This is a genomic window from Methylomonas sp. MK1, assembly GCF_000365425.1.
Classification (GTDB): domain Bacteria; phylum Pseudomonadota; class Gammaproteobacteria; order Methylococcales; family Methylomonadaceae; genus Methylomonas.
Genome location: NZ_AQOV01000001.1, coordinates 2822498 through 2880168, shown reverse-complemented (window position 1 = coordinate 2880168; position 57671 = coordinate 2822498). Strand labels below are relative to the sequence as shown.

Here is a 57671-nt window from a genome sequence, read left to right as displayed (position 1 = left end):
CATCGACCTTATCTACCAATGGCAGGGCTTTAATCGCTTGATGAATCGCATCCATGTCTGCCTGGTAATAGCCCTGTTTCATTTGCGGCGCCAATACTTCTTTCAGCCGGTCCTTGCTGGTGTACTGGAACGCGCCCTCAATCTTGACGTAGCGAATCGGCTTACTGCTCAGTGCGCTGGCGCCGAATTGCTGCCACGTCCACCAACCGCCGCCGACCAACAGTGCGGAAATAACGATGAATCTAAATCGGCTCACCTGGACCCGCCATGCTGGTTTCCAAAATGCGCCAGACCAACTCATCGAAACTAATCCCCACGGCCTTAGCGGCCATCGGCACCAGACTGTGGTCGGTCATACCCGGTACGGTATTGACTTCGATCAGTTGCGACCGGTCGTTAGCGTCGATAAATACATCCACGCGCGCCCAGCCTTTCACATCTAAGGCATGGCAGGCTTGTACCGCCAAGGCTTGCAATTGTTGTTCGCGCTCCGCGCTCAAGCCGCAGGGGCAGTGGTATTTCGTGGTGTTAGCTCGATACTTGGCATCGAAATCGTAAAAGGAATTGGGCGTTTCCAATCTGATTGCCGGCAGTGCTTCGCCGTCCAATATGCCAACGGTGAATTCTTGGCCTTGTACCCATTGTTCTGCATACACGTCGCATAGATACTGCTTGGCCAATTGCAGGGCTGCGATCAATTCGTCGCGATTAGTCGCTTTGCTCATACCGATGCTGGAGCCTTCCTGCGCTGGTTTAACGATCACCGGAAATCCCAGTTTGGCGATGCAAGGATCGATGTCAGCGGCACTTTTCAGCACGTACCAAAGCGGCGTGCTCAAACCCAAACCTTGCCAGCACAACTTGGTACGCAATTTGTCCATACTCAATGCCGAAGCCATCACGCCGGAGCCGGTATACGGCAAACCCATTACTTGCAAGACGGCCTGCAACACGCCGTCTTCACCGCCACGACCATGGATTACGTTGAACACTCTGTCGGCTTTGACGCCTGCCAACGCATCGATTGGGCTAGCGGTGACGTCTATCGCGACCGCGTCAACACCTTGCGCTTTCAAGGCTTGAAACACCGCGTTGCCGCTGTTCAAGGATATTTCGCGCTCGGCGGCCGAACCGCCCAACAGGACCGCGACTTTGCCGAAATCGGCGGCATTTTTGATGCGTAATGGCTTCATGCTTTATCACCTACCCGGCAGACTTCAGTTTGCAGACTGATGCCGAATTGCGTTTGTACTTGAGTTTGAATATGTTCGATCAAGGTTTCTATATCTTCAGAGCTAGCGTTGCCACGATTCTCGATAAAATTGGCATGCTTTTCCGACACCACTGCGCCGCCGATCGCAAAGCCCTTCAGGCCGCAGGCTTCGATCAAGCGGGCCGCGTAATCGCCAGGCGGATTCTTGAATACTGAACCGCAAGTCGGTTTATTGGTCGGTTGCGAGGCGTTGCGTTTTTCCAGTAGTGCTTTGATATGTTGCTGGCTGGCTTCGCTGTTGCCTTTGCTTAACTTCAGTTGAGCCGACAAGAACCATTCGTCGGCCAAACCTTTTACAGAACGGTAGGCCACTTCGAATTCGTGGTGATCCCGTTGGGTTACATCGCCGCGCGGGTTGATCATTTCCACTTTCTCGACGATGCTCCAGGTCTCGCCGCCAAAGGCGCCGGCATTCATTTTGAGCGCGCCGCCCATCGTGCCTGGGATGCCGGCTAAAAACTCGGCGCCGGTCAGGCCTAAATCCGCGCAAAAGCGGGCGACATGGGCGCAAGGTACGCCGGCTTCTACGTAAACTCGTTCGGAGTCGGCCAGATACATTTCTTTCAAACGGCCGCGGGTATTGATCACCGTGCCGCGAATGCCGCCGTCGCGCACCAATAAGTTACTACCCAAGCCCATCCAATACAGCGGTTCGCCAGCGGGTAGGCTGGCGATAAATTCGATCAGGTCGGCTTTGTTTTCCGGGATGTACAGGTGTTGGGCTGGACCGCCGACGCGCCAGCTGGTGTATTTCGCCAGCGGCTCGTTGTTTAATAAAGTGCCTCTGGTCACCATTACCTTAGGGCCTCAGCCAATTGGTGCGGCAATTCAGCAGCGATCTGGCCGACATTGCCGGCGCCCATGGTCAATACCACGTCGTCTTTTTCGACGATGCCGGCCAGGATGGTGGCCAGATCTTCACGGTTTTGCACGAATACCGGATCAACCTGGCCGCGTACTCGAATCGAGCGGCTCAGCGCTTTGCCGTCGGCACCGGTAATCGGCGCTTCGCCGGCCGAATACACATCCAGTAATATCAGTACATCGACGCTGGACAGTACCTCGACGAAATCTTCGAACAGGTCGCGGGTGCGGGTATAACGATGCGGTTGAAACACCACCACCTTGCGGCGGGTCGGCCAGGCTTGGCGCAAGGCTTCCAGAGTGGCGGCCAGTTCGCGCGGGTGGTGACCGTAATCGTCGACTAGGGTTAGTTTGCCGCCGTTGAAATCTACGTCGCCATTGATTTGAAAACGTCTGCCCACGCCTTTGAATTCGGCCAGACTTTTGACTATGGCCGCATCATCCACGCCCAGCGCGGTGGCTATGGTCGTGGCGGCCAAGGCGTTCAGCATGTTGTGCCAGCCCGGCAGGTTCAGCGTGACTTTTAGCGGCGGTTGGCCGCCCCAGCGCAGCACGGTGAAATGCGTACGCAAGCCGTCTTGTTTAATGTCGATGGCGCGGACGTCGGCATCTTCGTTAACGCCGTAGGTTTTCACCGGTTTGGAAATGTTTGGCAAAATCGCGCAGACGCCTGGGTCGTCGCTGCACAAAACAGCCAATCCATAAAAAGGTAATTGGTGCAAAAACTTGATGAAAGTATCCTTCAAACGGCTGTAGCTGCCGCCGTAGGTTTCCATATGGTCTTGATCGATGTTGGTCACTATCGCCATCATCGGTTGCAGGTACAAAAACGAGGCATCGCTTTCGTCGGCTTCTGCAACCAGATATTTACCCAAGCCCAATTTAGCGTTGGCGCCAGCGCTGTTCAAGCGACCGCCGATGACAAAAGTCGGGTCCAGGCCACCCTCGGCCAGCATCATGGTGGTCAGACTGGTGGTGGTAGTCTTGCCGTGGGTGCCGGCGACGGCGATGCCGAATCTAAAGCGCATCAATTCGGCCAGCATTTCCGCGCGCGGAATCACCGGAATGCGATTCTCGTAGGCGGTGACGATTTCCGGATTGGTTCTATCGACGGCGGTAGACGTGACGACCACATCGACATCGAGCACATTGTCGGCGTGGTGGCCGAAGTAGACTTTCACACCCATGGCTTGCAGGCGATCAGTAACCGCCGAGCCTTTAATATCCGACCCGGACACGGTATAGCCCAGGTTGGATAGTACTTCGGCGATGCCGCTCATGCCGGTGCCGCCGATACCGACAAAATGGATTTTGTCGATGTCGCCCAGCGCTTGGTTTTCGATGTTGGGGCGGTTCATACGGCGGCCTCCGCAACGCAAATATCGGCCACAGTCTGAGTGGCGGCGAGTCTGGCCTTGGCTTTGGCGGCCCGGCTCATGGATGTTAATGATGTCATGGCTTGTTCTATGGTTTTACGCAGATTGTCCGCGTTTAATTCGGGTTGCGGCAGCAACAATGCGGCACCGGCTTCTGTTAAATATTTGGCGTTGGCGGTTTGGTGATCGTCGATGGCGTGCAGCAAGGGCACGAAAATCGCCGGCAAGCCGCAGGCCGCCACTTCACTGACCGTCATCGCGCCGGCCCGGCAAATAATCAAATCGGCCCATTGGTAGGTGGTGGCCATATCCTCGATAAAGGCCAAGGCTTCGGCGTTCAGACCCAGTTTGCGGTAACGCTCGGCCACTTCAGCTTGCATGGCGCTGCCGGTCTGGTGTTTTACGTCAAGATTGCTCAATCCGGCCAAGGCCTCCGGCACAGTGTCGTTCAGGACTTTAGCGCCCTGGCTACCGCCCAGGATCAGAATCCTTAAATTGCGGCCGGCTTGCGGATGCCATTCCGATTTTTCAGGCAGGTCAATGAACGCATCTCTCAACGGATTGCCGGTGCAGATGGCGTGTACCGACTTGGCGAAGCTATCCGGAAACGCTTCCAATACTTTGCGGGCAGCAAGTTTCACCAGTAAACGGTTGGTGGTGCCGGGTACCCGGTTTTGTTCGTGTATCACCAGCGGGATGCCCAACCATTTCGCCATCAATCCGCCCGGTCCGGCCACAAAACCGCCCATGCCCAATACTACGTTAGGTTGGCGTTGCTTCAGTATGCGCCGTGCTTGCAGGCAGGCTTGAATCAATTTAATACCGGCGCCGAGTTTGGACAGCAATCCCTTGCCGCGCATACCGGCTACCGCCAGCCAGTCTATGTCGATATTGTTGGCGGGCACTACCCGGCTTTCCAGGCCTTTCTCGGTACCCAGCCAGCTGACTTGCCAGCCGCGTTGGCGCATCTCCTGAGCAACTGCCAGTGCCGGAAACACGTGTCCGCCGGTGCCGCCTGCCATGATGACGATGCGGCCGCTCATGCGTGTTTCCCCTTCACATTGCTTTTATTGTGTTCGGTGACTTCGTAATGAATCCTAAACAATACCGCCATCGCGCCGCACATGACGATCATACTGCCGCCGCCGTAGCTCATCAGCGGCAAGGTCAAACCTTTGGTGGGCAGCATGCCCATGTTCACGCCCATGTTTACGAAGGATTGGAAGCCAAACCAGATACCCAGGCCGTAAGCTGCTAGTGCGGAAAATTTCAGGCCGGCTTGTTCGGCTTGTTCGCCAATCGCAAAGGCGCGGACTACCAGGGCGGCGAATAGGCCGATGATTAGCAATACGCCAAGCAGACCGAGTTCTTCACCCAAAACCGAGAACAAAAAGTCGGTGTGCGCTTCCGGCAGATAAAAAAGTTTTTGCAGGCCGTTGCCCAAACCAACGCCGAAAAATTCGCCGCGACCGAAGGAAATCAGGGCTTGAGTCAATTGAAAGCCACTGTCTCTGGCGTCGGCCCACGGATCCATGAAACTGGTGACCCGCGCCAATCGATAGGGAGATTCGATAACCAATACCACGGCCAAGCCTGCAACTAGGCCCAATAAAATGATGAACTGGGAAATACGGGCGCCGCCCAGAAACATCATGCCCATGGCGATGATCAGAATCACCACCGCCGAGCCGAAGTCAGGTTCGAGCAATAAAAGCACGCAAGCTACCGAAAACAACATTAGGGGTTTGACCAAGCCGAACGCTGAGCGACGCACGTGTTCGGAATGGCGAGTCACATAGCCGGCCATGTACATGACCGAGATGAATTTCACCACTTCTGAAACCTGAATCCGCAACCCGAAAATCGACAGCCAGCGGATACTGCCGTTGACTTTGATGCCGACGCCGGGAATTAATACCACCAAAAGCAAAGCCAGGCCGGCGATGAACAGGGTTTGCCCCATTCTTTCCCAGCTCTGCATCGGTATATTCAAAATGACTGCGGAAAAGCCCAAGCCGAACGCAATATGTATCAACTGCTTGAATGGATAGTGCGAAATGTCATCGGCCATCTTTACGCCCAAGTGCAAAGAGGATGAGGTGACCAGCATGAAGCCGATGCCCAGCAGACTAAAGCACGCTAGCATCAACACCGGGTCGATATGCAAACGGTTTTGCGCGCGTGGCTTGACTGTTGGTTTCAACATAAGGGCAGACTCATCACGGCTTCGGCGAATTTATTGCCGCGGTCAACATAGCTGCGATATTGATCGAGACTGGCGCAGGCCGGCGATAACAGCACACTGTCGCCTGCGCTAGCAATGCTGGCGGCTATGGTTACCGCTTCCTTCATAGTTCCCGCGAAATGCGTTGGCACGCAGTTGTTTAACGCTTGCGCGATCAGTTGCGCGTCTTTGCCTATCAGCACCACGGCCTTGGTTTTTTCGGTGACGACCGGTACCAGTTCGCGCATGTCCGCGCCTTTGGTCTCGCCGCCGGCGATCAAAATCACTTTATGTTCGTAACCTTTTAGCGCGGCTATACAGGCACCGATATTGGTGGCTTTGGAATCGTTAACCCAATTGATGCCGCCTTTTTCCGCGACTTTTTGCATGCGGTGCGGCAAGCCTTTGAATTGTCTGAGCGCATCGCACATTTTGGTGATGCTTAGACCGGCTGCCGTGCCCAGGGCCAGCGCTGCCAACGCATTGGCGATGTTATGGCTACCTTCCAGGCGCAATTTGCTTGCCGCCATTAGGGCTTGTTCGCCTTGCATCAAAGTATCGGTTTCGCCGCGACGCAGATAAAAATCGGCTTGAGTTTGCGTGGAAAAAGTCAATGTTTGCCGGGCGGGATCGCGCATGGCCATGACCATCGGGTCGTCGGCATTCAAGACCATTACGCCGTCGCCCCGGAACACGCGTTGCTTTTCCGCCGCATAGCCCGCCATGCCGTCATGGCGATCCAGATGATCCGGACTGACGTTTAATACGGTGGCGACTTTGGCGTTCAAAGCCTTGGTACGTTCCAGCTGGAAGCTGGACAATTCCAATACGTAAAGTTCGGCGTCCTGTTGCAGCAAATCCAGAGCCGGTGTGCCGAGGTTGCCGCCAATGGCAGTTTTGACGCCGGCGGCGTTAGCCATTTCGCCCAGCATGGTGGTAACCGTGCTTTTACCGTTGGAGCCGGTGATGGCGATAACCGGTTTATCAGTGGCGCAAGCGAATAAGTCGATGTCGCTGAGTACGGTAACGCCCGCCTGTACGGCTTTTTGGATGGCCGCTTCGTGTAAAGACACGCCAGGGCTGACCAGCAAGTGAGTGGCGACATCCAGCGCGGATTGGTCGAAACCGCCGGAAAACACCGGCACGTCCGGCATTTGTTCGCGTAGGTTGTCGATCAGCGGCGGGTTTTTTCGGCTGTCGATCACCGCGAATTTAATCGGCGTCTTTTGCAAAAATTGCGCAGCTGAATAGCCGGTAGCGCCCAGACCTACGATCAATAGGCGAGCGCTATCCGGATTTAAGTTGAAATGGGTTTCCAGATTACTGAGTAGGGCGGTGGTGTTCATGCTTATCTCAGTTTCAACGTGGCCAGACCGATCAACACCAGGATGACCGAGATAATCCAGAAACGGACGATGATGCGCGGCTCCGGCCAACCTTTTAATTCGTAATGATGATGAATGGGGGCCATCAAAAACACCCGCTTTTTGCGGGTTTTGAAAGAGGCGACTTGGATAATTACCGAAATGGTTTCCATCACAAAAATGCCGCCCATGATGACCAAGACGATTTCTTGCCTAACCAGCACCGCGACGATACCCAGCGCAGCGCCCAAGGCCAGCGCGCCGACGTCGCCCATGAACACCATGGCCGGATAGGTGTTAAACCACAAAAAGCCCAGCCCGGAACCGACCAGGGCCGCGCAAAATACCACCAGCTCGCCGGCTTTGGGGATGTGCGGGATAGCCAGATATTGCGAGAAATTAACGTGGCCGGATAAATAGGCAAAAATCGCCAAGGCGGCGGCGATCATCACGGTCGGCATGATGGCCAGGCCGTCCAGGCCGTCGGTCAGATTGACCGCGTTACTGGAGCCGACAATGACGAAATAGGTCAACACTACGTAGCCCCAGCCGATGTCCACGGTGACGTTTTTGAAAAACGGCACGATAAACTGGGTTTCCGCGGCGACCTGGGCGGTGTTGTAAAGGTATAAGGCGGCGCTCAGCGCGACCAGCGATTGCCAGAAATATTTGGCGCGGGCGGACAGGCCGTCGCTATTGCCGAGCAGGACTTTTTTATAGTCGTCGATAAAACCAATTACACCGTGGGCCAGTGTCACCAACAATACCACCCAGACATAACGATTGCTCAAATCCGCGCAGAGTAGGGTGCTGATCGCTACCGCGAACAAAATCATCGCACCGCCCATGGTTGGCGTGCCCGATTTGGAAAAATGGCTTTGCGGACCGTCGTCGCGCACGCTTTGGCCGATTTTTTTGCGAGTCAATTTTTCGATCATGGCCGGACCGACCATCAGGGAAATACTGAGTGCGGTCAGTACGCCCAAAATGGCGCGAAAGGTCAGGTAATGCAGGACCCTGAAGCCGCTATCGATACTAGTTAAAAAATCCGCGAGTAAAAGTAACATTAGGCTGCTCTGAAATTGTTGACCATCGCCGCCACCACGTTTTCCATTTTTTGGGCGCGCGAGCCTTTAACCAATAGGGTTTCCTTTCCTGTGACGGCTGTTGTCAGGGTGTCTATTAATTGTTCCTGATCGTCGAAAAACTGGCCGCCGTCGCCAAAGGCTTCAACGGCATGTTTTGCCAATGCGCCGGTGGCGAACAAACGCTTCACCGATTTTGCCTTGATTAATTCGCCCATTTCCCGGTGTATCGCCGGGCTGTCCGGGCCGAGTTCGCCGAAAGCGCCCAGGGCCACCCACGCTTCGCTGCCGCAATCGGTCAGTACGTCCAGCGCGGCTTTCAAGGAGTTGGGGTTAGCGTTATAGGTATCGTCGATGACGATATTGCCCTTACGGCCCGTTAAGGGTTGCATGCGGCCGGTGACCGGCTGGAGTTGTTCCAGGCCTTGTTTAATGTCTGGCAGGCTGATGCCGAATTGCAGTGCTACTGCCGCTGCGGCCAAGGCGTTTTTCACATTGTGGGCGCCGGCCAGATGCAATCGGATTGGTAAAACGTGAGTCGCAGTTTTTAATTCGAAATAGGTGTTAAAGCCTTGGGAGTCTAAGGATGTGTCAATATTTAAAGCAGTAATGTCTGCTGCGGGGCTCAAGCCGAAGGACACGCTTCGATGGCTGCCGGCCACGGCTAGTAAGAAATCGTAAAAAGCGTCGTCGCGATTTAATACCGCCACGCCATTTTCACCGAGGCTTTTGAAGATTTCGCTTTTGGTTTCGGCGACGCCTTCAATACTGCCGAAACCTTCGATATGGGCGGCACCGATATTGGTGATGACGCTGACATCGGCTTGCGCATAGCGGCTGGTATAGGCAATTTCGCCGGGATGGTTGGCGCCCATTTCAATCACTGCGTAGCGATGAGAATCATCCAGTTTCAGTAGTGTCAGGGGTACGCCGATGTCGTTGTTCAGATTGCCTTGAGTCGATAAAGTGTGGCCCTGGGTGGCGAAAATCGCCGCAATCATTTCCTTGACGGTGGTTTTGCCGTTGCTGCCGGTGACGCCGGCCACTTTGACCGACAAGGCTTTGCGCCAGTATCCAGCCAGTTCCGCCAATGCCAAATGGGTATCGGTGACGATGATTTGCGGCAACGCCGATGCGCAGGCCTGTTCAATTAACAGCGCTGCCGCTCCGGCTTGCTCAGCCTTATCGATAAAGCTGTGGCCGTCGAAATTCTTGCCTTTGATGGCGATATACAGTGCGCCGGATTGTAAGGTGCGGGTATCGATACCCGTGGCGCGAATTTCTCTGTCTTCGCCGATCAGCTTGCCGTTGACGGCTTGGGCGATTTCGCTAAGTAGCAATTTCATGGCTTGCTCCACGCCGCCAGTGCTTGCATGACGACAGCGCTATCGCTGAACGGCTGCTTCACGCCGCCGATTTCTTGGTAGTCCTCGTGGCCCTTGCCGGCTATCACTACGCAATCGTCTGGGTCTGCTTGTCTTATCACTGTGTTTATGGCCGTGGTTCTATCGTTAATTACCGTTATTTTTTGGCTTTGGCAGCCGCTCAAAATGTCTTTAATAATTGCTGCTGGTACTTCACCGCGCGGATTGTCGTCGGTGACGATAACTTGATCCGCCCAGGTTTCGGCAATCCGGCCCATCTGAGGGCGCTTGCCCTTGTCACGGTCGCCGCCGCAGCCAAACACGACTCTTAACCGGTTTGCGCCTTTGACGGCTTTCAGCACTTTTTCCAGTGCGTCCGGGGTATGCGCATAATCCACAAATATCGTGGGCTTGCCGTGGCCGCCGAATTTTTCCATGCGGCCGGCAATGGCGCTCAATTTAGCCAACTGCGCGACGGCAGCTTCGAATTTGCTACCGGTCGCCAGTAGTACACAAAGCACCGCCAGCACGTTATCCAGGTTAAAGCCACCAACCAGCGATGTTGTAGCCCGGCAATTTTGCTCACGCCAGACGACATCGAATTCAATGCCGCCAGCGCTGTGTTTTACTTGTTCGGCGCTTACGGCTTCCTTAGCAATACCGCGTCGGCCGGTCGCGCTGAAAGTCCAACTCTCAACGGCGTTCGGTACGCTTTGCAAAACCTCGGCGCTGCTCGGATCGTCGAGATTGACCACCGCAAATTGCAGCCCCGGTGTCTTGAACAACGCCAGTTTGGCTTGCAGGTATTCCGCCATGCTGCCGTGATAATCCAGGTGGTCACGGCTCAAATTGGTAAATACCGCGCCTTTAAAGCTGACCCCGTTAACCCGGCCCTGATGTAAGCCGTGCGAGGAAACTTCCATGGCCACGTTACGCTTATCCTGCTTTACAAATTCATTCAGCATCTGTTGCACGGCCAACGCATCCGGCGTCGTGTTGGCGGTCGGCTGCAAATTGCCGAAATCGCCCCAGCCCAATGTGCCTATCACACCGCAAGCGGGCAAAGCCTGGGCGATTAACTGGCTACAGGTGGTTTTGCCATTGGTGCCGGTCACACCGATCACATCCAATAATTGCGATGGATTACCGTAAAATTTTGCGGCGATCTTGCCGAATTTATGCGCCAAATCGGCAATTGCTAGGCTAGGTACTTTCAAGGCACTAACTAGCTGCATATCCGCGCCATTTGGATCGTAAATTACTGCGGTCGCGCCGTTGGCTATAGCCTGTTCCGCATGCGCGATCCCATGTTGGAATGCGCCGTTCAAAGCAATAAACGCATCGCCGGCTTGGATGTTTCGGCTGTCCAAACACAAGCCGCTAATCACCAAATCCGCTGGATTTACTGTCAGTCCGTTCATCAATTCGACCAGCTTCATTGTTTGCTCAACAACAAATGCATGTTGTCCATGCCGTCAGGCTCAACGCCGTATACGCGCAACGCACCAGCCATCACTTTCGAGAATGCCGGTGCCGCCACCAGTCCGCCGTAATATTGGCCGGTGGTGGGTTCGTCCACTACAATCGCGATAATGAAGCGCGGATTGCTGGCCGGCGCCATGCCCACAAATACCGATAAATATTTATCTTCGCTGTAACCGCCGGCACCGGCTTTTTTCACTGTACCGGTTTTACCCGCTACCCGGTAACCCTCGACTCTGGCCTGATATGCCGTGCCTTCCTTGCTGATCACGTGTTCCAGCATTTCCCGGACCTTTCTAGCCGTCTCGGGTTTGAAAATTCGTTGCGCGTCCGGATCTTCATCGCGCTTTAGTAAGGCGACGGAATGAATGATGCCGTCGTCCGCCAAAGCGGTATAGGCTCTGGCCAATTGTAAAATTGAGGTGGAAACCCCGTAACCGAACGATAAAATCGCCTGGTCGAATTCGTGCCAGCCTTGATAATCCAGTAAGGAGCCGCTGGCTTCGCCGGGAAAACCGACGCCTGCGGAGGTGCCGAACCCCAGCCTGCTGTATACACCCCAAAAATATTCCGGCGGCATCGTCATCGCGATTTGCGTAACCGCGATATTGCTGGATTTTTGCAGCACGTGGGTCAAATCCATCGTGCCGTAGTTATGCACATCCTTAACCACGTTGCGGCCCAAGTGATAGACACCATGGGTTTCTATCATTACGTTGGGCTTGATATAGCCGCCATCCAGTGCCGCCGCCACCACAAAGGGTTTGACCGTCGAGCCCGGTTCAAAACTGTCCACCATGGCCCGGTTGCGATACCGGTTACTGCTCAATTCTTTGCGATTATTGGGATTGAAAGCCGGTTGGCTGACAGTCGCTAATACATCGCCGTTTTTGGCATCTAGCACCACCAGGGATGCCGAATGCGCTTTATTCTGGATCATCGCATTCTGCAATTCCCGGTAAGCCAGGTATTGCAGGCGCTCGTCGATAGTCAACACCAGGTCGCGGCCTGGGATGGCTTCTTCAATATTTTCAACGTCCTTGATGATCTGACCTTTGCCGTCCTTAATCACGCGCTTTTTGCCGGGCTGGCCGCGCAGAATGTGCTCGTAGCCGTGCTCTATACCTTCCTGGCCGATGTCGTCGATATTGGTGAAGCCCAATAAATGTCCCGATACCGCACCGGCCGGGTAGTAACGCTTAAACTCCCGTTCGAAGTACACGCCAGTAATTTCCAGAGCTTTGACCTTTTCGGCTATATCCGGGTTAATCTGTCTGCGCAAATACACGAAACGCTTGTTGGCGTCTTTTTCCTTTTTCAAGAGGGCTCGAAGTTCCTTTTCCGGAAAGCCAAGGATCTTTGCCATCGGTGTCAATTTGTCCTGTTCGGCATCTCGTAGTTGGCGCGGATTGACCCAAATTGATTGCACCGGAGTGCTGATCGCCAGCGGTTCGCCGTTCCTATCCTTAATCTGCCCGCGATAAGCCGAAACCGAAACCACGCCGACGTGCTGCATATCGCCTTTGTCCTGCAGGAATTCTTTATCGAGAATTTGCAGGTATACCGCGCGGCCCACCAAGGCCAACATGGCCAGCAACATCACCGAAAGCAGCAATCTGCGCCGGATCACAAAATCTGTATTTTGGCGCGGTATCGTGCCCGCGCCGGTGGCAATTCGCATTTACGGCTTTATATAAATAATTTTGTCTTGGGCCGGCAAAGTCAGCATCAGCCGTGTTCTTGCTTCGATTTCAACCCGGTTTTCTTCGGTCAGCGTCGTCAATTCCAGTTGTAGCCGACCCCATTCCACTTCGTAGTCGTCGAGCTCTTTTTCTTTTTTCTGAATGTCGATAAACAGCAGTCGCGATTGGTATTTACTGTAAATCACGGCAATTCCGGAGATCATCAGCATCGCCACCAGCAATGTCAGCAGGATATTTCTTGCAATCGCCATTAACGTTTCTCCGCAACTCGCATTACCGCGCTACGTGCGCGTGGGTTTTGTTGCAATTCCTGTTGTTGTGCTCGTATCGACTTTCCTATTTTGCGTAACTGGCCTTGTTCGATGTCCTGCTCTTTAATCGGCAGCTTGCCGGGATTGGTTTTCGGGCCGGCTTGGTCGCGAATGAAGCGTTTGACGATGCGGTCTTCCAATGAATGGAAGGCGATCACGACTAAACGTCCGCCCGGGGCCAATACGTCCGCGGCTTGTTTCAATCCGGTTTTAATCTGTTCGAGTTCTTGATTAATCTCTATCCTGATCGCCTGGAAGCTGCGAGTTGCAGGATGTTTGTGCTTGTCGCGAAACGGCACGCTGTTTTCGATCAATTTTGCCAATTGCAGAGTGGTCTGCAGCGGCTGCTGTTGGCGTTGGCTGACAACGGCGTTGGCAATTCGTCTGGCAAAGCGCTCTTCGCCATATTCAAACAGCACGCGAACCAATTCTTTTTCCTCGACTCGTGCCAAATAATCCGCCGCCGATAGACCGTGATTGCTATCCATACGCATGTCTAAAGGACCATCGCGTAAAAAACTGAACCCGCGTTCCGCATTGTCCAGTTGCGGGGAAGATACGCCCAAATCCATCAGAATGCCGTCGACTTTGCCCGTATAGCCTTGCTGTTCAATGACGGCACTCAGCTCTGCAAAGCTGGCGTGATTTAAACTAAAACGGCTGTCTTCCGATAGGCGTTTGGCATCGTCGCTAGCGATGGCGTCCATGTCTCTGTCAAGCGCCAGTAACCTGCCGGAGCTATTCAGTAACTTCAGAATGCCGCTGCTATGTCCTCCGCGTCCGAAAGTGCAGTCCAGATAAATACCTTCCGGTTTTATGTTGAGCTGCTCTAAGGCCTCTTCATACAAAACCGTCTGATGGGCGGGCATCTCCGTCAAAACGACAGCGAGCCAAGTTCTTCAAGGCCCTCTGTGTCGTTACCGTCCATCCATTCCTGTTCTTTGGCCTTCCAGGCCGCTTCGTTCCAGATTTCAAACTTATTCAGCTGACCAACCAGCATGATATGTTTTTCCATGCCGGCAAACTCTCTGAGGGTTTCCGGCAGCAGCAGGCGGCCTTGGCTGTCCATTTCGCATTCCGAGGCGTTACCGATCACAAAACGCCGCAGTTTGCCGGCCATTTTGTTTAGAGTCGGCAATTTGCTGATGGTTTGTTCGAGCTTTTCCCATTCCGGTAACGGGTATAACCATAGGCAGCCCGGCTCACCGACGCATTTGTCGTCAACGGCAACAGTCACAACCATTTGGCGGTCGCAGGATTCCTGTAACTCCTCCCGATAGCGGGTAGGAATTGCAATGCGCCCTTTCGCATCCAAACTGATTGAACTTATGCCTCGAAACAAGATGAACCTCAAAAATTCCAAAAAAATCCATTTCTAACCACTTTACATCACTTTTACACCACTATAGTTTTCAAAGGGGGCTTAGTCAAGAGGCATTTAAATTAAATTCTTTCTTTTTCTACAAGGACTTACGCAGGGTTGAGGTGTGTTGGGTGCTAGGGGTAAGGGTTTTGGGTAAAAGTGATTTTTATCAAAAAGTTAATTATGGTTTTTGATGTGGATTGCAATTATTAAGCGCTAATTCTCACTTTTTTGAAGGCGATTTGTTGTAGTGAGCAGATTGAATCGCTTGGCGCGAGACTGGCTTTGCTTAGTATAAGCCTGGTGGTCAGCAGGTTCTGGGTAGTGGCTATCGTGCCGCTAGGATCGTAATATCGTTGAATAGTAAGGCAAAGCTTACAGACTTTCCGGCTTTTGATCGCGTGTCAGCAGGTTTTGGACGGCTTGTTTGGGTGGGAGATGTTCGAATAACACCTTGTAGACTTGTTCGGTAATTGGCATTTCGACGCCGTATTTTTGCGATAGGCGGTGCGCTTCTCGAGCGGCTGATACGCCTTCGACTTCCTGATTGATTTCGCTTAAAGCGAATTTTTGGTCTTTGCCTTGGCCTAATGCCAAGCCAAAGCGGCGGTTTCTGGATTGATTGTCGGTACACGTCAAAATCAGGTCGCCGAGTCCGGCTAGCCCCATGAAGGTGTCGGCTTGGCCGCCAAGTTTGATGCCGAGTCGCATGATTTCGGTTAGGCCGCGAGTGATCAGTGCAGCTCGGGTATTGGCGCCAAAGCCAAGGCCGTCGGCTATGCCCGCCGCGATTGCCAGAACATTTTTGCAGGCTCCGCCTACCTGAACGCCGATAATATCGTTGCTGGTGTAGATCCTAAAGCGTTGGTTGTGCAATCGTTCGCTAAGTTGGGCGGCGAAGCTTTCTGAGGTAGAGGCGATGGTGAGTGCGGTTGGCAGGTCGGCGGCTACTTCTTGAGCAAACGTAGGGCCGGAGAGTGCGGCGCTTTCGATATTCGCGCCCAGCACTTGTGCCGCTACCTCGCTTAACAAGGCGCCATCTTGGCAATCGAAACCCTTGGTGGCCCAGGCAATCCGCGAGTTTTCGCTGAGCATTGGTTTGATTTGCGCCAATGAGTCCCTAAAGGCGTGGCTGGGGACTGAAATAAGCAATACCGAGCTGAAAGCCACTGCTTCCTCAAGATTGTCGGTGAATTGCAGGTTTTCTGGAAAATGTACGCCCGGTAAATACCGTTTATTTTCGCCGGTTTGCTTTAGTGCGGCTATATGTCTGGGATTATGGCCCCACAAAAGGGTATCGCAGCCATTTCTGGCTGCCTGTACCGCTAAAGCGGTCCCCCATGAGCCGGCGCCAAGAATACTGATTGATGGTGGCATCCCGCTTAATTTAGCGTTTTTGCTTCAGGTTCCTGTTCAGCTTGTGCTTGTTGCAGGTGCTGCATATACAATGCGTCGAAATTGACCGGCGCCAAGATTAACTGAGGAAAGCCGCCTTTATTGACAAGATCGGAAATTACTTCTCTCGCATACGGGAACAAGACGTTGGGGCAAAAGCTGCCTAACATTGGGCCCATTTCTTGTTCGGTGAAGCCGGCTATCGAAAAAATCCCGGATTGATTTACTTCAACTAAATAGGCAGTGCTGTCGGCTATTTTTACGGTGACAGTTAATGTCAGGGATACTTCGTACATCGAGTTTTCGATGGGTTGAACGTGTGTGCCGAGATTAAGATCCAGCGCGGGCTCCCATTTTTGGGTGAATATCTTTGGAGCGTTGGGGGTCTCAAAAGAAATGTCTTTGGTATAAATCTTTTGAATCGCGAATTGCTTTTCGCTGGATGTGTTGATTTCGGCCATGATGATTATTTGTTGGGTTTGGTTGATTAATCTTTAGTTTTTACTGCTGACTTTGATGGGGAGTTTGTTGTCTTCCCAGGATTGCATGCCGCCACTCATATTAAATACATTATCAAATCCGGTTTTGGTGAGCGTTTTGCAAGCGGCTACCGAGCGGGCGCCAGTCTGGCAGGTAACGATCATGGGATGATTTTTATGCTTTTCCAAAGAGCTAATTTGTTCTTCTAATTTGCCTAAGGGAATATTGATCGCATTTTCGATGTGGCTTTTGACGAATTCGTTGGCTTCCCGGACGTCAAGCACAACGACATCGTCACTGTTCATTTTGGTTACGGCTATCAACGGAGAAATGCTTTCGTACTTATTGAATGAGTTCGCGAGCAAGTCTTGGATTAATAAGAAAATAACGCATACTAGCGAGAATGCTAGCAAATAGTGATTGGTGGCAAATTCTATATATTGGTCCATCGCGTTGGTTTATTTTAGTGGTTATGGAATGCTGTTTACGTGCCGCAAAAAACGCTGCGCATCATTTGAATTAGGTGTATTACTCGCTCATCGTCGATAAAGTAGTAAACCCGATTGGCTTCTTTTTTGTAATCGAGAATGCCTTTGTCTCGCAGGATTGCCAGGTGCTGGGAAATATTGCTTTGACTCGTACCTACTTGCTCAACGATGTCTTGTACGCTGATCGAATTATTACCGAGCACACACAGGATTTTTAGGCGCAACGGATGAGACATCGCTTTCAAACAGCGCGCAGCCCGATTAATATCGTTGTCGTCGTAGTGGATGGTATCGTTTTTGTCTTCCATTTATTAACGATGATCGTGGCTAAGGTTAAGAACAGTGAGCGAACAATGGTACTTTTCGAACTATGACGACATCCTTGTGCTGGTATAATGTCGCTATGGTGCAAGTAGGTTTAATTGCTTGCGCTAACGCAATAAAAGGTGAGCAAATCTAACAGAGTGGGCTTTATTGTTCAATACCCTCGGCTAGAGGCTTAGGAAAATAGCTCGGGGCTGCGCGGGTGGACTCGCTTTTTGATGAGGCCAAATTTTATCTTCCTTAACGCCTACGAATTTAATGTTTGGAGTCTGTAACAAATGGCCCGCTTATCAAAACCGTTACTGTTGCTACCCTTGGAAATGACTGGACGGTCATTGTTGGTTGCCTAGTCGATGCGTGTCGGCAGCTATTTTTTGCTAACTTGGATTGTGATTGCCTGGGCTTTGCCCGCTAAGGGCGATCCCGTAAAAGCCCGCAGTTTGGTAGAGGTGCAGTCGCAAATTCAGCAAGTTGGCGATGACGTGAAAAGCCTGGGGGCTGAAAAGTCTCGATTGTTAGAGCAGTTGCAAAAACTGGAGCGGCAATACGGGGAGCTTGCAAATAGTCTGCGCGGCATCAAAGCCGAAATCAGGCAGCAAGAGCAGGCATTGCAGGAAGTTCGTAATAAAGGCGTTGCCACCCAAAAAGACATGCGTAGCCAGGAGAAGGAGCTTGAGGGGCTGATCAAGTCGGTTTATGCGATGGGCGGCGATAAAGAAGGCTTGAAGGTTATTCTCAATCAGCATAATCCGGCGGTATCAAGCCGAATGTTGGTTTACTACGATTACATTAGTAAGGCCCGGTTACAAAAGCTTCAGGCCATGGCCGAAGATTTCAAGGTTTTGCGGCAGTTGGAAGCGCAAAAAGACACGGAAACTCAGCTGTTGCAAGTGTCTCTCGAAAAGAAGCAACAAGAAACCGAGGCGATGCAGGCGCTAAAAAAACAGCGAGAAGCATTGCTTGCCAACATTCAGCAAGACTATGCATCGAAAAGTGTTCAGCTGGCCGGGTTGATGCATGACGAGAAAAAATTGCAGGCCTTGGTAGCATCATTACAGAAAACTGATGATAATGAAGCTCATGAGTCTGCGGTTGAGCCGGAGCGCGTAATTGAGAAGCGCGAAAAGCCTACCGAACAACCCGAACCGCCTAAAAAATCCGAAGCCAATCCGGTTCGCGAGCCGGCGGGCCTATCTTTTGCCGAGTTGCAAGGAAAGCTACCTTGGCCGGTGCAAGGTGCGATAACTGATCGTTTCGGCAGTCGCCGCTACGAGACAACCTGGGATGGTGTGGTGATTAGCGCACGCGAAGGTGCCGATATTCATGCGGTTAACGCCGGTAGAGTCGTTTACGCCGACTGGTTGCGGGGTTATGGTTTGATGATCATTGTCGATCACGGTAAGGGTTATATGAGTTTGTATGCATTCAATCAGAGTTTGCATAAAAGCGTGGGAGAGCATGTTAGAGCTGGCGAGACACTGGCTTCGGTTGGACGTAGCGGTGGGCGTGCGGATGCGGCGTTGTACTTCGGCATCAGGAAAAAAGGTCGGCCCATTGATCCCGAGCAATGGTGCCGTAAGCCGGCCAAGGGTTAATCATTTACAGGAACAGGTTGTTGGAGTTTTAAAACACATGCTAAAAAACAGAAATATTTTGATTTTATTGGTCGGTTTTATTTTAGGTGCGACGCTGAGTTTGTGTAGCAGCGTCCTGGCGGAAAAGGAATCGCCCGTTTCGACGAAGGTGGATGATTTACAGGCCTTGCCTTTCGATGAGTTGCGGACGTTTACCGAGATATTCGGGCGTATCAAACAGGATTATGTCGAGCCAGTATCCGACAAAAAACTGTTGGAAGATGCGATTCGCGGCATGCTGTCCGGTCTGGATCCGCACTCGGCTTATCTGGCTAGCGAAGAATACAAAGAGTTGCAAGAAGGCACGACCGGTCAGTTCGGTGGCTTGGGAATTGAAGTGGGCATGGAAAACGGCTTTGTTAAAGTCGTTTCTCCGATTGACGATACACCTGCCCAGCGCGCCGGCATCAAGGCGGGTGATTTGATCGTGCGGTTGGATGACAAGCCGGTCAAGGGTATGACGCTGGCTGATGCGGTAAAAATCATGCGTGGCGAACCCGGCAGTGACATTGTGCTGACTGTCGTTCGCGAAGGCGAAGAGGCACCACTGAAATTTACGTTGACCCGCGACATTATCAAAGTCAAAAGCGTGAAAAACAAACTGCTGGAAAAAAATTACGGTTACTTGAGGATCAGTAGTTTCCAATCCGGTACCGGTCAAGGTTTGGTGGACGCGGTCGACGAACTGAAAAAAGAAAACGAAGGCCCGCTGAAAGGTATTGTGTTGGATTTGCGTAACAACCCGGGCGGTGTATTGAATGCTGCTGTCGATGTCAGTGATGCGTTTATCGAGTCCGGTTTGATCGTGTATACCGAGGGCAGAATCAAAAACTCAGAAATGCGTTTTAGTGCCACGCCTGACGATATTATCAACGGTGCGCCGATTGTGGTGCTGATTAATGGCGGCTCGGCTTCGGCATCGGAAATTGTTGCGGGTGCGTTGCAGGATCACAAACGAGCCATCATCATGGGCGAAAAGTCTTTCGGTAAGGGTTCGGTGCAAACCATACTGCCGACCAGCAATGGTGCGGCAGTTAAGTTGACCACTGCCCGTTACTTTACGCCATCCGGTCGCTCCATTCAGGCGCAGGGTATTGAGCCTGATGTGACTTTGGCAAGAGTTAAGCTCGAGTCGTTGGAAAAAGCCAAGATCGAGTCGATTAAAGAAGCTGATCTGACGCACCACTTGACTAATGGTAACGCGAAGCCTGAGAAAAAATCCGAAGAAGAGGATAAAGATGATGCGAAAGATCAGTCTGAAAAAGACGGAGATACTAACGAATCCTCAGAAGCGGAAATTCGCGACTACCCTTTGCATGAAGCGTTGAATCTGCTGAAAGGTATCAGTATCATGAGAAAGTAACCTAAAAGTATTAGGCAAATAAAAACCCGCTTGGCTATATTCGTCAAGCGGGTTTTTTATTGTCTGTTTTTTGTACTTCTTGCCAGGTGCTTAAGGCAATTCTCCGACTTTGGCTTAGTTCGTCGATGCCTGATAGCGTACCGAGAAATTGTTCATGGCTGCCAGGGCCTCTTGGATATGGTTTGGATCGGAAAACTCAAACGCATTCACGCCCACGCGCGCCAAATAAAATACTTGGTCAGGCAGGTAATCGCCGACGGCTCTAATTTCCCCTTGATAACCGTCGCGGCTCCTTAACAAACGTGCTTGCGAAAAAAGTCTGCCATCGCCGAATATCGGAAAATTAAGCTCTATTACACCAATTTTACTCAGGTCGTCAGTCAGCGGTTCAATTTGATCGCTGGGGATGAGTCGAACGCCGGTTTGGCTGGAACGTTTGATTAGTTGTTCTTTATCTGCCAGCCAACGAGCTAATGTGACTGTAATGTCGCCATTTTCTGGCAGCGGATTGTCGTCGGCAATAAAAGTCCAAGTGTTTTCTACCAACTGTCGATCTTTAATGATTTGCATAAACTCTTTCTTTAAATGGTTCCAGGCCAACGCGTTTGACGGTCTCTAAGAATGCTTCGTCTTCAAGGCGTTGCTTGAGGTAAACGTCTAATATCGTTGTGATGGTAGAAGTGATTTGGTCCTTGGGAACCGATGGCCCCAAACGTTCGCCTATTGCCGCTTCGTTTTCAGAAGAACCGCCCAAGGTGATTTGATACCACTCCTCGCCATGCTTATCGACGCCGAGAATGCCGATATGGCCGACACTTTGATGGGCGCAGCCGTTCATGCAGCCGGACATGTTGATTTTAAGGTCGCCGATGTCGTGGATATAATCCAAATCATCCAATGCTTCGTTGAGTTCTTTCGCTACACCGATAGAGCCGGCATTAGCCAGCGAACAAAAATCCAGGCCTGGGCAGCAGATCATGTCGGTGACGGTGCCGATATTAGGCGTAGCCAATTTGATGGCGTCTAGTTGCTGCCATACTGTAAACAGGTCGGCTTGTTTCACATCAGCCAAGACCAGGTTTTGTCTATGAGTGCTTCTAATTTCGCCAAAGCTGTATTTATCAGCTAAATCGGCTACAGCTTCGAGTTGCTTGTCGGTCATGTCGCCCGGAGGCGAGTCAGGGGCTTTTAGCGAAACGTAAACGCCGCGATAGCCGACGATTTTATGCTCGACGGTATTGTATTTAACCCATTTTGCAAAGCCGGTGTCAGCGGCTAAGTGCGCGTTGAAGGAGTTATCGTTGCTTGCCGACGCATCGTATGGCGGTGGTGCAAACTGCGCTTTCATCTCTTCTATACGTTCATTGCTCAGCAGCATTTCATCTTTGATGCGCAGCCATTCCTTTTCGACCATGGTGGTAAATTTTTCCAGGCCGGTTTCCTTGACCAGGATTTTGATGCGCGCTTTATATTTGTTGTCGCGTCTGCCAAACAGGTTGTAGACCCGTAGAATCGCTTCCAAATACGACAGCAGATGATGTTTTTCCAGGAAGGGTCTAACGGTTTGGCCAATGATGGGCGTTCTGCCCAGGCCGCCGCCGGCTAGGATTCTAAAACCGATTTCATCCGCTTCGTTTTTTACCAGATACACACCAATGTCGTGGAACTGCACGGCTGCGCGGTCATGCGTGGCGCCGCTAACTGCGATCTTGAATTTGCGCGGCAAAAAGGCAAATTCCGGATGCAATGTGGTCCATTGCCGGATGATCTCGCAATACGGACGCGGATCTTCGATTTCGTCCTTGCAAATGCCGGCTAAGGGGTCGGAGGTTGTGTTTCTCAGGCAGTTGCCGCTGGTTTGAATGGCGTGCATTTGCACGGTCGCCAGTTCGGCAAGCAAGTCGGGTACCCGTTCCAGTGCCGGCCAGTTGTACTGTACGTTTTGCCGGGTCGTGAAATGGCAATAGCCCTTGTCATAGTCGCGAGCTACCGATGCCAGCTTGCGTAATTGCTTGGACGAGAGCAGGCCGTACGGTACTGCGACACGGAGCATGGGTGCATGAGTTTGCACATACAAGCCGTTCATTAGGCGTAAGGCTCTGAATTGGTCGGGGCCGAGTTCGCCGCTTAAAAAGCGTTGGGTTTGACCGCGAAACTCATTGACGCGCTCCTCGATAAGTGTTTGATCTTGCTTGTTATATTGATACATTTAAAGGCGATGCTTGGTTTACATACTATTTTGCTAGGTATCTGAATAATATACTGGCCGGGATTAAATGACAAAGAATATTGTATGGTGATAACATGCCCGGTTAGTTTTTTCCGCTTTCAATAATGACTAAAACATAGAGGATAAAGGGGGCTATCTTGTTGCGCTTACTGTTAATTTTGGCCGGCTTGCTGTTTTTGCCGGAAATCGCCATGGCTGAAGAGTTTCACAACCTCGGCTTAACCGGAACCGAGCGGGGCATCTACACCGTTCTGATCTTTTTGGTGGCCTATGGTTTCGTGATGGCCGAAGAATTTACGCATTTGCGTAAATCTAAGCCGGTCATTTTTGCCGCGGCCGTCATTTGGGGGCATGTAGCGATACTGGCTCAGGAAGCCGGTGTGTCAGGTGAGGAGCTACACAAGGCTTTCGAACATGACTTAAAAGAATACGCCGAATTGATGTTGTTTTTGCTAGTGGCGATGACATACATCAACTCCATGGCGGAACGGAATGTATTCGAAGCCTTGCGTTCTTGGCTTATCAGAAAACAATTCGGCTACAAGCAATTGTTCTGGATCACTGGCATCATTACATTTTTTCTGTCGGCGGTTGCCGACAACCTGACTTCCGCGTTATTGGTCGGGGCTGTGGTGATGGCGGTCGGTGCTGACAACGAGAAATTCGTGTCTATCGGTTTTGTAAACTTGGTGATCGCGGCCAATGCTGGTGGTGCGTTTTGTCCTTTCGGAGACATCACTACGCTGATGGTATGGCAGGCTGGTTACGCTGAATTCTTTGACTTCTTCAAGCTGTTTATTCCGTCAGTTGTGAACTTCGTGGTGCCTGCATTCTTCATGGCGCAAGCGATTCCAAACGGTCAACCGTTGGCAACCAATGAAGCAGCCGTGGAATTGAAGCCAGGTGGCTGGGTGGTTTGCGGCTTATTTGGCGTCACTATCGGTTTGGCTGTTAGCTTTAAGCAGTTGCTGCATTTGCCACCATTCATGGGAATGATGTTTGGTCTGTCGATATTGATGCTGTTTAGCTACTACTTGAAAGTTCGCTTTCCTGCGGAAGATGGTTCCCGCGTTGATATATTTGACCGCGTAAAAGAAGCTGAGTGGGATACTTTGTTATTCTTCTTCGGTGTGGTCTTCGCGGTAGGCGGCCTGGGTTATATCGGTTATCTGGAGTTGTTATCCAGTGCAATGTATGACGGCTTGGGTCAAACCACCGCCAACATCCTGGTGGGTATCATTTCTGCGGTGGTTGATAACATCCCGGTAATGTTTGCGGTACTGAACATGAATCTGGATATGGATTTGTACCAATGGCTGCTGGTGACATTGACTGCTGGTGTCGGAGGTTCATTGTTCTCGGTGGGTTCTGCGGCAGGCGTAGCGTTGATGGGGCAATCCAATCACAAGTATACCTTCTTCAGTCACTTGAAATGGACGCCGGTTATCGCTGCAGGCTATGCGGCGAGTATCGTTACTCACTATCTGATCAACGGTTAATTCGTCGATTTTGATAAAGCTGTATTAAAACCAGGGAAAGCGCGTGACAAAGGCTGTCAACAGTTGGAGTAGCGCTTTCTCTGTTTCTGCTTCGCACAGAGCGTGTGCAGCAGACTTTTCTCGGCATTTCGGCCGGCCTCCGTTCTCGTTGGATTCTTCGTCTTTATCTGTCTGGCTGGTCGATGGACAGGTTTCGCTGTTAATTATTAGTTTTTTCGGTCTGGCGGACGTAGCTTGCTCGGGTAAAGTATTGTTTCTGCATGAGATTGCCAACGTACGGTGCTCCCTCTTTGCCTGACAAGTCGTTGCAAGAAGCCCATTCAATAACCGCGACTAGCTCCGCCGCGCGCCGTAAACGCTCCGCGCTGGAAGTGATGCGTGAGCTTAAACAGCCCAAGGTTGCTGTCATGCTGGCGCTGGGTTTCGCCTCTGGCCTGCCCTTCCTGCTGACGGCCAACACCTTCGGCTATTGGCTGCGGGACGATGGTACTAGTCTGGTTGCCATTGGGTTTATCTCCTGGGTTGGCTTCGCCTACGCCTTCAAAGTGTACTGGTCGCCGCTGGTGGACCATGTCGATGTGCCGCTGCTGGGCCGTCTGGGACGGCGTCGCGGTTGGATGCTACTGTGCCAGATTCTGGTCGTCATCGGGTTGCTTGGCATGGCCACTGTCGGGACGGCAGGCGGGTTGGTGGCAATTGGTGTGTTCGCCTTGTTGACCGCCTTCGCGTCAGCCACTCAGGACATCGCCATCGACGCTTGGCGAATCGAATCCGCTTCCGACACCGACGAAGTGGGTTTGATGACTTCGGCGGCGCAGGTCGGATACCGCGTCGCCCTCATCATTACCGATGCCTTGATCATTGCTGCGGCGGCCCGTATCGGGTGGAGCATGTCCTACGCTGCCATGGCAATGTTGATGGCATTCTGCACAATGGCAACCCTGTTTGCCTCTGAGCCAGTCCGCGCCGAGGTGGTGCTGCACCGTAAGTCTCCGTTATGGACCTTGCGCGGCCTCGCCGATGCGGTCATCGGCCCATTTATTGATTTCTTCGCCAACCACAAGGTGGCCGGATTGCTTATGCTGCTGATGGTGGCGCTCTATCGTCTGCCCGACTTCGTGATGGGGCCAATGTACAATCCGTACTATCACGATCTGGGGCTCTCCAAGGATACAGTGGCCTGGGTGCGCGGGTCATTTGGGCTGGTTGCCACTTTTTTCGGTATTGCCGCTGCTGGTCTCAGTGCGGTTCGACTAGGTCTATTGCCAACACTGATCGCGGGGCTTGTGTTCGAGGGTTGTGGCACTGCGGCATTCGCCTTGCTCAGCGTCAACGCTGACACGGCAATTTTCGCCGCAATCATGACGCTCGACGCTTTTGCCCAGTCCTTCGCTGGCGTGGCCCTAGTAATCTATATGTCGAGCCTGACCAGTCTGGGCTATACCGCTACTCAGTACGCCATGCTGTCCTCAACCTATGCCTTGCTTGGCAAATTTCTGAAAGGATTCTCCGGGATTGCGGTTGAAACGCTCACTCCGTTCTACGGGTTGCTCGGAGCCTATGCTACCGCGTTTGTGGCCACTGGTCTGACTGCGGTGCCGCCCCTGCTGTTATTGCTGCTGCTTTGGCGTGTGCAGAATATTAAACGATAGGACTCTGGTCTTTACCTGGTTTTGAGCCAATTGGTCTAGCGGTAGTGATTTTATTGGCGTTGCTGATGAGCATGGCTGATAACAGTGCTACTCTCGAATCCTAAGTGAATAGCCAAAGTTCTTGCAGATCGCCTTACGAGATCGTATCATAAGCAGTTCTCTATCAAGTATGTAGCCCGGAACGGGTATGTGAGCGCTATGAAACCAGAAATACATCCAGAATATAAACAAATTACCGTCACCTGCGGGTGCGGCAATACTTTTCAAACCGGTTCTGTGCTGGCTTCTGATTTACACATTGAGGTGTGTTCTTCTTGCCATCCGTTTTATACCGGTAAACAGCGCGTCGTTGATACGTCGGGTCGTGTTGATAAATTCCGTAAAAAATTCGGGAAATAAAGATTTTCGAGAAGTCTTGTTCGGCCGTCGGTCAATTGGCGGCCAGATTCTTCCGAACTATATAACACCTTCAAAATAACGCTTCTTCAGCAAAAATCTCTTCCTCTGCAGGGTCTTCAGATTTAGGTGCAGATTTTGCCGTTGGTACCGTCTCTTCACTGAAATATTCCCAAATACCGCCTCTCGCTTCCTGATCGAGCAATAATCCGTCCGCCGGATTAATGTATGCCTGGACTATACCGCTCGGCTGCGCTAATGGCTTTTCCGGGAAGTTTTGTTGTACGGCCTTTATGAATTTAATCCACATCGGTAAGGCCGCTTTGCCGCCAGTCTCGCCGTGACCAAGCGGTAATGAATTGTCGAAGCCTATCCATGCAGAGGCCACTATATCCGTAGCAAAACCGTTGAACCAAGCGTCTCTTTGCTCGTTTGTGGTGCCCGTTTTGCCAGCCAAATCGTTACGGCCCAGTTGTTTGGCCTGGGTTGCCGTGCCGCGTTGTACAACATCTCGCAGCAAGCTGTTTGCCAGGAAATTGATTTTTGCTGAAATAGCGCGCGGCGCGCGGTTCGGTGGAGGCGGATCCTGGTCGGGGCAATCGGCGCATGCCAGTGGTGGGTTTGCCTGAAACAACAAGTTGCCTTTGTGATCTTCAATGCGTTCGATGAGATAGGGTTTTACCAAAAAACCGCCATTGGCAAAGACCGCATAGGCCGATGCCATGCGCAATGGTGAGGCATAGCCGCTACCCAAGGCCAGAGACAGTGTGCCGGGTAATTGTTCTTTATCGAAACCAAAGCGCATGGCCGTATCGATTGCCTGGGGTATTCCGATTTCCTGCAGCAAGCGCACTGAAACCAGATTGATCGATTCCCGGAGCGCAACCCGCAGTGATGTCGGGCCCAGATAACGGCGACTATAATTTTCCGGGCGCCAGTCGTTTTCTTGCGAAGGATCCTCGATCACGATCGGTGCGTCATTAATAATGCTGGCTGCGGTGAAACCTTTTTCTAATGCGGCTGTGTAAATAACAGGTTTGAATCCCGAGCCAGGCTGGCGTTTGGACTGAGTAGCCCTGTTATATTTGCTGTGATAAAAATCAAAGCCGCCACATAAGGCCAAAATTGCGCCGTTGTTGGGATTGAGCGCTACAAAAGCAGCTTCGGCGTCCGGAATTTGCGTGAGCGCCCATTCGTCCTTTACGAGTTCTCTAACCCAGATGATGTCGTTCGGCTTAAGAAACGCTTTTGCGGTACCGATATTTTTTTCCGGGTAAGGTTTTGCCCATTCAATATTTTTCCAGGCGATGGCAATTTGCGTGTTGTCGTAGAGTTTTGCGGTAACACCGGAGTCGGCTATTGCCGTTATCAGGGCTTGCCGGGTATCTCCAACAACATTGTCGGTTAGCTGAGCGCCGTTTTTTTGCGTATTTTTATGGGGAAAGCCTCGATAGCCGTGGCGCTCGTCATATTCGTGCAGGGTTTTTTGCAAAGCGTCTTCTGCTGCTAACTGAAATTGGCTGGGGACGGTGGTGAAAATTTTCAAACCCAAGGTATAGGCTGTCTCGCCGTATTTGGACATGACTTCTTGCCTAACCATTTCTGCGATGTATGGCGCCTGTAGCTCGACATTTATCGGCTGAATCTCCGCATTATCAACTGCTTGCACGGCAATTTCGTAATCGTGCTGGCTTATGTAGTTTAGATCCAGCATTCGGCGCAACACGTAGTTCCGTCGCTCTATGGCGCGCTGCGGATTGGCTATCGGATTGTAAATGGATGGCGCTTTCGGCAGGCCGGCAATCATCGCTTGTTGATGCAGAGCTAACTCGGAAATATCTTTACCGTAATAGGTTTGTGCGGCTGCTGCTACGCCATAGGCACGTTGACCCATGTAAATTTTGTTTAAATAAAGATCCATAATCTGATCTTTGGAAAATTGCCGCTCAATTTTCAGTGCAAGAATGATTTCCTTGAGCTTGCGTAAGTAGGTTCTTTCGTTGCTGAGCAGGAAATTACGGGCGACTTGCATCGTAATGGTACTGCCACCTTGCCGCTTTTTGCCGGTGAGGGCTAATTGGCTCACCGCGCGCAGCAGGCCTTTGAAATCGACACCGTTATGTTTATAAAAACGATCATCTTCTGCCGCGATGAAAGCCTTGATCAATTGCGGCGGCACTTGCGCGATGTTGGTCGGGATTCTGCGCTTCTCGCCAAACTGAGCTATCAGCAGGTTATCTTGGCTGTAGATGTTCAACGGCATCTGATATTGAACGTGTTGTAACTGGTCTATATCCGGCAACTCCTTGTCGAGTTCGAGCAGGAAAAAATAAACAGCAATCAGAAATGTGCCGATAAAAGCCAACGAGCAGAAGGCCAGCCACTTAAAAAGTGTCTTGATCAGGGATTTGGGTTTGGGGGCTTTCTTAATGGGCACTGAAATTCAAACGCACTGCTAAAATACAAATTGCCATTCAAAATAAACCCTTTTGATTTTGGGAACAACCTAAAGTTACTTGTAAAGTGGTTTATCTAAGAGGATGAAAATAAAAAAATCTACTATACTTCAGGCCCATGTGGGTTCTGCAAGCCTCGTCTGAGCATGCTTGAGCCAAATTCAATCATATTCGATCTAAAAAGGGTTCATTCATGAGCTGGTTGAGCAGGAATCCGTCGGCTGTGCTGGGTGTGGATATTAGTACAGCTGCGGTTAAATTGTTGGAATTGAGCCGGGTCGGTGCGCGTTACCGGGTAGAAAGTTACTCTGTGGCTCCGTTACCTCAGGATGCGATAGTCGATAAGAACATCACCAATATAGAGCAAATCGGCGCGGTAATAAAAGCGGCGGTAAAGCAATCCGGTACTCGGGCAAAACAGGCGAGCGTTGCGGTTGCGGGTTCATCGGTGATGACCAAGATTATTTCGATGCCTGCCTCTTTGTCCGATAGGGACATGGAAGAGCAAATCATGGTGGAGGCCGATCAGTACATTCCTTATTCGCTGGACGAAGTCAATCTCGATTTCGAAGTTCAGGGCATCACCAAAAATAATCCGGATATGGTCGATGTGTTGCTGGCGGCTTCTCGGCGGGAAAATATTGAGGACAGGGTTGCCGCGCTGGCCTATGCTGGCTTGAAAGCCGTTGTGGTCGATGTGGAAGCTTTTGCGATGGAAAATGCGTTTTCCTTGTTGGCGGATCAGTTGCCGGAAGGTGCCGGCAATATGACAGTCGCAATCGCCGACATTGGGGCAACCATGACATCGCTGAACATTCTGCATGAAGGTAAAACTGTTTATACCCGGGAGCAGGGCTTTGGCGGAAAACAGCTAACCGAAGAGATTCAGCGTCGCTACGGCCTGTCTTATGAAGAAGCCGGTTTGGCCAAGAAGCACGGTGGCTTGCCGGACAATTACGTAACCGATGTGCTGGAACCCTTCAAAAAAGCCATGTTGCAGCAAATCGCCAGGTCGTTGCAGTTCTTCGTTTCCTCTAGCGCCAATCGCGGCGTCGATGCGTTGGTGCTTGCCGGTGGTTGCGCATCAATCGCGGGTTTGGACAAATTGGTGGAACGTGATCTGGGCATCCCTTCTTACATTGCCAATCCGTTCATCAATATGGCGCTTTCTAATCGGGTCAAGCCGCAAAGTCTGAGTAACGATACGCCAGCGATGATGATAGCGTGCGGTTTAGCGTTAAGGAGTTTCGATTAATGGCAAGAATTAATTTACTCCCCTGGCGAGAAGAGCTACGTAAAAAAAAGCAGCAGGATTTTGTGGCGGGTATCGGTGCCGGTATTTTGGTGACGGCACTGATTTTGGTCGTCGTCTTTATGTATATCGAAGGGATCAAAGAATATCAGACCCGCAGAAACACGCTTCTGCAAAACGAAATAGCCATCTTGGATAAGCGAATTCAAGAAATCAAGGAAATTGAAGACAAGAAAAATAGGTTATTGACCAAAATTGAAGTGATCCAAAAATTGCAGGAAAGTCGGCCCGAGGTGGTGCATTTGTTCGATGAATTGGCTAAAACCACGCCGGATGGTATTTACCTGACGAAATTCGCCCAAGCCGGGTCGGTTTTGACTTTGGACGGGAAGGCGGAATCGAATGCGCGGGTGTCTGCATACATGCGGGCTATCGATAACTCGCCGTGGATGAATACCTCTGTGCTTACTGTAATCAAAGGTGAAGGTAAAAAAGACGGGCAGATGAACGACTTCACGATGACTGCCAAGCAAGGTAAGAAGACCGATAAGCCGCAACCAGGAGCCGTCAAATGAATTTGTCTGAAATAAATTGGGACATCAATTCGGCGGGTAGCTGGCCAACGCCGCTAAAAATCATTGTCATACTTATTTTTTCGGTATTAACAGCGGCTGCGGGCGTGTACTTTGTGACGGTGCCGCAGTTGGATGAATTGGACGTGCTTGAAAAGCAAGAAGAGAGTTTGAAAAGCGCGTTTGAAGTTAAGCAGAAAAAGGCTGTCAACCTCCAGGACTACCGCGACCAGCTGGATCAAATCGAAGCGTCGCTAGGTGAGATGTTAAAGCAAATGCCCACCAAGGCTGAAGTGGCCAGCTTGTTGGTCGATATTTCCCAAACCGGTTTGGCGAGTGGCCTGGAGTTTAAATTGTTTCAACCCAGTACCGAAATTAACAGGGAGTTTTATTCCGAATTGCCGATTGGTATCCATGTTGTCGGCAAGTATGAAGAATTGGGATTGTTTGTCAGCGGTTTGGCTTCGCTACCCAGGATTGTGACGGTGCACGATGTGGTGATGACACCGCTGGGTAAAGAAGGCAAAGATGGTATGAGCATGACTGCAACCATAAAAACCTATAACGAGGGTGAAACAGCGCAAGCCGCTGGCGGATCGGCAGCTAAGAAAAGGAGAGGTCAATGATGTGCGGTAGCGTGAAAGTGTATTCGACTCTGCCGGTATTGAGTTTGCTTTTGATCGGTATGACGGGTTGCGGTGGGGATGATGTCAGCGATCTAACAAAATATATTCAAGAAGTAAAAGCCCGCCCCAAGGCTGCTATCGAACCATTGCCCGAGATTAAAGTGGTGGAATCATTCATATTTAAACCCGATGGTTTGCGGGATCCTTTTCGGTCTATCGAAAGAAAGGATGACGATAGCAGTATCGACGTTTCCGGCATAAACGGTGTTAAGCCCGACATAGAGCGTCGGAAGGAAGAGTTGGAAGCTTATCCGCTTGATAGCCTGCGAATGGTTGGAACGCTGCGTAACGATAAAGGCTATTGGGGCTTGATAAGAGCTAGGGACGGCACTATCCATCGGGTCCAGGTCGGGCATCATATGGGGCAAAATTACGGCAAGATTCTGCGAATTCTCGACGACAAAATAGAGCTAATGGAAATCGTACCTGATAAGCCGGGCACTTGGCGCGAACAACAGTCTTCACTGGCATTGGCCGATGAAAAAGGGTTATAGAAATGAGTACTAAACAAAATAAAAACGGGTGGAAAGCGGCCGGCTTCGGTTTCTGGTGTTCAGTGTTGCTGGGTTGTTTTATGCACGTTGCGCTGGTGCGCGCTGATGACGGAGCAATAAACAACTTAGAGTTTTCCACCTTGGCCGGAAACCAAGTGCAGGTGCAACTGGAAATGGATGGGCCGATAGTGGAGCCAAAAATTTTTCAGACCGATAATCCTTCCAGAATCGCCTTGGACTTTGCCGGGGTAAAAAGTAATTTGGCGAAAAAAAGCTTTCCTATTAACCAAGGAGCCGCGGGTACGGTTTATGTAGTAGAGGCGTCGGGGCGGACTCGGGTTATTATCAATCTGATAGAAAAAGTGCCTTACGAAACCAAAATAGAGGGCAATAAGTTTTATGTGGTTTTGAGGTCTGGTGGAACCGTCGCTGCGGTAAATCGGGCGGTACAGCAAGCGCCCACCGCGAAGGATTCGGTGATTAGTAAGTTTTTGCCGGAACAAAACATAAAAAGTATTGATTTTAGACGCGGCCCCAACGGTGAGGGACGCTTGTTGCTGGGTTTATCAGCGGCGAATACTGTCGTGGACGCTAAGCAAAATGGCGGTAAAGTGGTATTAAGTTTCCTAAATACCAGGTTGCCGGAGTCGTTAGTTAAAAGTTTCGACGTATCGGACTTTGCGACACCCGTGCAAAAAATCGAAGCCTCTCCAAGAGGTGATAGCGTCAACATCGTCATAACACCTAACAACGGTAATTACGATTACTCGTCCTATCAGTCCGATAATCTATTGACGGTTGAGTTTCGACCGTTGACGCCGGCGGAAAAGGAAGCGCAGCAAAAAGAAAAATTCCCGTATATCGGTAACAAGTTGTCATTGAATTTTCAAGATATCGAAGTGCGTTCGGTCCTGCAAATTCTTGCCGACTTTACCGAGCTCAATATCATTGCCGCCGATTCTGTGGCGGGCAACGTGACGCTTAGATTGAACGATGTACCTTGGGATCAGGCTTTGGAATTGATTCTAAAAGCTAAAGGATTGGCGAAAAGACAGAATGGTAATGTGGTGATGGTGGCGCCGGTTGCCGAAATCATGAAAATAGAGCAGGAAGAGCTGGATTCGAAAAAAATATTTGAAGAGTTGGAGCCGTTAAAAACCGAAAATATTCAAATCAATTACGCGAAAGCGGGGGAGATTTGCGGTGTATTGATGGGGGTAGGTAATAACTCGCAAGGTGGGCAGTCGGGGGCAGGCGCGAGCGGAGGTGGTGGTTGCGGCGGAGGAGGAGGAGGTGGTTCCGTAGCCTCGCAGCAGTCCGGAGCCGGGCAGAATAGTCAAGGCGGTGGCTCGGCAAGTATGCGCTTGCTGTCGCCACGCGGTACGGCGATTGTCGATGCCAGGACCAACACGCTGATTGTCAAAGACACAGCAAAGGCTATGGAAGATGTGCGAAGAATGATCAAGCTATTGGACGTGCCAGTACGCCAAGTATTGATCGAATCGCGGATCGTAATAGCTGATACATCATTTGCGCAGAACTTGGGTACCAAATTTGGGGTGGCGCATAAAGCCGACGTCAATAGTGGCACCCAATATGGGATGACGGGTGCCGGTGTTGAAACAAGTGAAAATTCTCAAATTTTGTCGGATTTGGGGTCCGCATTGGCTGCCTCCAGTGGTGGTGCCTTGGCATTGACTTTGGCGCGCGGCGCGGATTATCTGTTGAATCTTGAGATAAGTGCCTTGCAGGATGACGGCAAAGGCGAGTTGGTATCCAATCCGCGGGTAATGACTAGCGATATGGTGCAAGCATCAATCAAACAAGGTGTACAGATTCCGTATCAAACCCAAAGCCAGGCAACAGGTCCGGTGACGGAGCTGGTCGATGCGGTGTTGGAGCTGAATGTCACGCCGCAGATTACGCCAAGCGGCAGTGTTATCATGTTGCTCGACATCAAAAAAGATTCGCCGGGAACGCCGCTTGCTACGGGCGGTAATGCTACCGTACCCATCGATACCCGGCAGTTGAAAACCAAAGTTCAAGTTGAAGATGGCGAGACGGTAGTGTTGGGCGGTATTTACGAGTCAACCGTTCAGGAATCGTTTAATACCGTGCCCTGGGTGTCGGATTTGCCGGTGATAGGCTGGATGTTCAAGAAAAGTGTAAAAAACGATACCAAAAAAGAGTTATTGGTGTTCATCACGCCTAAAGTGGTGAAAGAGTCTATGACGGCAAAGTGAGTCGTCGTTTGACTTCGTGACAAAAAGGGGCTTCATGCCCCTTTTTTTGTGGCTTGCCGAGATTGGGCGGCCACCTCGTGTTCGTTCTTTTAAGCCGCCGGCTATGCTATATTCCGCGTTCACCAGACAATCGTTACGAATATGACGACAAACAATATTTTAACTCTAGTTCTTTGGGCGCTGTTGTTGCAGGCCTGCGGCCAAACCGGGCCTTTATATATGCCGGATAGCCCGCCGCCAATTTACGTACCCAAACAAGATAAATAAGCCATGGATTTTTTTAATTATCGGCAACATGAACTGTTTGCCGAAAGCATTCCTGTTGACGAAATTGCCGAAAACTACGGCACTCCCTGTTATGTCTACTCGCGAGCTACCTTGGAAAGACATTGGCAAGCTTTCGATCAAGGCTTTGCCGGTCACCCTCATCTTATTTGTTATGCCGTAAAAGCAAATTCAAATATTGCTATTCTCAATTTGTTAGCACGACTGGGGTCTGGGTTCGACATCGTGTCGCTTGGCGAAATGCAGCGTGTGCTAGCTGCGGGCGGCAGTCCGGACAAAATTGTGTTTTCCGGAGTAGGCAAGCGCGAAGATGAAATTTTGGCAGCGCTGAAAATAGGTATACGCTGTTTTAATGTGGAAGTCAGCGGTGAGTTGGATCGTATCAACCGTTTAGCCGGTGAGTTAGGGGTTGTCGCACCCGTGTCTTTTCGGGTTAATCCCGATGTTGACGCCAAGACGCATCCCTATATTTCCACTGGTTTGAAAGAGAATAAATTCGGGATCGATATCAAGCAAGCTATTCACGAATATCGGCGAGCCGCCCAGATGTCGAATATCGAAATAGTCGGTATTGATTGCCATATCGGCTCCCAGCTAACGGAAGCCGTGCCGTTTCTGGACGCGTTGGATAGGGTGTTGGCGTTGGTCGACGAACTGCAGGCGGAAGGTATTGAATTGCACCACCTTGATTTAGGGGGAGGGCTGGGTATTTGTTATCGCGATGAGTGTCCCCCGCAACCTTCTGAATATATCGCGGCGTTGCTGCAGCGTCTGGATGGGCGAAACTTCGAAATCTTATTGGAGCCGGGGCGAGCAATCGTTGGCAATGCCGGAATATTGTTAACCACAGTGGAATACCTTAAGCCGACAGAGAATAAAAACTTTGCCATTGTTGATGCGGCAATGAATGATCTGGTCAGACCGGCTTTATACGGGGCGTGGCAGGCAATCATTCCGGCGAATGCCGAAAGTGATCAGCCCGAGTTGGATTGGGACATCGTTGGGCCAGTTTGCGAGACGGGTGACTTTCTAGGAAAGGCTCGGGCATTGAAGCTAAAACAAGGTGATTTATTAGCGGTTCGCTCAGCCGGTGCCTACGGATTTACGATGAGTTCAAACTATAACTCAAGGCCTCGAGCGGCGGAGGTAATGGTGGATGGCGATAAAACACATCTTATTCGAGCCCGAGAAACTCTGGATCAATTGTGGGTTGGCGAGCAGCTTTTGCCTGAGTAGCTATGATAATTAATTTCACCAAAATGCAGGGGCTGGGAAATGATTTTGTCGTGATCGACGCTATAAACCAGCCAATACAATTGACGACCGCACAGATTCGATTTTTGGCGGATCGCCATTTTGGCGTGGGCTGCGATCAATTGTTATTGGTGGAAAAGCCGATTAGCGATAACGCCGAGTTTAAATACCGGATTTTCAATGCTGACGGTAGTGAGGTTTCTCAGTGTGGAAACGGTGCGCGGTGCTTTGCTCGTTTTGTGCGTGACAAAGGCTTAAGCAATAATGACGAAATTATTGTCGATACCGATGCAAGACAGCTGACACTGCGATTCGATGCGGGAGATTTGATCACCGTTGAAATGGGTGTCCCGGCACTTGAGCCTAAGCAGATACCGCTGAAGGTTTCCGAACAGTCCAAGCTGTATAAAGTGAAGTTGGCGGATGCGGAAGTTCAGTTCGCCGCGGTATCCATGGGTAATCCTCATGCAGTTATTCAGGTCCATGATGTGGCGAACGCGCCTGTTTCGACTATCGGAGCTAGACTGGAGTGTCATGAGTTGTTTCCAGAGCGAGCTAATATCGGGTTCATGCAAGTTGTTAATCGCCGGCACATCAAATTGCGAGTTTACGAACGCGGTGCAGCCGAAACTTTAGCTTGTGGTAGCGGGGCGTGTGCCGCCGTGGTCGCTGGTATCGAGCAGGGGTTGTTGGATCAGGTTGTTCAGGTTCAATTGCCTGGCGGGGAGCTAACTATTAGTTGGATCGGCAGCGGTCATCCTGTACTGATGACGGGCGCGGCTACCAGGGTTTTTGAGGGACAAATTAAGTTATGAGCAGCGAACCAAAAGTCTTATTGACCGAAGCCCACGTTAAGGCTTATTTGCAAGACCACCCTGAGTTTTTCCAGAATCACCTGGATTTGCTGGAGAAGATGCATATCCCTCACCCCAGCGGAAATGCGATATCGCTAATCTCCAAGCAACTGGAAATTTTCAGGGCGAAGCACCAGGAACAAGAAAATCAACTAACCGCATTGATTGATATTGCTCGGGAAAACGATGCGTCGTTCAATCGCATGCATGAGTTGACCTTAGCTATGCTGGAAGCAAATTCTTTGGAGGATGCGGTCGCTAATTTAAGCGAGGTGTTGGCTGAATGTTTTTTCACTGATTTCGTGGCCATTAAAATCATTAAAGAGCAACCGCTATCGCCCATCAGTAATCTATTTGTCGGGGCGGATGATGCTAATTTGAAGCATTTTTCCAATGAATTAACCACAAACCAACCGAAATGCGGTCGGCCTACCTTGGCGCAAGCTAGGTTTTTGTTCGGGGATGTGGCTGCGGAAGTCCGTTCGGCCGCAATCATACCCATGGTGTTCACTCAGCTTGATGGGCTGTTGGCAATCGGCAGCCGCGATGAATCGCGATTTCACTATAGTATGGGCAGTATATTTCTTACCCAAATGAGCGAAATTATCGGGACGCGTCTTATTTCATTGCTACAACAAACGGATTGATTGTTATGCATGCCGAAGCGGATGACGCCTTGCAGCTGTATTTTTGCTATCTGGTTTCGGAAAAGCGTGTTGCCGACCATACGTCGACGAATTACCAGCGGGATTTAAAGCGTTTTCGAAGTTTTTGCAATGTGCAAGAGCTTAGGCTTTGGCAGCAAGTTCAAGATCGCGATGTGAGGAACTATATTGCTGGACGCCATAAAAACGGGATAGGAAGCAAGACGATTCAGCGCGAACTTGCTGCGCTACGTAGTTTTTATCGATTTTTGCTCAAAACTAACCAAGTGGCGCATAACCCTGCTCAGCATGTGCAGGCGCCTAAAGTGTCAAAAAGGCTTCCTCATGTGTTGGATGTTGATCAGATGATGGGGATGTTAAATGCGACGCCGGATTCGGTTTTGGAAGTCCGCGATTTGGCGATGTTCGAATTGTTCTATTCATCAGGGTTGCGACTGAGCGAGTTAGTGATGCTTGATTTGTCTGACATCGATCTTAGCGAAGGCTTTTTGAGAGTGCGTTTTGGTAAAGGTGGCAAGCAAAGGCAATTGCCTGTTGGTAGTAAAGCACTTGATGCGCTTAAGGTTTGGTTGGCAAGTCGGCCTGATGGGGGGGGGCAAGCGGTGTTTGTTTCCTTGCAGTGTCGTCGATTATCTCGAAGAAGTGTGCAGCTTAGATTGGATCGTTGGGGTAAAAAAAACGGCATAGCCGAACACCTTCATCCGCATATGTTAAGACATTCGTTCGCAAGCCATCTGCTTGAAGCTAGTAAAGATATTAGGGCTGTGCAAGAGTTATTAGGGCATAGCAATATATCTACTACGCAGATATACACGCACCTGGATTTTCAGCATTTAGCGGCCGTATATGATCAAGCACATCCACGATCACGCAGGGGTTGAAGGCTGTTGGATAAAAAAGTTCTTGACGCGGTGTGTATGGGTGATTAGAATGCACGGCTCTTCACTGCTCATGTTTTTGGGTTTTAGCGGTGAAGCGGTCGGCTTAGTTCGGCGGGTTTAAGGTTGTGAGTGGCGGATTTGTTTTAAGTGTTTCGGTTTTTTGAAATGGCTTAAAAATAAATTTGACAGGAATTGAAAACGCTGTAGAATATGTCGGCTCAACAGGGCGAAATGCTCTGGCTCTTTAACAAACGAAATCGAAATAATTTGTGTGGGTATGTGTAGCGACTATGTGCTGTTAGAAATAGTCGACACAGAAACCACGTCAATTCGCAAGAAAAGATGTTCTGTAGTCGAGACCAAGATTGGTCACTCATCTTATTGAGTGACAAGTTAAAATTAAACTGAAGAGTTTGATCATGGCTCAGATTGAACGCTGGCGGTATGCTTAACACATGCAAGTCGAACGGTAGCAGGCCTTCGGGCGCTGACGAGTGGCGGACGGGTGAGTAATGCATAGGAATCTGCCTATTAGTGGGGGACAACGTGGGGAAACTCACGCTAATACCGCATACGCCCTACGGGGGAAAGCTGGGGATCTTCGGACCTGGCGCTAATAGATGAGCCTATGTTGGATTAGCTAGTTGGTAGGGTAAAGGCCTACCAAGGCGACGATCCATAGCTGGTCTGAGAGGATGATCAGCCACACTGGGACTGAGACACGGCCCAGACTCCTACGGGAGGCAGCAGTGGGGAATATTGGACAATGGGCGAAAGCCTGATCCAGCAATACCGCGTGTGTGAAGAAGGCCTGAGGGTTGTAAAGCACTTTCAATAGGAAGGAATACCTGCCGGTTAATACCCGGTAGACTGACATTACCTATACAAGAAGCACCGGCTAACTCCGTGCCAGCAGCCGCGGTAATACGGAGGGTGCAAGCGTTAATCGGAATTACTGGGCGTAAAGCGTGCGTAGGCGGTTGTTTAAGTCAGATGTGAAAGCCCTGGGCTTAACCTGGGAACTGCATTTGATACTGGGCAACTAGAGTTTAGTAGAGGGGAGTGGAATTTCAGGTGTAGCGGTGAAATGCGTAGAGATCTGAAGGAACACCAGTGGCGAAGGCGGCTCCCTGGACTAAAACTGACGCTGAGGTACGAAAGCGTGGGTAGCAAACAGGATTAGATACCCTGGTAGTCCACGCCGTAAACGATGTCAACTAACTGTTGGGTTCTTAAAGAACTTAGTAGTGGAGCTAACGTATTAAGTTGACCGCCTGGGGAGTACGGCCGCAAGGCTAAAACTCAAATGAATTGACGGGGGCCCGCACAAGCGGTGGAGCATGTGGTTTAATTCGATGCAACGCGAAGAACCTTACCTACCCTTGACATCCAGAGAATCTGTTAGAGATAGTAGAGTGCCTTCGGGAACTCTGAGACAGGTGCTGCATGGCTGTCGTCAGCTCGTGTTGTGAAATGTTGGGTTAAGTCCCGTAACGAGCGCAACCCTTATCCTTAGTTGCCAGCGGGTCATGCCGGGAACTCTAGGGAGACTGCCGGTGATAAACCGGAGGAAGGTGGGGACGACGTCAAGTCATCATGGCCCTTATGGGTAGGGCTACACACGTGCTACAATGGCCGGTACAGAGGGCTGCGAACTCGCGAGAGTAAGCGAATCCCAAAAAGCCGGTCCCAGTCCGGATCGCAGTCTGCAACTCGACTGCGTGAAGTCGGAATCGCTAGTAATCGCGGATCAGAATGCCGCGGTGAATACGTTCCCGGGCCTTGTACACACCGCCCGTCACACCATGGGAGTGGGTTGCAAAAGAAGTAGGTAGTTTAACCTTCGGGAGGGCGCTTACCACTTTGTGATTCATGACTGGGGTGAAGTCGTAACAAGGTAGCCCTAGGGGAACCTGGGGCTGGATCACCTCCTTACAAAGACGGCACACCGTTACACGTACTCACAACAAATTATTTCGATTGAAAGACGCACCTGGGTCTGTAGCTCAGTTGGTTAGAGCGCACCCCTGATAAGGGTGAGGTCGGAGGTTCAACTCCTCCCAGACCCACCAACGCATAAAAGGCGAAAGCAATAAGGCGGAAAACGATCAGACAACACTCCTGGTTAGAATAGGTAAGGTTGTGCATAGTTGGGTTTCGGCTTGAGTCTTGGTCTTTAGTCTGTTTTAGGGGCCATAGCTCAGCTGGGAGAGCGCCTGCCTTGCACGCAGGAGGTCGGGAGTTCGATCCTCCCTGGCTCCACCATCACGCTGAACGCTGAGGGTAAACCAGTACGTCACCAGTAGATAGTCGATGTTAGAACATCAGCGCTATGAGGTTTTATCGTAATCAAGAGATAAAGACTTTATAGCATTGGTATTCGTGCCGATAGCTCTTTAACAATATGGAAATCTGTAACTATAGTAATGATCAGCAATGATCAAAACTAAAACGAGTTGCGGTTTGAATGAAGTCATTCTCCAAAGAGAACGGCGGAAAGCAAACAGCATGTCGTTCTCAAGCAGAAAAAATCAGCGAAAATGTCAGCTGACAGTATAACCAAAGTACAGACGTATTCGGGTTATATGGTCAAGTGAATAAGCGCATACGGTGAATGCCTAGGCAGTAAGAGGCGATGAAGGACGTTGTAGCATGCGAAAAGCTTTGGGGAGCCTGCAAACCGGCTGTGATCCAGAGATGTCCGAATGGGGAAACCCGGCGTGCATAAGCACGTCATCTTTGAGTGAATACATAGCTCACTGAAGCGAACCCGGAGAACTGAAACATCTAAGTACCCGGAGGAAAAGAAATCAACCGAGATTCCCTAAGTAGTGGCGAGCGAACGGGGACTAGCCCTTAAGCTAGGATAAGGTTAGTGGAACGGTCTGGAAAGTCCGGCGATACAGGGTGATAGCCCCGTACACGAAAACCTTTTTTTAGTGAAATCGAGTAGGTCGGAGCACGTGAAACTTTGACTGAATATGGGGGGACCATCCTCCAAGGCTAAATACTCCTTACTGACCGATAGTGAACTAGTACCGTGAGGGAAAGGCGAAAAGAACCGCGGAGAGCGGAGTGAAATAGAACCTGAAACCGTATGCGTACAAGCAGTGGGAGCCCCTTCGTGGGGTGACTGCGTACCTTTTGTATAATGGGTCAGCGACTTACATTTTGTGGCAAGCTTAACCGAATAGGGGAGGCGTAGCGAAAGCGAGTCTTAATAGGGCGTTTAGTCGCAAGGTGTAGACCCGAAACCGGGCGATCTATCCATGGCCAGGCTGAAGGTTGGGTAATACTAACTGGAGGGCCGAACCCACGTCTGTTGAAAAAGACGGGGATGAGCTGTGGATCGGAGTGAAAGGCTAATCAAGCTCGGAGATAGCTGGTTCTCCTCGAAAGCTATTTAGGTAGCGCCTCGTGTATCACTGCTGGGGGTAGAGCACTGTTTCGGCTAGGGGGTCATCCCGACTTACCAACCCGATGCAAACTCCGAATACCAGCAAGTGCAAGCACGGGAGACACACGGCGGGTGATAAGGTCCGTCGTGAAAAGGGAAACAGCCCAGACCGTCAGCTAAGGTCCCCAAATCTATGCTCAGTGGGAAACGATGTGGAAAGGCACAGACAGCCAGGAGGTTGGCTTAGAAGCAGCCATCCTTTAAAGAAAGCGTAATAGCTCACTGGTCGAGTCGGTCTGCGCGGAAGATTTACCGGGGCTAAGCATAGTACCGAAGCTACGGATTTACACGTAAGTGTGAGTGGTAGAGGAGCGTTCCGTACGCCTGCGAAGGTTCATTGAGAAGTGGGCTGGAGGTATCGGAAGTGCGAATGCTGACATAAGTAACGATAAAGGGGGTGAAAAACCCCCTCGCCGAAAACCCAAGGTTTCCTGCGCAACGTTAATCGACGCAGGGTTAGTCGGCACCTAAGGCGAGGCTGAAAAGCGTAGTCGATGGAAAACAGGTTAATATTCCTGTACCAGTAGTAACTGCGATGGGGTGACGGAGAAGGCTATATCAGCTGTCGGTTGGAAGTGGCAGTTTAAGCAGGTAGGCATGCATCTTAGGCAAATCCGGGGTGCTCTATGCCGAGACGTGATGACGAGCGGTTCGAAAGAACAGCGAAGTGATAGATGCCCTGCTTCCAGGAAAAACCTCTAAGCTTCAGGTTACTAGTGGCCGTACCCTAAACCGACACAGGTGGGTGGGATGAAAATTCTAAGGCGCTTGAGAGAACCCAGGTGAAGGAACTAGGCAAAATGATACCGTAACTTCGGGAGAAGGTATGCCCTCATTACGTGAAGGTCCTCGCGACTGGAGCGGAAGGGGGTTGCAAAAAATCGGTGGCTGCGACTGTTTAGCAAAAACATAGCACTCTGCAAACACGAAAGTGGACGTATAGGGTGTGACGCCTGCCCGGTGCTGGAAGGTTAATTGATGGGGTTATCTTCGGAGAAGCTCTTGATCGAAGCCCCAGTAAACGGCGGCCGTAACTATAACGGTCCTAAGGTAGCGAAATTCCTTGTCGGGTAAGTTCCGACCTGCACGAATGGCGTAACGATGGCCACACTGTCTCCACCTGGGACTCAGTGAAATTGAAATCGCTGTGAAGATGCAGTGTACCCGCGGCTAGACGGAAAGACCCCGTGCACCTTTACTATAGCTTGACACTGGACTTTGAACCTACTTGTGTAGGATAGGTGGGAGGCTTTGAAGCGGGAACGCCAGTTCTCGTGGAGCCAACCTTGAAATACCACCCTGGTATGTTTGGAGTTCTAACCTCGACCCGTTATCCGGGTTAGGGACAGTGTCTGGTGGGTAGTTTGACTGGGGCGGTCTCCTCCTAAAGAGTAACGGAGGAGCACGAAGGTACCCTCAGCCTGGTCGGAAATCAGGCAATGAGTGCAAAGGCATAAGGGTGCTTGACTGCGAGACGGACAAGTCGAGCAGGTACGAAAGTAGGTCTTAGTGATCCGGTGGTTCTGTATGGAAGGGCCATCGCTCAACGGATAAAAGGTACGCCGGGGATAACAGGCTGATACCGCCCAAGAGTTCATATCGACGGCGGTGTTTGGCACCTCGATGTCGGCTCATCACATCCTGGGGCTGAAGCAGGTCCCAAGGGTATGGCTGTTCGCCATTTAAAGTGGTACGCGAGCTGGGTTCAGAACGTCGTGAGACAGTTCGGTCCCTATCTGCCGTGGGCGTTTGAGATTTGAGGGAAGCTGCTCCTAGTACGAGAGGACCGGAGTGGACGAACCTCTGGTGTTCCGGTTGTCATGCCAATGGCATTGCCGGGTAGCCACGTTCGGACAGGATAACCGCTGAAAGCATCTAAGCGGGAAGCCCCTCCCAAGATGAGATCTCACTGGGACTTTAAGTCCCCTGAAGGGCCGTCGGAGACTACGACGTTGATAGGCACGGTGTGGAAGCGCAGTAATGTGTGAAGCTAACGTGTACTAATTGCCCGTGAGGCTTGACCATATAACACCCAATGCGTTTGGGTAGCGTCAGAAGACAACAGTAGCTGAACACGCAAGAGAACAACAAACTCAATACAGATTTCCATGAAAGCAGGTCAAAGGCTAAAGCCGTCGTGAACACCTATCAAAAGTGAACGCGCGAGAAAAAGCCCAAAAGGAACACAGCCAATGACGCTGAAAACCTAACCTGTTGCATGACGGTTGGATAAATCATCCAGCCAAACCAGTTTGCTTGGTGAACATAGCAAGCGTGAACCACCCGATCCCATCCCGAACTCGGAAGTGAAACCGCTTAGCGCCGATGATAGTGTGGCAGGTTGCCATGTGAAAGTAGGTCATCGCCAAGCGCCTATCCCAAAAGCCCTGCTAGTAATAGCAGGGCTTTTTTTGTATCAAAATCCCATTCAGATAATCACGCTTCAAATTTGCAGTAGTGGTTGTTAGAATCCCATCTCATCAATGTCTAGCGAGAAAACGCATGAGTGCAATAGATAGAATCCAAGCCCAATTAGCCAGCCATCCCGTCGTCTTGTACATGAAAGGCACCCCTGATTTCCCCCAATGCGGGTTTTCCAGCCGGGTGGTGCAAGCCTTGGAAGCCTGCAACGCTGACTACGCCCACATCAACATCTTCGAAGATCCTGAAGTGCGTGAAGCCTTGAAAGAATACTCGCACTGGCCCACCTATCCCCAACTGTATATTAACGGCGAATTAGTCGGCGGCTGCGATATCGTTATTGACCTGTTTAATAAAGGTGAACTCATTACTATGCTGGCTAACGTGACCGCAGCGCTATAAGTGTGCAGTCCTAGTTCTTGCTCCGTCTAGAGGAAACGCTATTCTGAGCATCAAGCGCTAAAAATTCGCGGAGCTGAAACAATACTGTAGTGGTCAGCTTTTTTCGGAGTTTAAGTATAGGCCGTTGTCTGCCATTTTTATTTCAAAGCCTTTGGGATTCAGTTAGTCCGATGATGAATGCAAGGCTTACTGATGTAGAAATTGAAGATATATTCGGTCACGTCACGCACGAATAGTCTCGGCGTGATTGGCATGCTGGAGGCGCTTGGCGCGCCCTGTTTTTAGATTGAGTCAGAATCGTGCCATGACCGCATTATCCCGGTAGTTGTCCTTGCTACTCATGTTGCCTTGAATTTCATGGCGGCTTAGGAAATCCTGGTACTCGTGACTAGCTATTGACAGCCCCTGCGGATGACGCCAGGCAATGGTAACCCGCAAGAAGACCTGCAAGCCAGCTCTGCTGGCATGGTGGGCGCCAGTCCACTCGGCGAATTTACGCGAATACAGGTCTAACTCGGCCGCCAAATATACCCAAGGGGACTAGACCAACCACTCAGTGTCCGCGTGCAATTGATGTCTGAAAGTCTGGCTCGATTAGCGGCTACTTGCTCAGGCTGGCGTCCAGCGCATCATCTTACAGCGGCAGGCTTTGGTTGCTGTCGGGGTATGCCCGAACTAAGGCTTCCTGCTTGGATCGAGCTGAAGTTCCTTCATCAGACGGCGCAAACGATAGCGCCGGATCTTGATGCTCTGCTCTGCCAATGCCTTGCGAAGAAGGCGGCTACCATATGACTGACTAGTAGCCCCGAACGCTCTGCCCAGCTGAAGCCGTGTGCCGCAAGTCGTTTTAGGCTGACGAACTAGCTGCCGGGCCACATAAAATCCCGAAGGCTTGTCCAACAGCTAAGAACCCAGTTGCGCCGAGATGGTCTTCTCCCCTGCTTACGTCCGAATCATTTGATGTTCATTGCTGTTCCCTGGCAAAGATATCCATGGTGCATAATAGGCCAAAACCTGTTTTAGTAATTCGTTATCCGCCCGCAGTTGCCAACTTTTCTGTTCCAGTAGCCGAATACGCTGCTTCTCCAGGGTTAACGGGTTGGCCCAACTGCTCGGCTTACACATGCTTTAGTCAACGACGCACTGCTTTATCGCCCAGCTATAGTTCCTGGCAAGCCAGGGTCCCTGTTCAGCTCTTGTTCCTTAATTATCTTCACGAATCGCCGCTTGAATACCTCATCGTAATTCCTTATTTCTTGTTTTATTCGTTCCACCTTGAAGATTGATGGGTATCGACCTATCTCGGTGTACGAAAAAAGTTGATCACTACAGACTCAAGCGCTCAGATAAAATAGCTTAATTTATCTTGACAAGGATTTGGCAAGTGGTAGACTGCCACGCACCTCAAGGGACCGGGGTGTCTTCAATAAGAAGGCTAAATAACAAGGAAAAACAAAGAACTCCCGATTTGATCGGGGATTTAGATAATCTTTTAGGAGGTAGAAATGGCTGCTACAACTGAATCAGTTAAGGCTGATGCTGCGGAAGCACCGCTTTTAAATCAAAAAAACCTGTGGGCTGGTATCAGCCTGTATTTGGTTTTTTATTCTTTCATTCGTTGGTATGAAGGTGTTTACGGCTGGTCAGCTGGCTTAGACTCTTTTGCTCCAGAGTTTGAAACATACTGGATGAATATGTTGTACATCGAGATCGTTATCGAAGTGCTGCTGTTTGCTGGTATCAATGGCTATATCTGGAAAACTCGTGACCGTAAAGTTATGTCAATCACTCCACGTGAAGAGTTGAGAAGACACTTTACACACTGGACATGGTTGGTTTGCTACGGCTGGGCTATCTACTGGGGTGCTTCTTACTTCACAGAGCAAGACGGTACATGGCACCAAACTATCGTTCGTGATACTGACTTTACTCCAAGTCACATCATCGAGTTCTACCTGTCATACCCAATCTACATCATCACTGGTTCAGCTTCTTTCATGTATGCAAAAACAAGATTGCCTACATACCACGAAGGTCTGCACTTGATGTATCTGATTGCGGTTATCGGTCCATTCATGATCCTGCCTAACGTAGGTTTGAACGAGTGGGGTCACACATTCTGGTTTATGGAAGAGTTGTTCGTTGCTCCATTGCACTACGGTTTCGTATTCTTTGGTTGGGCTGCTCTGGCTATAATGGGTGTTGTGAACACCGAAGTAATGGCAATTGCAAAATTGCTGAAAAAAGATCTGGCTTAATAGCTTATCTTTAAAAGTAAAAATACTATCTCCTTTCCTGCCGCTGCTTTGTTTAAGTGACGGCAGGATAAAGAGAAGTGAAAAAAATATAATTTTAATTCTTTAGGAGGTAAGCTAATGAGCGCATCTCAATCAGCTGTACGTTCACGTGCGGAAGCGGTACAAGTTTCCCGTACGTTCGACTGGATGATTCTTTTTACACTGTTCACAGCGGTTCTGGGCGGTTACCACATTCACTATATGTTGACTGGCGGTGACTGGGATTTCTGGACCGACTGGAAAGATAGACGTCTATGGGTAACCGTAGCTCCTATCGTTTCTATTACGTTCCCTGCGGCTGTTCAAGCATGCTTGTGGTGGAGATACCGTTTACCAATTGGCGCAACTTTGTCTGTTGTTGCTCTGATGATTGGTGAGTGGATCAACCGTTACATGAACTTCTGGGGCTGGACATACTTCCCAGTAAACATTTGCTTCCCATCTAACCTGTTGCCAGGTGCGATCGTTCTTGACGTTATCCTGATGATGGGTAACAGCATGACTCTGACTGCTGTTGTTGGTGGTTTGGCTTATGGTCTGTTGTTCTACCCAGGTAACTGGCCTGTTATCGCTCCATTGCACGTGCCTGTAGAATATAACGGCATGATGATGACTTTGGCTGACTTACAAGGTTACCACTATGTTCGTACCGGTACACCTGAGTACATCCGTATGGTAGAGAAAGGTACATTAAGAACTTTCGGTAAAGACGTTGCTCCAGTATCAGCGTTCTTCTCTGGATTCGTTTCTATCATTATTTACTTCTTGTGGCACTTCTTCGGCAGATGGTTCGCTAAAACCGACTTCATCGCTGACGACGCGTCTTAATTAGAAGAATAGTAAGAAAATGAACCTGGTGGTTCTAGATAGCTACCAGAAAGTCTTAATTAAAATTCTCTAGTGATAGAGGAGGAAATATGAAAATAATAAAAGACAAAGTTGCAAAACTGTCCTTTGTCGCACTGTTGGTCGCAATGACAGCAGCGATGTTCTATGCTCCAACAGCATCTGCTCACGGTGAAAAATCACAGGCTGCGTTCATGCGTATGCGGACGATTCACTGGTTTGACCTGAACTGGTCAAAAGAAGAAGTGCCTGTTAATGAAACTATGACAATTTCTGGTAAATTCCTGGTATTCGCAGGCTGGCCAGAAACTGTTGATAAACCAGAAGTTTCATTTTTGAACGTTGGTATCCCTGGTCCTGTATTTATCCGTGCAGGTTCTTGGATCGGCGGTCAATTGGTTCCTCGTTCAGTGTCTTTGGAATTGGGCGAAGTTTACGAGTTTAAAGTTCTGCTGAAAGCTCGTCGTCCAGGCGACTGGCACGTTCACTCAATGATGAACGTACAAGGCGGTGGTCCTATCATCGGCCCAGGCAAATGGGTAACCATTACTGGTTCTATGAGCGAGTTTGTTAACCCAGTCACAACATTGACTGGTCAAACAATCAACTTGGAAAACTACGCTCTGGACAACGTTTATTTCTGGCACGCAGTATGGTTCGCAATCGCGTTCGCATGGTTGTTGTTCTGGATCAAACGCCCATTGTTCGTTCCACGTCATATCGCTGTTAGCACTGGCAAAGCAGATTCTCTGATCTCAGCTGGCGACAAAAAAATCGGTATGCTGTTCGGCGTAGGTACTTTGGTTATCGTTGCTGCTTCTATGGGCGCTACCAACGAAAAATACCCTGTAACTACTCCTTTGCAAGCTGGTTTGTTGCGTGGTATGAAAACTTATCAAATGCCTGAAGCTAACGTTTCAGTTAAAGTTGATGATGCCACATACCGTGTTCCAGGTCGTGCAATGCAAATGACTTTGACCATTACAAACAACGGTGATTCAGCTGTTCGTTTGGGTGAGTTCAACACAGCAGGTGTACGTTTCTTAGATCCAGCGGTTCATGAAGATGATACTGCTTACCCAGACGATTTGCTGGCTGAAGAAGGCTTAACTGTTAGCGATAACAGCCCTCTGGCTCCAGGCGAAACACGCACTGTCGAAGTTACTGCTTCTGACGCTGCTTGGGAAGTATATCGCTTAGCTGACTTGATCTACGATCCAGACAGCCGCTTCGCAGGTCTGTTGTTCTTCTGGGATGAAAAAGGTAACCGTCAATTGGTAACAGTTGATGCTCCTCTGATCCCAACTTTCATCTAATAGTGAAAGTTTCCTAAGTCGAAATACTTAGGAAGAAACTGAAAACCCTCGCTATTGAAAGATAGCGGGGGTTTTTTTTGGTTAATATGCTCGGAAAATGCAGGAAAATATAAAAAATGAAAAAAATGTTAGTAATTGTTGGGGTATTGGTATTAAGCGGTTGCTCGGAAAAAGAAGAGTATCAGTCCGTAGTATTGGAGCAAATGAAGCAGGATAAAGATATTAAGGACTACGGAATTGAGCCGGAAACAATGACAAAATGTGTCGTCGATACTTCGTCAAATGATATGCCAGGATTATTCTTACTAGATCCTGAAAGACGCAAGGCGTATAAAAATTATGCCAAAATGTTAGATCTTAATAAGTCTAAGGATCCGCAGAAGACCCTAACTGAATTACGAGAAAGTTTTGGTGCAGCCAAAGAGCTTGCAGAAGCACATTCAAATTACGTCGAAAGCGTAGTCGAATGTATGTCTGGATTAGTGACTGGTGGTGAAGAAAAATTAAAAAATGCAAAATAGTACAACCTGACGACGAATTCAAACGGATTGACGATAAAGCTTGGAAAGTCGCAAACCACTCGGAATTTAATTGGGTGAGTAAAATGTAAAGTTTTTACGGAACCTATTTTAGTTATCACTCAAAAGTGAAGTACAAAACCCAAATGCAAGTGAGTCCCACGTTGGGAGTGTATTCCAAAAATTACAAGTATCTCTTCAGGTTAAAACAATGGGTTAATCAGGGGTTTATATCAGCAAGGTATTGATATTAGAGATGTAGTAAAAGGTCCGATAATATTGCGGAAACGGCACGCTAACTTATTACATCATCGCCGTCGTTATCATAGGTCTTTTGGAGCGCTGCGCTGCAAATAATCGTCCCGATTTTAGGGAGTCTCTAATTAATTCAGTTTTTCAAGAAAAACGATGAGCAAGCAATTGAATCAGTAGGTGCTTAAGTTCGAGATGGCGAATTAATCAGAGTTTCCTTAGGAGTTTTACACCCAAAGTCATAAGTTAGCATATCCCACCAAACAATTTATCACTGCATCTTTGCTCAGCTCGCCGGGACATCAAGTTAATGGCTGGCTTTCTAATTGGGTCAAAGTACATTAATGTTGTGGTAGAAACGAGGCAAAGCCATCGGATTCAGACCCGAATACTTGATTGAAGAACGATAAATATTTTGACAATAGGTAAGCGAGGCTTTGCCGCCGTTATTTTGGAGACTTAAACAATCCGCGATGACCGCTCTTATGATTGAATATCGAGCAAAGTGATAAAGTTAGATTGCAAAAATGACTAAGCTTTTTGATAAAAGCTGACGTAAGTTGCTAAGCTATTTAACTAATGTTAACGGTAGGACGACAATCGTGCCAATTATCTTAAAAGTACTTTCTTACAAAGGTTTGCCATTACCTACTGAATTGAGTGCCGAATTCAATCAGTTAGGAGGAACGATAGGCAGAAAGGCGGGAAACACTCTGGTGTTACCTGACACAGAAAACTTTGTATCAGGGCATCACGCTGAAATCATTTACCAGGACGGCGGTTACTTCATAAAGGATACAAGTAAAAATGGTACATTTTTGTCTAATGCCGGACTGAATATAAATGATGCGCAAGCAAGATTGCTAGATCGTGAAATTTTACGTATCGGCGAATATGAAGTTATTGTGGAACAGTCAGCCGAAATATTGCCAAGTTCACCCATTAGTATCGAGAATCTTTCGCCTTCACCATTTGCCGAATCGTTTCCAAACGATCAACAGTCAATAGTAAATGAACCGCTGAATTTCTCGATTCCGCATAGCGCAGCGAATTCTCCGTTCGGAGAGCGTCCTCCAGCATCCCCTTTTCACGATAGCTTTACCCCGCCCGAGGTAATACCTCCCGAGAATGGTGGTAAAGATATTGCCGAATTCTTAAAAGGGTTAGATTCATTAGGCACATTGGATACACCTTTCAATGCGTCTCCCGAAGTAGAGTTTCCAAATTTTGAACCAATAAATTTATCCAAGCCTATTCCTTCGCATACAGCGCTGGATTCTGAAGATGTATTCCAAAATGCGTCTAATATTGAGCGTGAGGTTCAACCCCCCGCAGTTCCGCAAGACAGTGAAATAGAATTTACGCTAGCACCGAATAAGGACCGCTATACCAGTTCGAAAACGGGTGAAGTATCACTCATGAAGATGTTTCTGGATGGTGCGGGAATAAATGATCACGCGTTCTTAACAGAAGATCAGTGGCCGGAGGCGATGAAAGTTACCGGTGTGTTGTTCCGAAATTTGATCGAAGGCTTGATGGACGTTTTGCGCGCACGCGCGGAAATGAAAAGTGAATTTCGAGTTTCCGTCACCACAATCCGCTCTTTTGACAATAACCCGCTAAAATTCAATCCTGATGTGGAAAGTGTGCTTAAGCTAATGCTCGCGCCGAATAATCCCGCGTTTATAAATTCAAATGATGCAATAAATGAAGCTTTCAAGGATGTCAAATTTCACCAGCTAGCGATGACAGCCGGTATTCAGGCCGCATTAGCAGAGATCTTGCATCGTTTTGATCCAGAGAGTTTTGAGAAGACTTTGGGTGAAGGCATTGTTTTTCAAAGAAAAGCCAAGTGTTGGGAGCTTTTTTGCGAAAAATATCCGGAATTAAAAACCCAAGCAATTGAAGGATTTTTTGGGGAAGAGTTCGCTGAAGCTTATGAAAAACAGATGCGTCTATTTGCGAGGCGGTGAAAGTTTGCAAGTTTATTGGGTTGGCAGCGCAGTTTTCATAAGTCATTGTTCTTAAATACTAAACGGTACCGAATACAGTATGTCAATCAATAACAGGATTGTTTGGTCGGAAGGCATGTTCCTTAGGCCGCAGCACTTTCAACAACATGATCGTTATCTGGAAAGCAGAATCGATGGTCGATGTTATGGAATTAGGGCATACGACTGGGGTTTTTCCTCGCTAAAGCTGGATGGAGCACAATTGGCAATCGGAAAAATCACTCTGATTGCTGCCAGAGGCATTTTCCAGGACGGTACTCCGTTTCATTTGCCTGACGAAGATGAGCTGCCTTTGCCACTGGATGTCTCTGAAGGCGTTGCTAATGAAGTAGTGTATTTAGCATTGCCGCTGAGTCGTCCGGACGCTGTTGAGGTTGACAGCGACAATAACCCCGACGGATTGGCGAGATACCGCGTTACCCATAGGGACGTCAGAGACAACAACGCCGGTTATGATGCTCGTTACCCCGTGCAGATAGGCAGCATTCGTCCGAAACTTATGCTTGGCAATCAAGAACGATCAGGCTATCTATGTCTGGGTGTTGCCAATATTGTTGAGGTGCGCGCCGACAAAACTGTCGTACTGGATGACAAATACATCCCCGTGGTGTTGCAATCGGCAGCCAGTAGTATTTTGAACGGCTTTGTTCGGGAACTACAAGGTTTGCTGCATACCAGAGGTGAGGCTTTAGCAGCACGCGTTGCTGGCACTTCACAAGGTGCCGGTGTGGCGGAGGTGGCAGACTTTATGTTGCTGCAAACCATCAATCGTTATGAGCCATTGCTGGCACATTTGGCTGGGAACACACTACTCCATCCGGAAGCGTTTTTTTCCTTGTGCTTGCAGCTGATGGGAGATCTGGCGACTTTCTACCGCCAAAATAAACGGCCTGCGGTGTTGCCTGAATATCGGCATGACGACTTGCGTATTTGCTTTATGCCGTTAATTGACGAGTTGCGACGCTTGCTGAGCATGGTGCTTGAGCAAAATGCCATTCAAATTCCTTTAACCAAGCATAGTCAGTCGGTGTATTACTCAGGTCGCCCGGATGTGAAATTATTGGAGCAGGCAATCTACATCCTGGCTGCAAGTGCCCAAGTATCGTCGGAAATGTTGCGTACACATTTTCCACCCCAGGTAAAAATTGGTCCTGTCGAAGAGATCACCCAACTGGTAACTGCTGCACTGCCGGGTATTTCAATTCACCCTTTGCCCGTGGCGCCAAGGCAATTGCCGTATCACGCCGGATGCTCTTATTTCGAACTGGACAAACAAAGCCCTTATTGGAAGAAAATGATGGATTCCGGCGGCTTTGCATTTCATATTGGCGGTAATTTTCCGGGATTGGAGTTGGAATTCTGGGCAATAAAAAAAGGGTGATGACATGGCGCAACAAGGACCTTTCGGCGATGACGACAAAACAGTGTTACGGCCTTCGCCTGGCGGAAGAATGCCTCAACAGCCGTCATTCACGCAAGTACCACCATCGCCACCCCAGCAGCCGACTGCAAATATCAACATTCCTTCGCTGAGCGTGCTTTCAGGAGCGGATAGCGGTTCTTTATTGACTCTATCGGCTGGCATACTTTCCTTGGCGGCTAGGCTTAGAACAACCGTTAGTTATGCCGGCGTTGATGAACTAAAACAAAAGTTGGCCAAAGAAGTCAGGGAATTTGAGAATCGTGGCTTGAATGCGGGGTTTCAGCAAGAAACCATACGCATGGCGAGCTACGGTTTATGTACTTTTCTGGATGAAATTATCCAAAACACGCCCTGGGGCTCGCAGAGTAATTGGGGCCATCAAAGTCTACTTATCCTTTTTCATAAAGAAGCCTGGGGCGGCGAACGCTTTTTCCAAATACTCGAACATCTGGTGAAACAGCCTGCGCAAAACTTACCGCTCATCGAGCTTTGCTATGTGCTGTTAAGTTTTGGATTCGAGGGCAAATATCGGGTCATGACCAACGGCTCCAACGAACTGGAAAAACAACGTCTGGAACTGTATCAATTGACTCAGCGAGTGAGAGGGGATTTTCCAGCGGAACTGTCGCCGCGCTGGCAGGGGCAAAAGAGCGGCAATAGCTCGTTGATCACGCAAGTACCCTTATGGGTGTTCGCCAGCGTAGCAGGCGGCCTATTACTGCTTTGTTATCTGGGTTTTGCGTTTTTTATTAATTCGGCATCCGATCCGACGTACCGTGAGTTACTAAAACTGGCCAAGGAGCCTGTACAAGTTGCGGCGGCAGCAACTATAACCCCACCGCCTGCGCCCGCTATTGCAAACAGATTGGAACGCTTTAAGCCATTATTGCGCGACGAAATTGCCCAGAATATGGTTGAAGTGGTCGACGATAGTATCATCCGCGTCCGTAACTCCTTTCCCTCGGGTAGTGACCAAGTCAAACCGGAGTTTCTGCCCATGTTGAAAAAAATCGCTAAGGAGCTTGAGAATGAACAAGACTCGATTTTGGTAACCGGGCATACCGACGACAAACCCATCGTATCGGCCCGTTTTCCATCCAATTGGCATCTGTCCGCGGCACGCGCTAAAAACGTCTTGGCGATTTTAACTGCATCCGCCCAATTAAAAGGTTCCGCCAGAGCCGAAGGCAGGGCCGACGGCGAGCCTTTGGCACCCAATGACACTCCTGAACATCGAGCCTTAAATCGGCGCGTCGACATCCTGATAAAGTGAGAATACCGCGTGGAACGGATAATCAGTTTTTTTAAAACAAAGTGGGTGCTTGAGCTGATCGGTATCGTGGTTTTGTCGGTATTGATTTGGTTTATCGGGCCCTTAATTGCGATTGCCGGCAGTGTGCCGTTGGAGTCAGATTTAAGCCGCATCGTAACGATAGGCGTAATAGTCGGCTGTTGGCTGCTTTACCGGTTGATTGCATGGCTGTTGTCGCGTAAGCGCGAGCAGCGCTTGATGGCCGATTTGGCTGGCGGAGCCGATGCAAACGATGCGCAATCGGCATCTGCTGCTGAGTTGGACGTGTTGAGTCGCGGCTTCGACGAGGCTTTAGCTTTATTGAAAACCACCAGCTCCAAACAACGCGGTCGGAAGCAGTATCTTTACGAACTACCTTGGTACGCAATTATCGGTGCGCCGGGATCCGGCAAAACCACAGCTTTAATCAATTCCGGATTGCAATTTCCGTTGGCCGAACGCTTGGGCAAGCATGCGGTAAAAGGTGTCAGCGGTACGCGGGATTGCGATTGGTGGTTTGCCGACGAAGCGGTGTTATTGGATACCGCCGGTCGCTATACCACCCAAGATAGCCATCAAGAAGTGGATGCGACGGCCTGGCATGGTTTCTTGCAGCTGTTAAAAAAATATCGACCACGCCGCCCCCTGAACGGTGTATTTGTGGCGGTGAGCGTCAGTGATTTGATACAGCAGACCGAGGAAGAATTACGTCAGCATGCGGCGGCGATTCGGCGGCGGATTACGGAGCTTAATGCGCAATTGGGTGTGCAATTGCCGGTGTATGTATTGTTCACCAAAGCCGACCTCGTGGCAGGTTTTAGCGATTTCTTCGCCAATTTAACCGAAGACGAGCGCAGTCAGGTGTGGGGCGAAACATTTATTCGTGCCGACAACGATAAAGAGGATCTGGCCGCCCATTTATTGCAATTCGAGAAGGCCTATGACGAATTGACTGAGAGGTTGGTACAACGCCGTTTGAAGCGTATCCAGGAAGAGCGCGATGTGCTGCGCCGTACGGCTATTTTCGATTTCCCGCAGCAAATGATGCTGTTCAAAACGGTGGCAACTGGATTTCTGGATGCCGCGTTTTCCACCAATCGCTACGAAGAGCCTTTTCTGTTGCGCGGCGTGTATTTCAGCAGCGGCACCCAGGAAGGTACACCGATAGATCGGGTGATGGCGGCTTTGGCCTCGAGTTTTAGATTGGAAAGACAAGTGACGCCTTTAATGAGCGGGCGCGGCAAAAGCTATTTTCTGACTAAGCTCCTAAAACAAGTGGTGTTTCCCGAAGCCGCATTGGTTGGCGTGGATCCAAAGGTCGAACGGCGTTTTCGCTTAATGAATTTAGCCGGCTTTGCCGCCACCTTTGCAATTGTAGCGATAGCCGTGGTGGTGTGGATGGTCAGTTTTGCCAACAATAAGTCGGCGATTGCCGATGTCGAAAAACAGATAGAAATTTACCGAGCCAGTAATCTTTCTCCAACAGATTCACGTTCCGGCTTCTTGGTCTTGCTGCCGAAGCTAAATGCCCTGCAAGCCGCCAAGGACGTGTATGCTCAAACCGGCTGGAGCAGCGGCTTTGGTTTATATCAAGGCGATAAACTCGATTCCGCTATCGATATTGCCTATCAACGTTTGCTTCGCGAAAATTTTCAGGCCTTGATTACGCTGCGCTTGAAAGAGCGTATGCAAAGCGATGAGGGCAAGAATCTGGACGTGCTCTATCAACTTTTGCGCGTCTATCTGATGTTCGGCGAGCCGCAACGGATGGACGCCAAGGTTGCGCAACCCTGGGTGAAATTGGATTGGGAGCAAATGTTTGCCACCGACCCGGAAACCCAAGCCAAATTGCAGTTACATTTGGACAATATGCTGGCTTTGAATTTGGATCCGGCAGCACTTGATAACGGGTTTGTCGACGCGGTGCGTAATAAATTGACGCAAATTCCCATGGTCAATCAACTTTATAGCCGCTTTAAAAGCGAGGCGCTTTTTGATCGCAGTCACGACATTTCGGTCGCCGGACAATTGGCGCCGAACGGTGGCCGAGTGTTTACAGCAAACGGCAAGGAATTGGATACGCTGGTTGTGCCCGGTCTGTTTAGCAGTTACGGCTATACGGAGTTGTTTCTGAAGAAAGGCATGGTTTACGTCAAGGAAGCCAGTGAGCAGAACTGGGTGCTCGGCGTAAACGGTGCCAGTACGCCTGTCGAAATTGATCGTTTATATAGCGATTTCAAACGCCTGTATTTGGGGGATTACCAAAAGACCTGGGATGGTGTGCTGACAGCGGTTAAATTCCGTCCGCAACTCAACAATAATCAGCTGGTAGATACGCTGGATCTGCTGTCGCGTCCGGATTCGCCATTGAAGTTGTTATTGGAACTGGTCGAAAAAAATACCGCGTTAAGCAAGCTCTCGTCCGAATTGGCCGATGCGTTGGCAAAATCCACAGGCGGCGCCTTGGCGGTTCCGGAAGCCGCTACCCAAAAACTGTTGGCAATGGCTAAGCAAAGTGACGGCGGTGTTGACCCGGTCAAGGCCTTGGAGACTTACTTCGAACCTTACAATATGCAAGTGCGGGGTGCAGCCGATAGGCCGGCTCCGATCAATGCGACGATGGCGAGTATCAAAAATCTGCACGATTATCTGATGCAGATTGGTTCGGCACCCAATAGCGGTGGCCAAGCCTTGTCTACTGAGGCGGCGCGGTTTGCCGGCGGTGGTGTCGATCCTTTGCAATCCGCAAAAATGGAATTTGCCCGTTTACCTGGTCCGGTTGCAGCCTCACTGAACGCGTTGACCAGCACGGGCGGACAACAAATCAAAACCGGCGCGAAAGGGCAACTCAATGAAATGTTGAAAACCGCGGTGACGATGCCCTGCAAAAGCGCTTTGGCCGGCCGTTATCCGTTTGCAAAAAATACTCAGCAGGACGTGTTGATGGCTGATTTCGGCAAAGTGTTTGCCGCTAACGGGATTGTCGATCAATTTTTTAACACGAATCTCAAGGCATTTGTCGATACTACAGCGGTGCAATGGCAGGAACTCAGCTCTGATAAGGCTTTAGGCTTATCGGCAGCCAGTATTCGCCAGTTCCAGATCGCCGCGAAAATTCGTGACGCATTTTTTCCCGGTGGTGGCGCGGTGCCGCAAGTGCAATTCGAGTTAAAACCCTTGGCATTGGACGACAAAGTCAGTACCTTCAGATTAAATGTCGAAGGCCAGGAGTTGGTTTATCGCCACGGTCCTGAGCAACTTACCAAGTTTCAGTGGCCCGGCACCAATAACAGCGCCGGTGTCAGAGTGGTGTTTGAAGGTTTGGATGGCAAACAGCTTAGCAAGTCCAAGGAAGGGGCTTGGGCACTATTTAGAATGTTCGACGAGTTCAATATCCAGCCCACCGGCTTGCCGGACCGCTTTAATTTGACCGTACAACTGGAGGGCTATACCGCTAAGTTCGAATTGCGCGCAGCCAGCGTCAATAATCCATTTGGCATCAGTGAATATCAAAGTTTCCGTTGCCCGGAGTCGCTATGAGTTCTATGGATGGGCTGAGCGTCGGCTTTTTTGGGAAAGTACCGGGATTGGGGGATTTTGTGAGTCGGCGCTTGCCCAGGCACTTTATTGAGCCATGGGATAATTGGTTACAAGCCTCTATGCGTTCCAGCCAGGAAACATTAGGAGAGAGCTGGTTATCCTTGTTTTTGGTTAGCCCGCTTTGGCGCTTTGCTCTGAGACCGGGTGTTTGCGGTGCGAGTGCCTGGGCTGGTGTCATGATGCCCAGCGTCGATAGGGTGGGCCGCTATTATCCGTTGACTTTGGCGCAAGCTGTCAGTGCGGAATCGTTGCTGTCATTGTTTTCGCCGGAATCGGATTGGTTTGCAAAATTGGAAGACGCCGCGCTATCGGTGTTGAACGAGT

General features: G+C 50.0%; 46 protein-coding genes, 2 tRNA genes and 3 rRNA genes (2 of these 51 running past the window's edge). 30 read left to right on the top strand and 21 right to left on the bottom strand.

Features of this window, described 5'->3' with window-relative positions; all coding sequences use genetic code 11:
- The 18 genes from G006_RS0113705 to G006_RS0113620 form a co-directional block, all read right to left on the bottom strand.
- Nucleotides 1-256: the start of a cell division protein FtsQ/DivIB gene (locus G006_RS0113705; protein WP_020483768.1), read on the bottom strand. The gene continues 488 nt to the left of window position 1, outside the view; the window shows 256 of its 744 coding nt (coding positions 1-256); it begins with the start codon at nucleotides 254-256; its stop codon lies off the left edge, out of view.
- Nucleotides 243-1193 (bottom strand): D-alanine--D-alanine ligase, encoded by a 951-nt coding sequence (locus G006_RS0113700; RefSeq protein ID WP_020483767.1) that lies wholly within the window; start codon nucleotides 1191-1193, stop codon nucleotides 243-245. Before G006_RS0113700 ends, G006_RS0113705 begins: the two co-directional genes overlap by 14 nt.
- Nucleotides 1190-2068, bottom strand: coding sequence for a UDP-N-acetylmuramate dehydrogenase (gene murB / locus G006_RS0113695; protein WP_020483766.1), 879 nt, complete (start codon nucleotides 2066-2068; stop codon nucleotides 1190-1192). The genes G006_RS0113700 and murB overlap by 4 nt, the downstream gene beginning before the upstream one ends.
- Entirely contained in the window at nucleotides 2068-3495 is a 1428-nt protein-coding gene (gene murC / locus G006_RS0113690; RefSeq protein WP_020483765.1) for a UDP-N-acetylmuramate--L-alanine ligase, read from the bottom strand. The genes murB and murC overlap by 1 nt, the downstream gene beginning before the upstream one ends.
- Entirely contained in the window at nucleotides 3492-4556 is a 1065-nt protein-coding gene (murG, locus tag G006_RS0113685; RefSeq protein ID WP_020483764.1) for an undecaprenyldiphospho-muramoylpentapeptide beta-N-acetylglucosaminyltransferase, read from the bottom strand. The genes murC and murG overlap by 4 nt, the downstream gene beginning before the upstream one ends.
- Nucleotides 4553-5719 (bottom strand): putative lipid II flippase FtsW, encoded by a 1167-nt coding sequence (gene ftsW, locus G006_RS0113680; RefSeq protein ID WP_020483763.1) that lies wholly within the window; start codon nucleotides 5717-5719, stop codon nucleotides 4553-4555. The genes murG and ftsW overlap by 4 nt, the downstream gene beginning before the upstream one ends.
- The gene (murD, locus tag G006_RS0113675) at nucleotides 5713-7083 is read right to left on the bottom strand and encodes a UDP-N-acetylmuramoyl-L-alanine--D-glutamate ligase (protein WP_020483762.1); all 1371 of its coding nucleotides are present in this window, start codon (nucleotides 7081-7083) and stop codon (nucleotides 5713-5715) included. Before murD ends, ftsW begins: the two co-directional genes overlap by 7 nt.
- Nucleotides 7084-7085: 2 nt before the next feature.
- Nucleotides 7086-8168 (bottom strand): phospho-N-acetylmuramoyl-pentapeptide-transferase, encoded by a 1083-nt coding sequence (mraY, locus tag G006_RS0113670; RefSeq protein WP_020483761.1) that lies wholly within the window; start codon nucleotides 8166-8168, stop codon nucleotides 7086-7088.
- Nucleotides 8168-9532, bottom strand: a complete 1365-nt coding sequence (locus G006_RS0113665; protein ID WP_020483760.1) for a UDP-N-acetylmuramoyl-tripeptide--D-alanyl-D-alanine ligase — start codon at nucleotides 9530-9532, stop codon at nucleotides 8168-8170. Before G006_RS0113665 ends, mraY begins: the two co-directional genes overlap by 1 nt.
- Nucleotides 9529-10989 (bottom strand): UDP-N-acetylmuramoyl-L-alanyl-D-glutamate--2,6-diaminopimelate ligase, encoded by a 1461-nt coding sequence (locus G006_RS0113660; RefSeq protein WP_020483759.1) that lies wholly within the window; start codon nucleotides 10987-10989, stop codon nucleotides 9529-9531. The genes G006_RS0113665 and G006_RS0113660 overlap by 4 nt, the downstream gene beginning before the upstream one ends.
- Entirely contained in the window at nucleotides 10986-12713 is a 1728-nt protein-coding gene (locus G006_RS0113655) for a peptidoglycan D,D-transpeptidase FtsI family protein (protein WP_020483758.1), read from the bottom strand. Before G006_RS0113655 ends, G006_RS0113660 begins: the two co-directional genes overlap by 4 nt.
- The gene (gene ftsL, locus G006_RS0113650) at nucleotides 12714-12986 is read right to left on the bottom strand and encodes a cell division protein FtsL (RefSeq protein WP_020483757.1); all 273 of its coding nucleotides are present in this window, start codon (nucleotides 12984-12986) and stop codon (nucleotides 12714-12716) included.
- A complete protein-coding gene (gene rsmH, locus G006_RS0113645; RefSeq protein ID WP_026147053.1) occupies nucleotides 12986-13915 on the bottom strand; it encodes a 16S rRNA (cytosine(1402)-N(4))-methyltransferase RsmH in 930 nt (309 codons plus the stop codon). The genes ftsL and rsmH overlap by 1 nt, the downstream gene beginning before the upstream one ends.
- A 5-nt stretch (nucleotides 13916-13920) precedes the next feature.
- Entirely contained in the window at nucleotides 13921-14388 is a 468-nt protein-coding gene (gene mraZ, locus G006_RS0113640) for a division/cell wall cluster transcriptional repressor MraZ (RefSeq protein WP_026147052.1), read from the bottom strand.
- A 396-nt stretch (nucleotides 14389-14784) separates the two neighbouring features.
- Nucleotides 14785-15786, bottom strand: coding sequence for an NAD(P)H-dependent glycerol-3-phosphate dehydrogenase (gene gpsA / locus G006_RS0113635; protein WP_020483754.1), 1002 nt, complete (start codon nucleotides 15784-15786; stop codon nucleotides 14785-14787).
- Nucleotides 15787-15791: 5 nt separating this feature from the next.
- A complete protein-coding gene (gene secB, locus G006_RS0113630; protein ID WP_020483753.1) occupies nucleotides 15792-16265 on the bottom strand; it encodes a protein-export chaperone SecB in 474 nt (157 codons plus the stop codon).
- A 33-nt stretch (nucleotides 16266-16298) separates the two neighbouring features.
- Nucleotides 16299-16589, bottom strand: a complete 291-nt coding sequence (locus G006_RS0113625; protein WP_327036686.1) for a rhodanese-like domain-containing protein — start codon at nucleotides 16587-16589, stop codon at nucleotides 16299-16301.
- Nucleotides 16590-16768: 179 nt separating this feature from the next.
- Complete coding sequence (locus G006_RS0113620) at nucleotides 16769-17080, bottom strand: ArsR/SmtB family transcription factor (RefSeq protein WP_020483751.1); 312 nt, start codon at nucleotides 17078-17080, stop codon at nucleotides 16769-16771.
- Between the two features lie 390 nt (nucleotides 17081-17470).
- Here G006_RS0113620 and G006_RS0113615 point away from each other — a divergent pair, with 390 nt between their 5' ends.
- Nucleotides 17471-18691, top strand: a complete 1221-nt coding sequence (locus G006_RS0113615) for a murein hydrolase activator EnvC family protein (protein WP_235048858.1) — start codon at nucleotides 17471-17473, stop codon at nucleotides 18689-18691.
- A gap of 37 nt (nucleotides 18692-18728) precedes the next feature.
- The gene (locus tag G006_RS0113610) at nucleotides 18729-20093 is read left to right on the top strand and encodes a S41 family peptidase (RefSeq protein WP_020483749.1); all 1365 of its coding nucleotides are present in this window, start codon (nucleotides 18729-18731) and stop codon (nucleotides 20091-20093) included.
- A 114-nt stretch (nucleotides 20094-20207) separates the two neighbouring features.
- Here G006_RS0113610 and G006_RS0113605 read toward each other — a convergent pair whose 3' ends face one another.
- A complete protein-coding gene (locus G006_RS0113605) occupies nucleotides 20208-20663 on the bottom strand; it encodes a DUF934 domain-containing protein (protein ID WP_020483748.1) in 456 nt (151 codons plus the stop codon).
- The gene (locus tag G006_RS0113600; RefSeq protein ID WP_020483747.1) at nucleotides 20650-22302 is read right to left on the bottom strand and encodes a nitrite/sulfite reductase; all 1653 of its coding nucleotides are present in this window, start codon (nucleotides 22300-22302) and stop codon (nucleotides 20650-20652) included. Before G006_RS0113600 ends, G006_RS0113605 begins: the two co-directional genes overlap by 14 nt.
- A gap of 212 nt (nucleotides 22303-22514) precedes the next feature.
- On the opposite strand from G006_RS0113600, the gene nhaD reads away from it, so the two are divergent.
- The 3 genes from nhaD to rpmE all read left to right on the top strand — a co-directional run bounded on the left by nhaD (nucleotide 22515) and on the right by rpmE (nucleotide 25873).
- The gene (gene nhaD, locus G006_RS0113595) at nucleotides 22515-23822 is read left to right on the top strand and encodes a sodium:proton antiporter NhaD (protein ID WP_085986504.1); all 1308 of its coding nucleotides are present in this window, start codon (nucleotides 22515-22517) and stop codon (nucleotides 23820-23822) included.
- A 290-nt stretch (nucleotides 23823-24112) separates the two neighbouring features.
- Nucleotides 24113-25474, top strand: a complete 1362-nt coding sequence (locus G006_RS0113590) for an AmpG family muropeptide MFS transporter (protein WP_200860435.1) — start codon at nucleotides 24113-24115, stop codon at nucleotides 25472-25474.
- 198 nt (nucleotides 25475-25672) lie between these two features.
- Nucleotides 25673-25873: a 50S ribosomal protein L31 gene (gene rpmE, locus G006_RS27855; protein WP_081607938.1), complete on the top strand. Its 201-nt coding sequence runs from the start codon at nucleotides 25673-25675 to the stop codon at nucleotides 25871-25873.
- Nucleotides 25874-25943: 70 nt separating this feature from the next.
- On the opposite strand, the gene G006_RS0113585 is transcribed toward rpmE, so the two are convergent.
- Entirely contained in the window at nucleotides 25944-28307 is a 2364-nt protein-coding gene (locus G006_RS0113585; protein WP_020483744.1) for a penicillin-binding protein 1A, read from the bottom strand.
- A gap of 212 nt (nucleotides 28308-28519) precedes the next feature.
- Between G006_RS0113585 and G006_RS0113580 the strand changes: the two genes are divergently transcribed.
- The 25 genes from G006_RS0113580 to tagF form a co-directional block, all read left to right on the top strand.
- Entirely contained in the window at nucleotides 28520-29581 is a 1062-nt protein-coding gene (locus G006_RS0113580) for a pilus assembly protein PilM (protein WP_020483743.1), read from the top strand.
- On the top strand, nucleotides 29581-30153 hold the full coding sequence (locus G006_RS0113575) for a PilN domain-containing protein (protein WP_020483742.1): 573 nt from the start codon (nucleotides 29581-29583) through the stop codon (nucleotides 30151-30153). The genes G006_RS0113580 and G006_RS0113575 overlap by 1 nt, the downstream gene beginning before the upstream one ends.
- Nucleotides 30150-30776 (top strand): type 4a pilus biogenesis protein PilO, encoded by a 627-nt coding sequence (locus tag G006_RS0113570; protein WP_020483741.1) that lies wholly within the window; start codon nucleotides 30150-30152, stop codon nucleotides 30774-30776. The genes G006_RS0113575 and G006_RS0113570 overlap by 4 nt, the downstream gene beginning before the upstream one ends.
- Nucleotides 30773-31330 (top strand): pilus assembly protein PilP, encoded by a 558-nt coding sequence (locus tag G006_RS0113565; RefSeq protein WP_020483740.1) that lies wholly within the window; start codon nucleotides 30773-30775, stop codon nucleotides 31328-31330. Before G006_RS0113570 ends, G006_RS0113565 begins: the two co-directional genes overlap by 4 nt.
- A gap of 2 nt (nucleotides 31331-31332) precedes the next feature.
- On the top strand, nucleotides 31333-33573 hold the full coding sequence (gene pilQ, locus G006_RS0113560; protein WP_020483739.1) for a type IV pilus secretin PilQ: 2241 nt from the start codon (nucleotides 31333-31335) through the stop codon (nucleotides 33571-33573).
- Between the two features lie 141 nt (nucleotides 33574-33714).
- Complete coding sequence (gene lptM / locus G006_RS27850; RefSeq protein WP_081607937.1) at nucleotides 33715-33840, top strand: LPS translocon maturation chaperone LptM; 126 nt, start codon at nucleotides 33715-33717, stop codon at nucleotides 33838-33840.
- Nucleotides 33841-33843: 3 nt separating this feature from the next.
- Nucleotides 33844-35094 (top strand): diaminopimelate decarboxylase, encoded by a 1251-nt coding sequence (lysA, locus tag G006_RS0113555; protein ID WP_020483738.1) that lies wholly within the window; start codon nucleotides 33844-33846, stop codon nucleotides 35092-35094.
- A gap of 5 nt (nucleotides 35095-35099) precedes the next feature.
- The gene (gene dapF, locus G006_RS0113550) at nucleotides 35100-35927 is read left to right on the top strand and encodes a diaminopimelate epimerase (RefSeq protein WP_026147049.1); all 828 of its coding nucleotides are present in this window, start codon (nucleotides 35100-35102) and stop codon (nucleotides 35925-35927) included.
- On the top strand, nucleotides 35924-36613 hold the full coding sequence (locus G006_RS0113545; protein WP_020483736.1) for a DUF484 family protein: 690 nt from the start codon (nucleotides 35924-35926) through the stop codon (nucleotides 36611-36613). The genes dapF and G006_RS0113545 overlap by 4 nt, the downstream gene beginning before the upstream one ends.
- Before the next feature lie 5 nt (nucleotides 36614-36618).
- A complete protein-coding gene (gene xerC / locus G006_RS0113540; protein WP_020483735.1) occupies nucleotides 36619-37512 on the top strand; it encodes a tyrosine recombinase XerC in 894 nt (297 codons plus the stop codon).
- A gap of 401 nt (nucleotides 37513-37913) precedes the next feature.
- Nucleotides 37914-39447: ribosomal RNA gene (locus tag G006_RS0113535) — 16S ribosomal RNA — on the top strand.
- A 60-nt stretch (nucleotides 39448-39507) separates the two neighbouring features.
- Nucleotides 39508-39584, top strand: a tRNA-Ile gene (locus G006_RS0113530).
- A 117-nt stretch (nucleotides 39585-39701) separates the two neighbouring features.
- Nucleotides 39702-39777: transfer RNA gene (locus tag G006_RS0113525), tRNA-Ala, on the top strand.
- Between the two features lie 322 nt (nucleotides 39778-40099).
- A 23S ribosomal RNA gene (locus G006_RS0113520) occupies nucleotides 40100-42994 on the top strand.
- A gap of 230 nt (nucleotides 42995-43224) precedes the next feature.
- A 5S ribosomal RNA gene (gene rrf / locus G006_RS0113515) occupies nucleotides 43225-43340 on the top strand.
- The 16S, 23S and 5S rRNA genes sit together here with 2 tRNA genes alongside, the layout of an rRNA operon.
- 131 nt (nucleotides 43341-43471) lie before the next feature.
- Nucleotides 43472-43792 (top strand): Grx4 family monothiol glutaredoxin, encoded by a 321-nt coding sequence (gene grxD / locus G006_RS0113510; RefSeq protein WP_020483734.1) that lies wholly within the window; start codon nucleotides 43472-43474, stop codon nucleotides 43790-43792.
- Between the two features lie 1505 nt (nucleotides 43793-45297).
- Nucleotides 45298-46050 (top strand): bacterial ammonia monooxygenase, subunit AmoC, encoded by a 753-nt coding sequence (gene amoC / locus G006_RS0113490; RefSeq protein ID WP_020483731.1) that lies wholly within the window; start codon nucleotides 45298-45300, stop codon nucleotides 46048-46050.
- Between the two features lie 117 nt (nucleotides 46051-46167).
- On the top strand, nucleotides 46168-46917 hold the full coding sequence (gene amoA, locus G006_RS0113485; protein ID WP_020483730.1) for a bacterial ammonia monooxygenase, subunit AmoA: 750 nt from the start codon (nucleotides 46168-46170) through the stop codon (nucleotides 46915-46917).
- Nucleotides 46918-47006: 89 nt separating this feature from the next.
- Nucleotides 47007-48251 carry a bacterial ammonia monooxygenase, subunit AmoB gene (gene amoB, locus G006_RS0113480; protein ID WP_020483729.1) on the top strand — a complete coding sequence of 415 codons (1245 nt, stop codon included), beginning with the start codon at nucleotides 47007-47009 and terminating at the stop codon, nucleotides 48249-48251.
- Nucleotides 48252-48367: 116 nt separating this feature from the next.
- Entirely contained in the window at nucleotides 48368-48772 is a 405-nt protein-coding gene (locus tag G006_RS0113475) for a hypothetical protein (protein ID WP_020483728.1), read from the top strand.
- A gap of 851 nt (nucleotides 48773-49623) precedes the next feature.
- Entirely contained in the window at nucleotides 49624-50994 is a 1371-nt protein-coding gene (gene tagH / locus G006_RS0113470; RefSeq protein WP_026147047.1) for a type VI secretion system-associated FHA domain protein TagH, read from the top strand.
- 79 nt (nucleotides 50995-51073) lie between these two features.
- Entirely contained in the window at nucleotides 51074-52414 is a 1341-nt protein-coding gene (tssK, locus tag G006_RS0113465; protein ID WP_026147046.1) for a type VI secretion system baseplate subunit TssK, read from the top strand.
- Nucleotides 52415-52418: 4 nt separating this feature from the next.
- On the top strand, nucleotides 52419-53729 hold the full coding sequence (icmH, locus tag G006_RS0113460) for a type IVB secretion system protein IcmH/DotU (RefSeq protein WP_020483725.1): 1311 nt from the start codon (nucleotides 52419-52421) through the stop codon (nucleotides 53727-53729).
- A gap of 45 nt (nucleotides 53730-53774) precedes the next feature.
- Entirely contained in the window at nucleotides 53775-57287 is a 3513-nt protein-coding gene (gene tssM / locus G006_RS0113455; RefSeq protein ID WP_235048857.1) for a type VI secretion system membrane subunit TssM, read from the top strand.
- Nucleotides 57284-57671 carry the start of a type VI secretion system-associated protein TagF gene (gene tagF / locus G006_RS27845; RefSeq protein WP_020483723.1) on the top strand. Its footprint extends 1160 nt past the window's final position, so the window shows 388 of its 1548 coding nt (coding positions 1-388); its start codon is at nucleotides 57284-57286; its stop codon lies beyond the right edge, outside the window. The genes tssM and tagF overlap by 4 nt, the downstream gene beginning before the upstream one ends.

Coding starts and splice junctions, on each gene's coding strand:
- G006_RS0113700 (WP_020483767.1), bottom strand. CDS start 1,193: ATGAAGCCATTACGCATCAAAAATGCCGCCGATTTCGGCAAAGTCGCG.
- murB (WP_020483766.1), bottom strand. CDS start 2,068: ATGGTGACCAGAGGCACTTTATTAAACAACGAGCCGCTGGCGAAATAC.
- murC (WP_020483765.1), bottom strand. CDS start 3,495: ATGAACCGCCCCAACATCGAAAACCAAGCGCTGGGCGACATCGACAAA.
- murG (WP_020483764.1), bottom strand. CDS start 4,556: ATGAGCGGCCGCATCGTCATCATGGCAGGCGGCACCGGCGGACACGTG.
- ftsW (WP_020483763.1), bottom strand. CDS start 5,719: ATGTTGAAACCAACAGTCAAGCCACGCGCGCAAAACCGTTTGCATATC.
- murD (WP_020483762.1), bottom strand. CDS start 7,083: ATGAACACCACCGCCCTACTCAGTAATCTGGAAACCCATTTCAACTTA.
- mraY (WP_020483761.1), bottom strand. CDS start 8,168: ATGTTACTTTTACTCGCGGATTTTTTAACTAGTATCGATAGCGGCTTC.
- G006_RS0113665 (WP_020483760.1), bottom strand. CDS start 9,532: ATGAAATTGCTACTTAGCGAAATCGCCCAAGCCGTCAACGGCAAGCTG.
- G006_RS0113660 (WP_020483759.1), bottom strand. CDS start 10,989: ATGAAGCTGGTCGAATTGATGAACGGACTGACAGTAAATCCAGCGGAT.
- G006_RS0113655 (WP_020483758.1), bottom strand. CDS start 12,713: ATGCGAATTGCCACCGGCGCGGGCACGATACCGCGCCAAAATACAGAT.
- ftsL (WP_020483757.1), bottom strand. CDS start 12,986: ATGGCGATTGCAAGAAATATCCTGCTGACATTGCTGGTGGCGATGCTG.
- rsmH (WP_026147053.1), bottom strand. CDS start 13,915: ATGCCCGCCCATCAGACGGTTTTGTATGAAGAGGCCTTAGAGCAGCTC.
- gpsA (WP_020483754.1), bottom strand. CDS start 15,786: ATGCCACCATCAATCAGTATTCTTGGCGCCGGCTCATGGGGGACCGCT.
- secB (WP_020483753.1), bottom strand. CDS start 16,265: ATGGCCGAAATCAACACATCCAGCGAAAAGCAATTCGCGATTCAAAAG.
- G006_RS0113625 (WP_327036686.1), bottom strand. CDS start 16,589: ATGAACAGTGACGATGTCGTTGTGCTTGACGTCCGGGAAGCCAACGAA.
- G006_RS0113620 (WP_020483751.1), bottom strand. CDS start 17,080: ATGGAAGACAAAAACGATACCATCCACTACGACGACAACGATATTAAT.
- G006_RS0113610 (WP_020483749.1), top strand. CDS start 18,729: ATGCTAAAAAACAGAAATATTTTGATTTTATTGGTCGGTTTTATTTTA.
- G006_RS0113605 (WP_020483748.1), bottom strand. CDS start 20,663: ATGCAAATCATTAAAGATCGACAGTTGGTAGAAAACACTTGGACTTTT.
- G006_RS0113600 (WP_020483747.1), bottom strand. CDS start 22,302: ATGTATCAATATAACAAGCAAGATCAAACACTTATCGAGGAGCGCGTC.
- nhaD (WP_085986504.1), top strand. CDS start 22,515: ATGGCTGAAGAGTTTCACAACCTCGGCTTAACCGGAACCGAGCGGGGC.
- rpmE (WP_081607938.1), top strand. CDS start 25,673: ATGAAACCAGAAATACATCCAGAATATAAACAAATTACCGTCACCTGC.
- G006_RS0113580 (WP_020483743.1), top strand. CDS start 28,520: ATGAGCTGGTTGAGCAGGAATCCGTCGGCTGTGCTGGGTGTGGATATT.
- G006_RS0113575 (WP_020483742.1), top strand. CDS start 29,581: ATGGCAAGAATTAATTTACTCCCCTGGCGAGAAGAGCTACGTAAAAAA.
- G006_RS0113570 (WP_020483741.1), top strand. CDS start 30,150: ATGAATTTGTCTGAAATAAATTGGGACATCAATTCGGCGGGTAGCTGG.
- G006_RS0113565 (WP_020483740.1), top strand. CDS start 30,773: ATGATGTGCGGTAGCGTGAAAGTGTATTCGACTCTGCCGGTATTGAGT.
- pilQ (WP_020483739.1), top strand. CDS start 31,333: ATGAGTACTAAACAAAATAAAAACGGGTGGAAAGCGGCCGGCTTCGGT.
- lptM (WP_081607937.1), top strand. CDS start 33,715: ATGACGACAAACAATATTTTAACTCTAGTTCTTTGGGCGCTGTTGTTG.
- lysA (WP_020483738.1), top strand. CDS start 33,844: ATGGATTTTTTTAATTATCGGCAACATGAACTGTTTGCCGAAAGCATT.
- G006_RS0113545 (WP_020483736.1), top strand. CDS start 35,924: ATGAGCAGCGAACCAAAAGTCTTATTGACCGAAGCCCACGTTAAGGCT.
- xerC (WP_020483735.1), top strand. CDS start 36,619: ATGCATGCCGAAGCGGATGACGCCTTGCAGCTGTATTTTTGCTATCTG.
- grxD (WP_020483734.1), top strand. CDS start 43,472: ATGAGTGCAATAGATAGAATCCAAGCCCAATTAGCCAGCCATCCCGTC.
- amoC (WP_020483731.1), top strand. CDS start 45,298: ATGGCTGCTACAACTGAATCAGTTAAGGCTGATGCTGCGGAAGCACCG.
- amoA (WP_020483730.1), top strand. CDS start 46,168: ATGAGCGCATCTCAATCAGCTGTACGTTCACGTGCGGAAGCGGTACAA.
- amoB (WP_020483729.1), top strand. CDS start 47,007: ATGAAAATAATAAAAGACAAAGTTGCAAAACTGTCCTTTGTCGCACTG.
- G006_RS0113475 (WP_020483728.1), top strand. CDS start 48,368: ATGAAAAAAATGTTAGTAATTGTTGGGGTATTGGTATTAAGCGGTTGC.
- tssK (WP_026147046.1), top strand. CDS start 51,074: ATGTCAATCAATAACAGGATTGTTTGGTCGGAAGGCATGTTCCTTAGG.
- icmH (WP_020483725.1), top strand. CDS start 52,419: ATGGCGCAACAAGGACCTTTCGGCGATGACGACAAAACAGTGTTACGG.